Source organism: Microbacterium helvum (genome assembly GCF_014779795.1).
GTDB classification, from domain to species: domain Bacteria; phylum Actinomycetota; class Actinomycetes; order Actinomycetales; family Microbacteriaceae; genus Microbacterium; species Microbacterium helvum.
Genome location: NZ_JACXZS010000015.1, coordinates 1 through 55712, shown reverse-complemented (window position 1 = coordinate 55712; position 55712 = coordinate 1). Strand labels below are relative to the sequence as shown.

Annotated in this window: 60 protein-coding genes (1 of these 60 running past the window's edge); 20 read left to right on the top strand and 40 right to left on the bottom strand. The window is 70.8% G+C overall.

The features are described from left to right. A protein-coding gene (gene hflX, locus IF188_RS18570) for a GTPase HflX (RefSeq protein ID WP_191173297.1) crosses the window boundary here: on the bottom strand, positions 1-985 show its 5' portion. It extends 536 nt beyond the left edge of the window; the window shows 985 of its 1521 coding nt (coding positions 1-985); its start codon is at positions 983-985; its stop codon lies off the left edge, out of view. Between the two features lie 123 nt (positions 986-1108). Here hflX and IF188_RS18565 point away from each other — a divergent pair, with 123 nt between their 5' ends. Next, complete coding sequence (locus IF188_RS18565) at positions 1109-1753, top strand: class I SAM-dependent methyltransferase (RefSeq protein WP_191173296.1); 645 nt, start codon at positions 1109-1111, stop codon at positions 1751-1753. Positions 1754-1819: 66 nt separating this feature from the next. On the opposite strand, the gene dapF is transcribed toward IF188_RS18565, so the two are convergent. From dapF to IF188_RS18475, 18 genes are all read right to left on the bottom strand, one after another. Continuing rightward, on the bottom strand, positions 1820-2692 hold the full coding sequence (gene dapF / locus IF188_RS18560; protein ID WP_191173295.1) for a diaminopimelate epimerase: 873 nt from the start codon (positions 2690-2692) through the stop codon (positions 1820-1822). 48 nt (positions 2693-2740) lie between these two features. Continuing rightward, a complete protein-coding gene (locus IF188_RS18555) occupies positions 2741-3160 on the bottom strand; it encodes a GNAT family acetyltransferase (RefSeq protein ID WP_191173294.1) in 420 nt (139 codons plus the stop codon). Further along, complete coding sequence (miaA, locus tag IF188_RS18550) at positions 3157-4104, bottom strand: tRNA (adenosine(37)-N6)-dimethylallyltransferase MiaA (RefSeq protein ID WP_191173293.1); 948 nt, start codon at positions 4102-4104, stop codon at positions 3157-3159. Before miaA ends, IF188_RS18555 begins: the two co-directional genes overlap by 4 nt. Before the next feature lie 76 nt (positions 4105-4180). Beyond that, on the bottom strand, positions 4181-5731 hold the full coding sequence (gene miaB / locus IF188_RS18545; RefSeq protein ID WP_191173292.1) for a tRNA (N6-isopentenyl adenosine(37)-C2)-methylthiotransferase MiaB: 1551 nt from the start codon (positions 5729-5731) through the stop codon (positions 4181-4183). 65 nt (positions 5732-5796) lie between these two features. After that, positions 5797-6789 carry a phosphotransferase family protein gene (locus tag IF188_RS18540; protein ID WP_318152942.1) on the bottom strand — a complete coding sequence of 331 codons (993 nt, stop codon included), beginning with the start codon at positions 6787-6789 and terminating at the stop codon, positions 5797-5799. A gap of 75 nt (positions 6790-6864) precedes the next feature. Continuing rightward, positions 6865-7563: a regulatory protein RecX gene (locus IF188_RS18535; protein WP_191173291.1), complete on the bottom strand. Its 699-nt coding sequence runs from the start codon at positions 7561-7563 to the stop codon at positions 6865-6867. Next, a complete protein-coding gene (gene recA, locus IF188_RS18530) occupies positions 7563-8621 on the bottom strand; it encodes a recombinase RecA (protein WP_191173290.1) in 1059 nt (352 codons plus the stop codon). The genes IF188_RS18535 and recA overlap by 1 nt, the downstream gene beginning before the upstream one ends. A gap of 249 nt (positions 8622-8870) precedes the next feature. Further along, the gene (locus tag IF188_RS18525; protein ID WP_191173289.1) at positions 8871-9095 is read right to left on the bottom strand and encodes a DUF3046 domain-containing protein; all 225 of its coding nucleotides are present in this window, start codon (positions 9093-9095) and stop codon (positions 8871-8873) included. Between the two features lie 40 nt (positions 9096-9135). After that, positions 9136-9444, bottom strand: coding sequence for a helix-turn-helix domain-containing protein (locus IF188_RS18520; RefSeq protein WP_191173288.1), 309 nt, complete (start codon positions 9442-9444; stop codon positions 9136-9138). 166 nt (positions 9445-9610) lie between these two features. Then, a complete protein-coding gene (locus tag IF188_RS18515; RefSeq protein ID WP_191173287.1) occupies positions 9611-10078 on the bottom strand; it encodes a CinA family protein in 468 nt (155 codons plus the stop codon). Next, positions 10075-10647 (bottom strand): CDP-diacylglycerol--glycerol-3-phosphate 3-phosphatidyltransferase, encoded by a 573-nt coding sequence (gene pgsA, locus IF188_RS18510; protein ID WP_191173286.1) that lies wholly within the window; start codon positions 10645-10647, stop codon positions 10075-10077. The genes IF188_RS18515 and pgsA overlap by 4 nt, the downstream gene beginning before the upstream one ends. 26 nt (positions 10648-10673) lie before the next feature. Next, entirely contained in the window at positions 10674-13394 is a 2721-nt protein-coding gene (locus tag IF188_RS18505) for an FtsK/SpoIIIE family DNA translocase (protein ID WP_191173285.1), read from the bottom strand. Positions 13395-13450: 56 nt separating this feature from the next. Further along, the gene (locus tag IF188_RS18500) at positions 13451-13945 is read right to left on the bottom strand and encodes a GNAT family N-acetyltransferase (RefSeq protein WP_191173284.1); all 495 of its coding nucleotides are present in this window, start codon (positions 13943-13945) and stop codon (positions 13451-13453) included. A 110-nt stretch (positions 13946-14055) separates the two neighbouring features. Next, a complete protein-coding gene (locus IF188_RS18495; RefSeq protein WP_191173283.1) occupies positions 14056-15732 on the bottom strand; it encodes a ribonuclease J in 1677 nt (558 codons plus the stop codon). A gap of 72 nt (positions 15733-15804) precedes the next feature. Beyond that, positions 15805-16782 (bottom strand): 4-hydroxy-tetrahydrodipicolinate synthase, encoded by a 978-nt coding sequence (gene dapA, locus IF188_RS18490; RefSeq protein ID WP_191173282.1) that lies wholly within the window; start codon positions 16780-16782, stop codon positions 15805-15807. A 58-nt stretch (positions 16783-16840) separates the two neighbouring features. Then, the gene (locus IF188_RS18485) at positions 16841-17605 is read right to left on the bottom strand and encodes an SDR family NAD(P)-dependent oxidoreductase (RefSeq protein ID WP_191173281.1); all 765 of its coding nucleotides are present in this window, start codon (positions 17603-17605) and stop codon (positions 16841-16843) included. A gap of 10 nt (positions 17606-17615) precedes the next feature. Beyond that, entirely contained in the window at positions 17616-18134 is a 519-nt protein-coding gene (locus IF188_RS18480) for a dihydrofolate reductase (RefSeq protein ID WP_191173280.1), read from the bottom strand. Then, the gene (locus IF188_RS18475; protein WP_191173279.1) at positions 18131-18940 is read right to left on the bottom strand and encodes a thymidylate synthase; all 810 of its coding nucleotides are present in this window, start codon (positions 18938-18940) and stop codon (positions 18131-18133) included. The genes IF188_RS18480 and IF188_RS18475 overlap by 4 nt, the downstream gene beginning before the upstream one ends. 127 nt (positions 18941-19067) lie before the next feature. On the opposite strand from IF188_RS18475, the gene IF188_RS18470 reads away from it, so the two are divergent. From IF188_RS18470 to IF188_RS18455, 4 genes are all read left to right on the top strand, one after another. Beyond that, positions 19068-19511 carry a TlpA family protein disulfide reductase gene (locus IF188_RS18470; RefSeq protein ID WP_191173278.1) on the top strand — a complete coding sequence of 148 codons (444 nt, stop codon included), beginning with the start codon at positions 19068-19070 and terminating at the stop codon, positions 19509-19511. After that, on the top strand, positions 19504-20073 hold the full coding sequence (locus IF188_RS18465; protein ID WP_191173277.1) for a DUF4395 domain-containing protein: 570 nt from the start codon (positions 19504-19506) through the stop codon (positions 20071-20073). Before IF188_RS18470 ends, IF188_RS18465 begins: the two co-directional genes overlap by 8 nt. A 119-nt stretch (positions 20074-20192) precedes the next feature. Continuing rightward, a complete protein-coding gene (locus IF188_RS18460) occupies positions 20193-20618 on the top strand; it encodes an OsmC family peroxiredoxin (RefSeq protein WP_191173276.1) in 426 nt (141 codons plus the stop codon). Further along, entirely contained in the window at positions 20611-21537 is a 927-nt protein-coding gene (locus tag IF188_RS18455) for a TIGR01777 family oxidoreductase (protein ID WP_191173275.1), read from the top strand. The genes IF188_RS18460 and IF188_RS18455 overlap by 8 nt, the downstream gene beginning before the upstream one ends. A gap of 216 nt (positions 21538-21753) precedes the next feature. On the opposite strand, the gene IF188_RS18450 is transcribed toward IF188_RS18455, so the two are convergent. After that, positions 21754-22203: a tetratricopeptide repeat protein gene (locus tag IF188_RS18450; RefSeq protein WP_191173274.1), complete on the bottom strand. Its 450-nt coding sequence runs from the start codon at positions 22201-22203 to the stop codon at positions 21754-21756. After that, positions 22200-23060: a 4-hydroxy-tetrahydrodipicolinate reductase gene (gene dapB, locus IF188_RS18445; protein WP_191173273.1), complete on the bottom strand. Its 861-nt coding sequence runs from the start codon at positions 23058-23060 to the stop codon at positions 22200-22202. The genes IF188_RS18450 and dapB overlap by 4 nt, the downstream gene beginning before the upstream one ends. 69 nt (positions 23061-23129) lie before the next feature. Between dapB and IF188_RS18440 the strand changes: the two genes are divergently transcribed. Next, positions 23130-23603, top strand: a complete 474-nt coding sequence (locus IF188_RS18440) for a GNAT family N-acetyltransferase (protein WP_191173272.1) — start codon at positions 23130-23132, stop codon at positions 23601-23603. Positions 23604-23621: 18 nt separating this feature from the next. Here the strand turns inward: IF188_RS18440 and IF188_RS18435 are convergent, their stop codons facing one another. The 3 genes from IF188_RS18435 to IF188_RS18425 form a co-directional block, all read right to left on the bottom strand. Next, positions 23622-24224, bottom strand: coding sequence for a histidine phosphatase family protein (locus tag IF188_RS18435; RefSeq protein WP_191173271.1), 603 nt, complete (start codon positions 24222-24224; stop codon positions 23622-23624). 145 nt (positions 24225-24369) lie between these two features. Then, positions 24370-25428 carry an aldo/keto reductase gene (locus tag IF188_RS18430; protein WP_224752127.1) on the bottom strand — a complete coding sequence of 353 codons (1059 nt, stop codon included), beginning with the start codon at positions 25426-25428 and terminating at the stop codon, positions 24370-24372. Positions 25429-25708: 280 nt separating this feature from the next. Continuing rightward, complete coding sequence (locus tag IF188_RS18425; RefSeq protein ID WP_191173270.1) at positions 25709-27988, bottom strand: polyribonucleotide nucleotidyltransferase; 2280 nt, start codon at positions 27986-27988, stop codon at positions 25709-25711. A gap of 327 nt (positions 27989-28315) precedes the next feature. Between IF188_RS18425 and IF188_RS18420 the strand changes: the two genes are divergently transcribed. Both IF188_RS18420 and IF188_RS18415 read left to right on the top strand, forming a co-directional pair. After that, positions 28316-28498, top strand: coding sequence for a DUF5302 domain-containing protein (locus IF188_RS18420; protein WP_191173269.1), 183 nt, complete (start codon positions 28316-28318; stop codon positions 28496-28498). A gap of 16 nt (positions 28499-28514) precedes the next feature. Beyond that, complete coding sequence (locus IF188_RS18415; protein ID WP_191173268.1) at positions 28515-28700, top strand: hypothetical protein; 186 nt, start codon at positions 28515-28517, stop codon at positions 28698-28700. Between the two features lie 33 nt (positions 28701-28733). Here IF188_RS18415 and IF188_RS20635 read toward each other — a convergent pair whose 3' ends face one another. Further along, complete coding sequence (locus tag IF188_RS20635) at positions 28734-30722, bottom strand: glycosyltransferase (protein WP_191173267.1); 1989 nt, start codon at positions 30720-30722, stop codon at positions 28734-28736. Between the two features lie 139 nt (positions 30723-30861). On the opposite strand from IF188_RS20635, the gene IF188_RS18405 reads away from it, so the two are divergent. After that, complete coding sequence (locus IF188_RS18405; RefSeq protein WP_318152941.1) at positions 30862-31467, top strand: DedA family protein; 606 nt, start codon at positions 30862-30864, stop codon at positions 31465-31467. A gap of 36 nt (positions 31468-31503) precedes the next feature. Then, a complete protein-coding gene (locus tag IF188_RS18400) occupies positions 31504-32334 on the top strand; it encodes a DNA/RNA non-specific endonuclease (RefSeq protein WP_191173265.1) in 831 nt (276 codons plus the stop codon). 9 nt (positions 32335-32343) lie between these two features. Here the strand turns inward: IF188_RS18400 and IF188_RS18395 are convergent, their stop codons facing one another. From IF188_RS18395 to IF188_RS18380, 4 genes are all read right to left on the bottom strand, one after another. Further along, on the bottom strand, positions 32344-32994 hold the full coding sequence (locus IF188_RS18395; RefSeq protein WP_191173264.1) for an FMN reductase: 651 nt from the start codon (positions 32992-32994) through the stop codon (positions 32344-32346). A gap of 22 nt (positions 32995-33016) precedes the next feature. Then, positions 33017-34225, bottom strand: coding sequence for an LLM class flavin-dependent oxidoreductase (locus tag IF188_RS18390; RefSeq protein WP_191173336.1), 1209 nt, complete (start codon positions 34223-34225; stop codon positions 33017-33019). Between the two features lie 116 nt (positions 34226-34341). Further along, positions 34342-35223, bottom strand: a complete 882-nt coding sequence (locus tag IF188_RS18385; RefSeq protein ID WP_191173263.1) for an alpha/beta fold hydrolase — start codon at positions 35221-35223, stop codon at positions 34342-34344. 13 nt (positions 35224-35236) lie between these two features. Then, positions 35237-36730, bottom strand: coding sequence for a carboxylesterase/lipase family protein (locus IF188_RS18380; RefSeq protein WP_191173262.1), 1494 nt, complete (start codon positions 36728-36730; stop codon positions 35237-35239). A 116-nt stretch (positions 36731-36846) separates the two neighbouring features. Here IF188_RS18380 and IF188_RS18375 point away from each other — a divergent pair, with 116 nt between their 5' ends. After that, the gene (locus tag IF188_RS18375; protein WP_191173261.1) at positions 36847-38037 is read left to right on the top strand and encodes an acyltransferase family protein; all 1191 of its coding nucleotides are present in this window, start codon (positions 36847-36849) and stop codon (positions 38035-38037) included. Between the two features lie 76 nt (positions 38038-38113). On the opposite strand, the gene efeB is transcribed toward IF188_RS18375, so the two are convergent. The 4 genes from efeB to IF188_RS18355 all read right to left on the bottom strand — a co-directional run bounded on the left by efeB (position 38114) and on the right by IF188_RS18355 (position 42694). Beyond that, complete coding sequence (gene efeB, locus IF188_RS18370) at positions 38114-39385, bottom strand: iron uptake transporter deferrochelatase/peroxidase subunit (protein WP_191173260.1); 1272 nt, start codon at positions 39383-39385, stop codon at positions 38114-38116. Then, positions 39382-40611: an iron uptake system protein EfeO gene (gene efeO, locus IF188_RS18365; RefSeq protein WP_191173259.1), complete on the bottom strand. Its 1230-nt coding sequence runs from the start codon at positions 40609-40611 to the stop codon at positions 39382-39384. The genes efeB and efeO overlap by 4 nt, the downstream gene beginning before the upstream one ends. Beyond that, positions 40608-41609, bottom strand: a complete 1002-nt coding sequence (gene efeU, locus IF188_RS18360) for an iron uptake transporter permease EfeU (protein WP_191173258.1) — start codon at positions 41607-41609, stop codon at positions 40608-40610. Before efeU ends, efeO begins: the two co-directional genes overlap by 4 nt. A 98-nt stretch (positions 41610-41707) precedes the next feature. Continuing rightward, positions 41708-42694, bottom strand: coding sequence for a helix-turn-helix transcriptional regulator (locus tag IF188_RS18355; RefSeq protein WP_191173257.1), 987 nt, complete (start codon positions 42692-42694; stop codon positions 41708-41710). Between the two features lie 66 nt (positions 42695-42760). Here IF188_RS18355 and IF188_RS18350 point away from each other — a divergent pair, with 66 nt between their 5' ends. Further along, complete coding sequence (locus IF188_RS18350; protein WP_191173256.1) at positions 42761-43903, top strand: epoxide hydrolase family protein; 1143 nt, start codon at positions 42761-42763, stop codon at positions 43901-43903. Positions 43904-44007: 104 nt separating this feature from the next. Beyond that, positions 44008-45042, top strand: coding sequence for an isopenicillin N synthase family dioxygenase (locus tag IF188_RS18345; RefSeq protein WP_191173255.1), 1035 nt, complete (start codon positions 44008-44010; stop codon positions 45040-45042). A 12-nt stretch (positions 45043-45054) separates the two neighbouring features. Here the strand turns inward: IF188_RS18345 and IF188_RS18340 are convergent, their stop codons facing one another. Continuing rightward, on the bottom strand, positions 45055-45453 hold the full coding sequence (locus IF188_RS18340) for a VOC family protein (protein WP_191173254.1): 399 nt from the start codon (positions 45451-45453) through the stop codon (positions 45055-45057). Between the two features lie 90 nt (positions 45454-45543). Between IF188_RS18340 and IF188_RS18335 the strand changes: the two genes are divergently transcribed. Further along, positions 45544-46266, top strand: a complete 723-nt coding sequence (locus IF188_RS18335) for a PfkB family carbohydrate kinase (protein ID WP_224752126.1) — start codon at positions 45544-45546, stop codon at positions 46264-46266. Then, on the top strand, positions 46241-47005 hold the full coding sequence (gene surE / locus IF188_RS18330) for a 5'/3'-nucleotidase SurE (RefSeq protein WP_191173253.1): 765 nt from the start codon (positions 46241-46243) through the stop codon (positions 47003-47005). The genes IF188_RS18335 and surE overlap by 26 nt, the downstream gene beginning before the upstream one ends. A gap of 72 nt (positions 47006-47077) precedes the next feature. On the opposite strand, the gene rpsO is transcribed toward surE, so the two are convergent. After that, the gene (gene rpsO, locus IF188_RS18325) at positions 47078-47347 is read right to left on the bottom strand and encodes a 30S ribosomal protein S15 (RefSeq protein WP_005048780.1); all 270 of its coding nucleotides are present in this window, start codon (positions 47345-47347) and stop codon (positions 47078-47080) included. A 111-nt stretch (positions 47348-47458) separates the two neighbouring features. Here rpsO and IF188_RS18320 point away from each other — a divergent pair, with 111 nt between their 5' ends. The 3 genes from IF188_RS18320 to IF188_RS18310 all read left to right on the top strand — a co-directional run bounded on the left by IF188_RS18320 (position 47459) and on the right by IF188_RS18310 (position 50109). Then, on the top strand, positions 47459-47680 hold the full coding sequence (locus IF188_RS18320) for a DUF167 domain-containing protein (protein ID WP_191173252.1): 222 nt from the start codon (positions 47459-47461) through the stop codon (positions 47678-47680). After that, a complete protein-coding gene (locus tag IF188_RS18315) occupies positions 47677-48990 on the top strand; it encodes an MFS transporter (RefSeq protein ID WP_191173251.1) in 1314 nt (437 codons plus the stop codon). The genes IF188_RS18320 and IF188_RS18315 overlap by 4 nt, the downstream gene beginning before the upstream one ends. A 123-nt stretch (positions 48991-49113) precedes the next feature. Further along, entirely contained in the window at positions 49114-50109 is a 996-nt protein-coding gene (locus IF188_RS18310; protein WP_191173250.1) for a DMT family transporter, read from the top strand. Here the strand turns inward: IF188_RS18310 and IF188_RS18305 are convergent. After that, entirely contained in the window at positions 50072-50569 is a 498-nt protein-coding gene (locus tag IF188_RS18305) for a carboxymuconolactone decarboxylase family protein (RefSeq protein ID WP_191173249.1), read from the bottom strand. The genes IF188_RS18310 and IF188_RS18305 overlap by 38 nt on opposite strands. 82 nt (positions 50570-50651) lie before the next feature. Here IF188_RS18305 and IF188_RS18300 point away from each other — a divergent pair, with 82 nt between their 5' ends. Then, a complete protein-coding gene (locus IF188_RS18300) occupies positions 50652-51515 on the top strand; it encodes a sigma-70 family RNA polymerase sigma factor (protein WP_191173248.1) in 864 nt (287 codons plus the stop codon). A gap of 65 nt (positions 51516-51580) precedes the next feature. Here IF188_RS18300 and IF188_RS18295 read toward each other — a convergent pair whose 3' ends face one another. From IF188_RS18295 to IF188_RS18285, 3 genes are all read right to left on the bottom strand, one after another. Then, entirely contained in the window at positions 51581-52144 is a 564-nt protein-coding gene (locus IF188_RS18295; protein ID WP_191173247.1) for a YceI family protein, read from the bottom strand. Positions 52145-52421: 277 nt separating this feature from the next. Continuing rightward, a complete protein-coding gene (locus tag IF188_RS18290; RefSeq protein ID WP_191173246.1) occupies positions 52422-52790 on the bottom strand; it encodes an FKBP-type peptidyl-prolyl cis-trans isomerase in 369 nt (122 codons plus the stop codon). A 203-nt stretch (positions 52791-52993) separates the two neighbouring features. Further along, entirely contained in the window at positions 52994-54217 is a 1224-nt protein-coding gene (locus tag IF188_RS18285; protein ID WP_191173245.1) for a PrsW family intramembrane metalloprotease, read from the bottom strand. Positions 54218-54329: 112 nt separating this feature from the next. Here IF188_RS18285 and IF188_RS18280 point away from each other — a divergent pair, with 112 nt between their 5' ends. Continuing rightward, complete coding sequence (locus IF188_RS18280) at positions 54330-55193, top strand: fumarylacetoacetate hydrolase family protein (protein WP_191173244.1); 864 nt, start codon at positions 54330-54332, stop codon at positions 55191-55193. An 82-nt stretch (positions 55194-55275) separates the two neighbouring features. Here IF188_RS18280 and IF188_RS18275 read toward each other — a convergent pair. After that, on the bottom strand, positions 55276-55712 hold a 437-nt coding region (locus tag IF188_RS18275), incomplete at its 5' end, for a DUF4190 domain-containing protein (protein WP_224752125.1).

Genomic DNA, 55712 nt, shown 5'->3' with positions numbered 1-55712 from the left:
CGGAGCGCCGGACGGTGGCATCCAGCGTCGCGAACAGCGCGTTCTCGACCAGGACGCCCGCGCTCGTCAGGCGGTTCAGCAGGGACGACTTGCCGGCGTTGGTGTACCCGGCGATCGCCACCGACGGGATCGTGTTGCGCTTGCGCTCGGCGCGCTTGGCGTCGCGCGCGGGCGCGAAGTCGCGGATCTGCTTGCGCAGCTGCGCCATCTTCGTGCGGATGCGGCGGCGGTCGAGCTCGATCTTGGTCTCACCGGGGCCGCGCGAGCCCATGCCCGCCCCGCCGGCGCCGACCTGGCCACCGGCCTGACGGCTCATCGACTCGCCCCAGCCGCGCAGGCGCGGGAGCAGGTACTCGAGCTGTGCGAGCTCGACCTGCGCCTTGCCCTCGCGGCTCTTGGCGTGCTGGCTGAAGATGTCGAGGATGACCGTCGTGCGGTCGATGACCTTGACCTTGACGACGTCTTCCAGCGCGCGGCGCTGGCTCGGCGCGAGCTCGGTGTCGGCGATCACGGTGTCGGCGCCGACGGCGGCGACGATGTCGCGCAGCTCCTCCGCCTTGCCGCGGCCGATGTAGGTCGCCGGGTCGGGGTGCGGACGGCGCTGCAGCACCGCGTCGAGCACGACCGCGCCGGCCGTCTCGGCGAGCGCCGCGAGCTCGCGCAACGAGTTCTCGGCGTCCTCGGTCTGACCCTGCGGGTGGACGCCGACGAGCACGACGTTCTCGAGCCGCAGCTGGCGGTACTCGACCTCGGTGACGTCTTCGAGCTCGGTCGACAGTCCGGGCACACGCCGCAGCGCTGCGCGCTCCTCCCGATCCCACTGTTCGCCGTCGGTGTCGGCGCGACCGATCGTGGTCTCGTCCTGCAGCGCCTGCGCGGCGCCGAAGACGTGCACCCCGGACCGCGCTTCGGCGCGCGACAGCACCCGATCCACCGGGTCCACCGGGGTCTCGTCGGTGCTTCGGGGTGTGGTGGTGTCCGTCATGTGTTCCTTCGTGTGTGGGTGGATGCCCGGTTTTCGCCCCATCATCGGCCGATCACAGGCATCCGTGAATTCTAGTCGCGCCCAGTGGGCACGGGGGTGGGTCCTCCGCTAGGCTCGTCAGCCATGGGCGGCGATCACTACTTCAGTGCGACCCCCGCCAGTCCCGAGAATCTGCGACGTGTCCGCGTCCGGCTCGCCGGCCGTGACCTCGACGTCACCACGGCGGGCGGCGTCTTCAGCCCCGATCACGTCGACTCGGGAACCGGCGTGCTCCTGGCGAATACGCCGCCCCCGCCGGCCGGGGGCGACTTCCTCGATCTGGGCTGCGGCTGGGGCCCGATCGCACTGAGCCTCGCGCTCGAGGCGCCGCACGCCAGGATCTGGGCAGTCGACGTCAACGAGCGCGCCCTCGACCTCGTGCGACGCAACGCCGAGGCGCTCGGCCTCGACAACGTCAACGCGTCGCTGCCGAATGATGTTCCCGACGACGTCGTGTTCCGCACGATCCGTTCGAATCCGCCCATCCGCGTCGGCAAGAACGAGCTCCACGGGCTGCTCGAGCGCTGGATCCCGCGGCTCGACGAACGCGCCGACGCGTGGCTGGTCGTGCAGCGCAACCTCGGGTCCGACTCGCTCCAGCGCTGGCTCGCCGCGACGTTCTCTCCGGGGTACAGCGTCCACCGCTCGGCGACGGCCCGCGGGTTCCGCGTGCTGAAGGTGCGCCGGCAGGGCACGCCCCCCACCGAGGACATCCCGGTCATCGCCTGACCTCCGGCGCAGGACATCCAGCCACCGCCCGCCGCCGGACATCGTGCCGGGTCCCGCGGCGACTCGTCAAGCGAGCGTGACCTCACCCGAGTAGACGAGCGTGGCCGGGCCGGAGAGCAGCACGTGCCGCTGCCCCGCGACCACCGGCATCCGCACGCCCAGCGTTCCGCCGGGGACGTCGACGACCCAGCGGTCGGGCGCGGCGGGACCGGCCCAGTGACGCACGGCGAGCGCGGCGGCGGCGACGCCGGTACCGCAGCTCAGCGTCTCGCCCACACCCCGCTCGAACACGCGCATGCGGATCGAGCCGACGCCCTCGTGCACCAGCGGGTCGCTGGGCACCACGAACTCGATGTTGGCGCCGTGCGGCGGCTCGGGGCTGAGGATCGGCTGCACCGCGAGGTCCAGACCCTCCAGCTCGGCCTCGTCGGGCAGCGCCACGACGACGTGGGGGTTGCCGACGTCGATGCCGACGCCCGGCCGCGGAGCGCCGCCCCCACGCGTGCGCACCAGTACCTCGGACTCGTCGACGCGCCACGCGCCGAGATCCACCTCGTAGCCGCGCTCGTTGCGCGTCACCGTCTTGACCCCCGCGCGTGTGCCGATCGCGAGGGGACCGGCATCCAGGTCCACCCAGCCGGCGTCGACGAGGTAGCGCACGAAGACGCGCACGCCGTTGCCGCACATCTCGGCCTTCGAGCCGTCGGCGTTGCGGTAGTCCATGAACCACTCCGCGCCGGATGCTGCAGCATCCGCGCCCTCGTCGATCGCGGCCGCGCGGACGACCCGCAGGATGCCGTCGCCGCCGATGCCGAAGCGCCGATCGCACAGGACGGCGACCTGGTCGTCCGAGAGGTCGAGGGCGCCGTCGGGATCCGGGACGATCACGAAGTCGTTGCCGGTGCCGTGGCCCTTGGTGAACGCGATCGTCTGCGGCATCGTCCCAGTCTACGGGCGGGCCGATCGGCCCGGCTCGCGCGGGCTCGCTCAGTCGGCGATCAGTCGCTTGCCCGTCGTCCAGGTGTCGAAAGGCTCATAGCCGAGCTCGTCGTAGAAGCCGCGCGCGATGCCGTTGTCGGGACGTACCATGAGCTGCACCTTGGGGCATCCCAGCTCCAGCAGCAGCTCCTCGGCGCGTTCGACGAGCAGCCGCCCGATCCCCTCGCCCCGGCGGTGGGGTGCGCTGGCCAGGTAGTACAGCCAGCCGCGGTGACCGTCGTAGCCGGCCATCACGGTGCCCACCACGCCGCCGTCGACGGCCACGAGGAACAGCTCCGGCTGCACGCTCAGCTTGCGGTTGATGTCCTGGTACGGGTTGTTCCACGGGCGAGTGAGCCCGACCGTCTGCCACAGCGACACGACGTCCTCGGTGTCGGCGAGTTCGAACGCACGGATCTCGGGGGTCATGTCCACGAGTCTGCCAGGCCGCCGGCATCCGCTCCCGACTCCACCCACCGCGCGCCGTCGTATCTCTTGAACCACGACACCTGGCGTCGCGCGTAGCGGCGCGTGAGCGCCTGGGTCTCGGCGATCGCCTCGGCCTCGGTGAGGTTGCCGGCCAGCTGGGCGAGCGCCTGCGCATAGCCGATGGCGCGCCGGGCCGTCACCCCGTCTTCGAGGCCGTGCGTCCGCAGCTCCCGCACCTCGTCGAGGATCCCGTCGCGCCACATGCCCTCGACCCGCGCGTCGAGCCGCGCCACGAGCTCGTCACGCGGCACACCGACGGCGACGATGCGGGTATCGCGATGCCACAGGACGGGCGCTTCGGGCAGCGCGGCACCGTGCGTGCGCTCCCCCAGTTCGAGCACCTCCAGCGCGCGCACGATGCGGCGTCCGTTGCGGGGGTCGACCCGCTCGGCGGTCGCGGGGTCGAGGTCGCGCAAGCGCGCGAACAGCGCTCCGGGGCCCGACTCTTCGAGCTCCGCCTCCAGACGTGCGCGCACCGCTTCGTCGCGCGGCGGAAAGCGGAAATCGAACAGCACGCTCGACGCGTACAGTCCCGAGCCGCCCACGAGGATCGCGTCCGCTCCGCGGGAATGGATGCCGCGCACGACCGCGCGGGAGGCATCCTGATACCAGGCCACCGCCGCCTCGTCGGTCACCTCGAGCGCGTCGAAGAGGTGGTGAGGGATGCCGCGCCGCTCGCCGACCGGCAGCTTGGCCGTTCCGATGTCCATGCCGCGGTACAGCTGCATCGCGTCGGCGTTCACGATCTCGGCCGCGCGCCCCCGGTCAGCAAGCGCCTCGGCGAGGTCGAGCGACAGCGACGTCTTGCCCGTGCCGGTGGCGCCCACGACGGCCCAGAGTCGCGGTCGTCCTGGTTCTTCGCTTCGCGCTGTCGTTTGCGGCATCCGCTGCCCTAAAGTCCGGGCGCGGATGCCGATTTCGACAGCGCGGACAGGGTCGACCCGTTCGTCTGAGCGACGCTCATACGCCGATGCGCAGGGTCGGCAGGCCCAGCGAGACCGCGCGCGGAGCGCCCGTCTCGCCCGCGGGCGCAGGGATCGCGCACGACTCGGCCTGCGAACGATCCCAGGCGTCGCCGGAGCGCGTGCGACGGATGCGCAGCGGCGCCCCGTCGGGCGAGTCCGCGAGCAGGTGGAACGGTGCGGCGTGCGTCACGACGACAGAGACGACGTCACCCGGTCGCGGCTTCTCGGAGCCCGCCGGGACCTCGAAGTGCACGAGCCGGTTGTCTTCGGCACGACCGGTGAGGCGGTGCGTCTCAGCGTCCTTCTTGCCCTCGCCGGTCGACACCAGCACCTGCACGTCGCGGCCGACCTGCTTCTGGTTCTCTTCGAGCGAAATGCGCTCCTGCAGGGCGATCAGGCGCTCGTAGCGCTCCTGCACGACCTCTTTCGGCACCTGGTCCGTCATGGTCGCCGCAGGCGTGCCCTCGCGGATCGAGTACTGGAACGTGAACGCGCTCGCGAACCGCGCCTGCTCGACCACCCGCATGGTGTCTTCGAAGTCCTCGTCGGTCTCGCCGGGGAAGCCGACGATGATGTCAGTCGAGATCGCGGCGTCGGGCATCTTGGCGCGCACGCGGTCGAGGATGCCGAGGAACCTCTCGCTGCGGTACGACCGGCGCATCGCCTTGAGGATGCGGTCGCTGCCCGACTGCAGCGGCATGTGCAGCTGCGGCATGACGGCGGGGGTCTCGGCCATCGCGTCGATGACGTCGTCCGTGAACGCGGCCGGGTGGGGGCTCGTGAAGCGGATCCGCTCGAGGCCGTCGATCTCGCCCGCTGCGCGCAGCAGCTTGCCGAACGCCTGACGGTCGCCGAACTCGACGCCGTACGAGTTGACGTTCTGGCCGAGGAGGGTGACCTCCATCGCGCCATCGTCGACGAGCAGGCGGATCTCATTCAGGATGTCGCCGGGACGGCGGTCCTTCTCTTTGCCGCGCAGGCTCGGCACGATGCAGAAGGTGCAGGTGTTGTTGCACCCGACCGAGATCGACACCCAGCCGCTGTACACGCTGTCGCGCTTGGTGGGCAGCGTCGACGGAAAGATCTCGAGGGATTCCAGGATCTCGAGCTCTGCCTCGCCGTTGTGACGGGCACGCTCCAGCAGGCTGGGCAGCGACCCCATGTTGTGGGTGCCGAAGACGACGTCGACCCACGGCGCCTTCTGCTGCACGACGTCCTTGTCCATCTGCGCGAGGCAGCCCCCGACGGCGATCTGCATGCCCTCGTGCTTGTCTTTGCGGGACTTCAGATGGCCGAGCGTGCCGTAGAGCTTGCCGGCGGCGTTGTCGCGCACGGCGCACGTGTTGATGACGACGACGTCGGCTTCTTCGCCGACCTCGGCGCGCACGTAGCCGGCGCTCTCGAGCGAGCCGGAGAGCCGCTCGGAATCGTGCACATTCATCTGGCAGCCGAACGTGCGCACCTCATAGGTGCGGGCGCGACCGTCGGCGTCGATCGACGCGTCCGACGGCGCGATGAGAGTCGGTGAAGCGGAAGGGGAAGACATGATCCCGCCATTCTACGAGCCGCGGCTGGGCACGAGTCCGGACCGCGGATGCCGCCACCGGACCGTCAGCCCTGCACGGCGGCATCCTCCAGCCACGCGAGCGCGCGTTCGATGTTGTCACGGGCGGTCTGCTGGTAGCCGGCCACCCACTCCCCCTCGTAGCCCCGGATGACCGGTTCGCTGGCGAGGATCAGCGAGAAGTACAGGTGCGACAGCTGCAGGCGCGCCGGTCCGGTGGGCGACGCGAGTTCGGCCGCGAGGATGCCGCCGGCCCCGGAGTTGCCGGCCAGCAGGTCGGCATCGGGGTCGCCGTGTCCGAGCTGGTCCGCACCCGCGAGTTCGTGGAGCGGGTCGCCCCACAGCGTGCGCTCGGTGTCGATGATGCCGACGATGTCGAGCGTCGCGGGGTCGACGAAGATGTTGCCGGCCCACAGGTCCGTGTGCACGACGACGGGGCGCGTGACGGCATCCAGTGCTGCTCCGTGCGCCGCTACCGCGGCACGCACGCGGACGGCGGGAAGCGCGACGTCCCAGCGCTGGGCGTCGGCGAGCACTGCGTCGATCATGGCGCCGAACGCGGAGCGCCAGCTGTCGCCCGACAGCGCGGCATCGACCGCCGGGTAGCCGAACCTCGGCGCGGCGACGCGATGCAGATCAGCCATGACGGCGCCGAGTCCGCGGCGCACGACGGCGTTCTGTGCGTCGTCGAGCTGCACGTCGAGCCACGGGACGCCGGGCAGGTGCTCGGCGACCACCACGTCGGCGTCGACGGCGGCGCGGCTGAAATCGGTGTGCAGCACCTGCGGCACGGGCACACCGCTGTCGCTGAGCATCCGGTAGGTGAGCGCCTCGGTGCCCAGCAACCCCAGCTCGTAGCGGTAGAGACGCGACGTGTCGGCTCCCACGATCTTGGCCACCGCGCGGCGCCCGTCGTCGAACTGCACGCGGTAGGCGGTGGCGAACATTCCGCCCGACAGCACTTCGGCGGAGGTGAGCCGCCCGACCGGGGCGACGAGGGCCGTGAGCTGCTCGTCATCGAGCACGAACTTCGTGAGCACCCGCTCACCTTAGCGGTGGGACGAGCGCCCGCCGTGCCGTGTGTCGAGAGGACCGTGCGCCCGTGTTTCGGGGCATCATTCGAAACGCACGCGACCCACGGGACGATTGAGCTCGTCCAGCGCCTGACGGGCCGCGTTCATCGCCACCGGACCGCCGTACCCGCGCCGCGCGAGCTGACCCGCGAGCCGTCGGAGGGCGACATCCCGCTCGAGACCGCGCATCGACGACGCCTTCGTGCGCGCGAACTCCAGGGCGCGCTCGAGGTCGTCGTCCGGCAGCTCATCGAGGGCCGAATCCGCGATGTCGCGCGCGATCCCGCGCTTGGCGAGTGTCTGCGCGATCGCCTTTCGCCCTTGTCCCTTGCGATCCGATCCGGAGTGGACGATCTGCTCGGCGAGCTTCGCATCGTCGAGATAGCCCAGACGCTCGAAAGACGCGATCAGCTCTTCGCTCGTCTCGTCGTCGAGGTCGTGCTCACGCAGGACGGTGCGCGCCTCGCGCAGGGACAGCGATCGCGCACGGAGCTTCTTCAGCAGGCCCTTCTCGGCCCGGTCGCGAGCATCCGCGGCCGCGTCCGCGGGGTCCGGCGCGCGCAGGTGAGAAGTGTCGTTGCCGAACCGGTCATACTCGCCGTCGTCCGCAGGCTCGGGATCGTCTGCCCATGTCGCGTTCCAGGCGGGCTCAGGGGGTGGGGCGATCGCGGCCGCGCCACCGAAGATCGGGATGACGGGAGCGAGCGATTCGCGCTCGCTCCCGTCCTCGAAGCGAGGCATCACGCCGGGCGGCGGGCGGCCAGCTCGTCAGCGGTCGTGCCCTCGGCAGCCGCGCCGCGCGGCTGGCCGATCCCGAGCTTGACCTTGATCTTCGACTCGATGTCAGCCGCGACGTCCTCGTTCTTGAGGAGGAAGTTGCGGGCGTTCTCTTTGCCCTGACCGAGCTGCTCGCCGTCGTAGGTGTACCAGGCTCCCGACTTCTTGACGATGCCGTGCTCCACGCCGAAGTCGATGAGGCTGCCCTCGCGCGAGATGCCGACGCCGTACAGGATGTCGAACTCGGCCTGCTTGAACGGCGGCGCCATCTTGTTCTTGACGACCTTGACGCGGGTGCGGTTGCCGACCGCGTCGGAGCCGTCCTTCAGCGTCTCGATGCGACGGATGTCGAGACGCACCGACGCGTAGAACTTCAGCGCCTTGCCGCCCGCGGTGGTCTCGGGCGAGCCGAAGAACACGCCGATCTTCTCGCGCAGCTGGTTGATGAAGATCATCGTGGTGTTGGTCTGGTTGAGACCACCGGTGAGCTTGCGGAGCGCCTGCGACATGAGGCGCGCCTGCAGACCCACGTGGGAGTCGCCCATCTCGCCCTCGATCTCGGCCTTGGGAACGAGCGCCGCGACCGAGTCGATGACGATCAGGTCGATCGCGCCGGAACGCACCAGCATGTCGGCGATCTCGAGCGCCTGCTCACCCGTGTCGGGCTGCGACACGAGCAGCGCGTCGATGTCGACGCCGAGCTTCTGGGCATAGTCGGGATCGAGCGCGTGCTCGGCGTCGATGAACGCGGCGATGCCGCCTGCGCGCTGCGCGTTGGCGATCGCGTGCAGGGTCAGGGTCGTCTTACCCGACGACTCCGGGCCGTAGATCTCGATGATGCGGCCGCGCGGGAGCCCGCCGATGCCGAGCGCGACGTCGAGGGCGATCGAGCCGGTGGGGACGACCTCGACGGGAGCACGCTCGTCGCTGCCGAGACGCATCACCGAGCCCTTCCCGAACTGCCGGTCGATCTGGGCGAGGGCCGATTCGAGGGCCTTCTCGCGGTCTGCGGGTGAGGGCATGGCGTGCTCCTTCTGCTTGCGTTCCGTCGCCTGTAGGCTGTCGCGCTCCGCCCCGGTGGAACGGATGCTGCGACAAGGCGTGTGGTGTCGTTCGACGTGGATCACGTTAGGGGTGGGTTCCGACATCGGCCCTCGCCCGGGCCCCGTCACGTGGAAAACACGTCCTCGACACCTTCTGTGGAGGACACTACGCGGATCTCGAACAGATATTCGACGACACGCCGCGCCGCGGTGTGCGCGGAACCTGAATCAGAGCCGGCGCGGTTCGAGACGACCCACGCCGTAGCGACGCTCGACCGGAACGTCCAGCTCCGCGCACAGCGCGAGCCACACCAGGCGAGGGTCCACCCCGGCCGCGAGGGCGTCGGCGGCGGTGCGGCCGCCGATGTCCGCGAGGATCAGATCCGTCACGACGGAATCGGCGCGTGCGCCGAACTCATCGTGCACAGCCCGATGGAACTCACTGCGACGCATAGCGGTCAGGCTGCTCCTGGGCTCGGTGAGAGGACGCGGCTCAGCGCAGCGACAGTTCGGCGTCGACGGAGGCGACCAGGTCGTCGGGCACCACGTCGGGGAAGGTCTGCAGGCCCTCAAGGACCGAGATGCGGTCACCGACCTCGCGCATGATCATCGAGATCGGGACGTCGAGCGCCTCGGCGACCGAGGCGAGGATCTCGCTCGAGGCCTCCTTCTGGCCCCGCTCCACCTCGCTCAGGTAGCCGAGAGCGACGCTGGCGCGGCTCGCGACCTGGCGGAGGGTCCGCCCCTTCTGCTGGCGGAGATCACGAAGCACTTCGCCGATCTCTTGACGTACCAGGATCATCAGGGCCCCTCCTCACTTCTGATTCCACCGTCTTCCGGGTGGCCAACAGTACAGCACCGGATGATGTCAATCTAATCCCGTGAACTGGGCAATGGGTGGGAATCACCGAATGTAACCGAGACGAAACACCGTCTGTTCCCGGCCCGAGCGAAGACGAACGGATGCCTCACAGCACCTCGAGTGCGAGCCCGAGCACGCGCCGCACGGTCTCGGTGCGGATCTCGTCGCGTGTGCCCGACAGCGCCAGTTCGATCGTCCGGGCGGCATCGGGCGTCACGACCGCGACGTGGACCGTGCCGACCGGCTTGCCGTCCTGCGGGTCCGGGCCCGCCACGCCGGTCGTCGCAAGACCGACGTCGGCACCCAGCACGCGACGCACCCCCTCGGCCATCGCGACCGCGACGTCGGCGTCGACCGGCCCACGCGAAGCCAGGAGCCGCGCATCCACGCCGAGCACGCTGGCCTTCAGGTCGGTCGCGTAGGCGACGATCCCTCCGCGTACGTGGGCCGAGGCGCCGGGCACGTCCACGAGGGCCGCGGTCACGCGCCCGCCGGTGAGCGACTCGGCCGCCGCGATCGTCCAGCCGTGACCGCCGAGCGCGCGCAGCACGGCGACCGCGGCAACCCCTGTCACGGAAGCGACCGTTTCGCGCGGGCCGCGCGCACCTCGGTCACGACATAGTCGATGCCGCTCGCGATCGTGAGGATCACGGCGATCGTCATCGTGACCCCGTTGACCCAGAAGATCCAGTCGCCCACGAGGGTCCACAGCGGCAGCAGGGCGAGCGACAGCGCCACGGCCTGCGCCAGGGTCTTGAGCTTGCCCATCCAGGCGGCGGCGAGCACGTGGTCGCTCACGACCATGAAGCGGTAGACCGTGATGCCCACCTCACGGATCAGGACCACGATCGTGACCCACCAGGGCAGCTCGCCGAGGATCGACAGCCCTATGAACGCGAAGCCGGTCAGCACCTTGTCGGCGATCGGATCCAGCAGCTTGCCGAGATCCGTGACGATGTCGTGCCTGCGGGCAAGGTACCCGTCGATCCCATCGGTCGCGATCGCGACGATGAACAGCGCCGCCGCCCACCAGCGCATCGCCCCGTCGGCGCCCCCGTCCGCCAGAAGAAGCCAGAGGAAGACCGGTGCGCACAGGATGCGCACGATCGTGATCGTGTTCGGCAGCTGCCGCGGGATGGCCATGCGCCGAGCCTATCGATGCCGTCGGCTCAGTCGCGGCCGGTGAGGCCCCAGGCGTCCTCGGAGCCCTCGTCGCCGTCCACGACCGGGTAGCCGTCGAACTGCGAGGCCACGGCATCCTGACCGTACTGATCGGGTGGCGCGGCAGCAGGCGCAGGGGCCGCGGCGGGGACGTCCTCGCCGCGCAGGCGTGCGAGCACAGACGGCAGCTGATCCGGCGTCACCAGGACGTCGCGAGCCTTCGAACCCTCGGACGGACCGACGATCTCACGCGACTCGAGCAGGTCCATGAGGCGGCCGGCCTTCGCGAAGCCGACGCGCAGCTTGCGCTGCAGCATCGACGTGGAGCCGAACTGCGTCGAGATGATCTGCTCGGCGGCGGCCAGCAGCAGGTCGAGGTCATCGCCGATGTCGGCGTCGATCTCCTTCTTCTCGGCCACCGCCGCGACGTCGGCGCGGTACTCGGGCCGGGCCTGCTGCGTGACGTGCTTGACGACGGTCTCGATCTCACTCTCGCTGACCCACGCGCCCTGCACGCGCAGGGCTTTGGAGGCGCCCATCGGCAGGAACAGTCCGTCGCCCTGACCGATGAGGCGGTCGGCGCCGGGCTGATCGAGGATGACGCGCGAGTCCGTGACGCTCGTCACCGCGAATGCGAGACGCGACGGCACGTTGGCCTTGATCAGACCCGTCACGACGTCGACCGACGGTCGCTGAGTCGCGAGGACGAGGTGGATGCCCGACGCGCGGGCGAGCTGGGTGATGCGGACGATCGAGTCCTCGACATCGCGAGGGGCGACCATCATCAGGTCGGCGAGCTCGTCGACGACGACCAGCAGGTACGGGTAGGGCTTGAGCACGCGCTCGCTGCCCGGCGGCAGAGTGATCTCTCCGGCGACGACGGCCTTGTTGAAGTCGTCGATGTGGCGGAAGCCGAACGACGCCAGGTCGTCGTACCGCATGTCCATCTCTTTGACGACCCACTGCAGCGCCTCGGCCGCCTTCTTGGGGTTCGTGATGATGGGCGTGATGAGGTGCGGCACGCCGGCGTACGACGTCAGCTCCACGCGCTTCGGGTCGATCAGCACCATGCGCACGTCCGCCGGCTTGGCGCGCATCAGCAGGCTCGTGATCATCGAGTTCACGAAGCTCGACTTTCCCGAGCCGGTCGAGCCTGCCACCAGCAGGTGCGGCATCTTCGCGAGGTTGGCGATCACGTAGCCGCCGCCGACGTCCTTGCCGACGCCGATGGTCATCGGGTGCGTCTGGCTGGTCGCCGTCTGCGATCGCAGCACGTCGCCCAGCGTCACGATCTCGCGGTCGGTGTTCGGGATCTCGACGCCGATCGCGCTCTTGCCGGGGATCGGCGCGAGGATGCGCACCTCGTTGGAGGCGACCGCGTACGCGATGTTGTTCGTCAGCGCCGTGATGCGCTCGACCTTGACGCCCGGACCGAGCTCGATCTCGTACTGCGTCACCGTCGGGCCGCGCGAGAAGCCGGTGACCCGCGCGTCGACCGAGAACTGGTCGAGCACGCTCGTGATCGCGCGGACCGTGTCGTCGTTCGCCTGCGACCGCGCGACGTGCGGCGAGCCCGCCGCGAGGGAGTTGACCGACGGCAGGCGGTACGGGGCGGTCGGGGCACCGGGCGCGGGCGACGAGCCGATGCCGTCGAGCCCCGGGAGCAGCCCGTCGTCCTCGATGACCTCGGCATCGTCCCGCAACGACGTGCGAGAAGACGTGGCCGCCTTCGCCGCCGAGAGCACGGCGGGATCGATGACCTCGGTGAGCGCATCGGTCGCCGGCGCGGGCGGCGGCGGCACGGTGGGGGCGATGGCCTGATCGAATCCGCCCTGCGGCGATCCCAGCAGCTCAGTGAGATCCTGAGATCCGAGACCGCCTTCGGGATCCTTCTCACGCCCGGTCTTGTTGCGCCGCCAGAACGGCAGCGAGGAGTCGCCCTCGTCTTCCGCCTGCGCGGCGGCTGCGGCATCCACCGGCTTCTCTTCACGCGGCTCGGCGCCGAACATCCAGCGATACAGCTCGCCCAGTCGGCGGCCGATGCGGTTGGGCGGCGTCTTGGTGATGATCAGCACGCTGAGCACGGCCAGCAGCGACAGCACGATGTACGCGCCCACGTCGGTCAGCAGGAACGCGAGCGGCTCACCGAGCATCCAGCCGAAGAGACCCCCCGCCTCGCTCAGCGCGGGCAGCAGCTCGCTCGGCTGCGGACGCCCGCCCGCGACATGGCAGAAGCCGGCGATCGTCACGATGAGCAGGCCGAAGCCGATGCCGACGCGCCCGTTGTCGTGCACGGACGAAGGATGCCGGAACATCCAGCCGGCGAGCATGAGCAGCAGCACCGGCAGCACGAACGCCTCGCGCCCGACCAGAGCACCCACTGAATACGCGCTGATGGTCTTGGCGACCTCGTTGCCGATGAAGAACCACTCGTTCACGGCGCCGGCGATCGCCAGCAGCACGAGGAAGAACGGGAAGCCGTCGCGCCGCTGATCCTTCTCGAGCACCTCAGGCCCGAACGCGCGGAACAGGCCGCCGGTCGCGTGCGCGAGCGCCATCCACGCCCGCACCACGACGGGCGGCCGATCGGACTCCCCCACGTAGCGCTTGGGAGCCGGCGCAGGCTTGGCCACCGCCGGCTTGCGCGCGGTCGAAGACGACGACGAGCGCGCGCTCGACGTGTTCGAGGACGCGCGCGAGCCCTTGGTCGTGCTGGTGCTCCTGGGCATCCCCCCACGGTAGGCCGGATCCCCGACATTTCCGCGGAACCACGCCGCTGCAGGCCTCAGCGCAGCCGCTTGACCATCGTGTCGCGGCCGACGCCGCTGCGCACCACCGCGAAACCCTCGCTGCGGTACAGGGTCGCCGCGAAATTACCGCGCTCGACGCTCAGGCTCAGTCGCGCGAAGCCGTCGGAACGCGCCCGCTCGCACAGGCTCTGCAGCAGCGCGCGCCCCACCCCGTGGGCGCGCCACACCGGTCGCACGCCGATGATGAGCTCGGGCACACCGGTGCCCACGTAGCCGAAGCCGGGGTCCGTGCGCGGCAGCATGCGATACCACGCGGCGCCGACCGGGCCACCCGTGGCGTCCTCGGCGACGAACCCCGCATCTCCCGGCCGCATCCAGCCGGCGACGTAACGGCGGTGATCGTCGCCGCCGAGGATCTCGTGCCGCGGCCGCGCGCCGCCCTGCCGCCAGTTCGCGGCCTCGACGACCATGTCGCCCAGGAACGACCCGTCGGCCGCCACGGCGGGCCGGATGCGGAACGAAGACGCCACGGGGCGATCGTACGGCGCACGTGTTACGGGCGGATGACGGCGTCAGGCTTCGATTCTCCGCCCTCGGGTGATCTCGCTACGCTTCGATTCTCCGCCCTCGGGTGATCTCGCTACGCTTCGATCACGAGCGGCACGATCATCGGCCGGCGGCGCAGCGACTGGTTGACCCAGCGGCCGATCGTGCGGCGCACGACCTGCGACAGCGCGTGCTGGTCGCGCACGCCGGACTGGGCCGCCTCGGCGAGCGCCGCGGCGATCTTGGGCTTGACGTCCTCGAACACGGCGTCGTCCTCGGCGAAGCCGCGGGCGTGCACCTCGGGGCCCGAGATGACCTTGCCGGTCGATGCGTCGACGACCACGATCACCGAGATGAAGCCCTCTTCGCCAAGGATGCGGCGGTCCTTCAGATCGGCATCGGTGATCTCGCCGACCGTCGAGCCGTCGACGTACACGAAGCCGAGGTCCAGCTGCCCGACCACCTCGGCGACGCCGTCGCGCAGGTCGATCACGGTTCCGTTCTCGGCGAGCAGCGTGCGCTCCTCGGGGATGCCGGTGTCCTGCGCGAGACGGGCGTTGGCCATCAGGTGCCGGTACTCGCCGTGCACGGGCAGCACGTTGCGGGGCTTCAGGATGTTGTAGCAGTAGAGCAGCTCGCCCGCCGCGGCGTGGCCCGACACGTGCACCTTGGCGTTGCCCTTGTGCACGACGTTCGCGCCGAGCTTGGTGAGCCCGTCGATCACGCGGTACACCGCGTTCTCGTTGCCCGGGATGAGGCTCGAGGCGAGGATCACCGTGTCGCCGGGGCCGGGCTCGATCGCGTGGTCGAGGTTCGCCATGCGGCTCAGCACCGCCATCGGCTCGCCCTGCGACCCGGTCGACATGTAGACGATCTGGTCGTCGGGCAGATCCCGCGCCTTCTTGTAGTCGATGAGGACGCCGTCCGGCACCTTGAGGTAGCCGAGGTCCTCGGCGATCGTCATGTTGCGGACCATGCTGCGACCGAGGAACGCGACGCGACGGCCGTGGGCGGCCGCGGCATCCAGCACCTGCTGAACACGGTGCACGTGACTGGAGAAGCTCGCCACCACCACGCGCCGCGGCGCCTTGCCGATGACCTGGTCGAGCACGGGACCGATGGAGCGCTCGGTGGGCGTGAAGCCGGGCACGTCCGCATTCGTCGAGTCCACGAGGAACAGGTCGACGCCCTCTTCGCCGAGCCGCGCGAACGCACGCAGGTCGGTGATGCGGTCATCCAACGGCAGCTGGTCCATCTTGAAGTCGCCCGTGGCGAGCACCAGGCCCGCGGGCGTGCGGATCGCGACCGCGAGCGCGTCGGGGATCGAGTGGTTGACCGCGACGAACTCGAGCTCGAACGGGCCGAGGTTCTCGCGCTGCCCCTCGGCGACCGTCAGCGTGAACGGCCGGATGCGGTGCTCCTTGAGCTTCGCCTCGACCAGGGCGAGCGTCAGCCCCGACCCGATGAGCGGGATGTCGCTCTTGAGCTTCAGCAGGTACGGCACCGCGCCGATGTGGTCCTCGTGGCCGTGCGTCAGCACGACGCCCACGATGTCGTCGAGCCGGTGCTTGATCGGCTCGAAGTCGGGGAGGATCAGGTCGACGCCGGGCTGATGCTCCTCGGGGAACAGCACTCCGCAGTCGACGATCAGCAGCTTGCCGCCGTACTCGAACACGGTCATGTTGCGACCGACCTCGCCGAGGCCGCCGAGCGGGACGATCCGGAGGGTTCCCGCTTCCAGCTCAGGCGGGTCGTACAGTGTGGTGGGCATCGTGAGGCCTCCTCCGGATGCCGCGGCATCCGTTCATCTGTCCCGCCGCCGCGTGCGCGGCGGCGGGATCCGTCATCTCGTGGTGCCCGAGACCTTCGGCAGCGCGCCGCCGGCGGCGGCGTTGCGGTCGGGGCGGAAGTTCGAGAAGTCCGCGCCGGGCACGTCGGCGACCAGCGCCAGCTCGTCTTCGATCATCGCGGCCTCCCACTCCTCCGGGCCGACCAGGGGCAGCCGGACGCGGGGGCTGGAGATCCGGCCCAGTCCGTGCAGCACGTACTTCGTCGACACCGTGCCGGGCACGTGGGTCATGAGCGCCCGGACGAGCGGCTCGAGCCGCTTGTGCTCTGCGGTCGCGGCGGCGAGGTCACCGCGGTTGACGGCATCCACGATCACACGATACGGCTGGGCCGCGACGTTCGCGGTCACGCCGATCAGACCGGTCGCGCCGATCGCGAGATGCGGCAGCACGTTCGAGTCGTCGCCCGAGAAGTACATCAGGTCGGTCTGGTTGAGCACACGGCTCACCTCGCTGAAGTCGCCCTTGGCGTCCTTGATCGCGAGGATGTTGGGGTGCTTGGCCAGGCGCAGGATCGTCTCGTACTTGATCGGCACGCCGGTGCGGCCGGGGATGTCGTAGAGGATCACCGGCAGATCGGTCGCGTCGGCGACGAGGCGGAAGTGCGTCAGGATGCCGGCCTGCGTGGGCTTGTTGTAGTAGGGCGTGACGATCATGATGCCGTCGGCGCCGGCCTTCTCGCTGGCCTTGTAGAGCTCGATCGCGTGCGCGGTCTCGTTGGAGCCGCCGCCCGTGATGATCTTCGCCCGTCCGGCCGAGACATCCTTGCCCACCTCGACGAGGCGGAGCTTCTCCGCGTCGGTGAGGGTCGACGTCTCACCCGTGGTGCCGGTGACGACGATGCCGTCGGCCCCCGCGGTGATGACGTCGTCGATGTGCTTCTCGACACCGGGCCAGTCGACTTCGCCGTCGGCCGTCATGGGGGTGACGAGCGCGACGAGAACCTGTCCGAAGGGGTTGCCCGTATGCGTCATGACTTCAGGTTATCGGGATGCCGCACCCCGCGCGTACGGCCGGACCGCCGCCGCGGCGCTAGCGGCCGCGCTCGCCGATGCGCGCCGCGAGCGACGGCGGCGCGAAGCGCGCCAGGGTGACGAGCACCTTGTAACGCCAGGACGGGATCGACACCGCCGCTCCGCGCGCCGCGTCCCGCAGCGATTCGGCGACGACATCGCGCGCCTGCAGCCACATCAGGTCGGGCACGCCCTCTTCGCCGGGACCGAGCCCCATGCGCTCGTGGAAGCTCGTGTGCGTGTAGCCGGGGCACACGGCCGTCACGGTCACGCCGCGCGGGCGGTACCGGCCGTTGGCCCAGCGGCTGAAGCTCACCAGCCACCCCTTGCAGGCGCCGTACGTCGACCGCGGGATGAAGGCGGCCACCGAGGCGACGTTGACGATCCGGCCGTGACCGCGCTGCAGCATCGCCCCGAGCGCGGCGTGGGTCAGGCGCATCGGCACCTCGACATGAAGCTGGAGGTGGCGGACCTCGTCTTCTATGTCGTTGCTCTCGAAGGCCAGCGGAAGCCCGAACCCGGCGTTGTTGACGAGGATCTCGATCGGCCGCTGCGCGTCCGCGACGCGCGCCACGACCTTGTCGCGCTGGCGCGGCTTGACGAGATCGGCGGTCAGCACCTCGACCTGGACTCCGTACGTGGAGCGCAGCCGGCTCGCCAGCTGTTCGAGGGCGCCGCGATCGCGCGCGACGAGCACGAGGTCGGCCCCGAACGCGGCCAGCTGCCGCGCGTACTCCGCGCCGAGTCCCGAACTCGCCCCGGTGATGAGTGCCGTCTTGCCCATGCGCGTCAGCCTATTGCGACGCCGTGGGCCGCCGCACGAGGGAGAGGAACCGGTAGCGGATGCCGGCGGCCGAGGTCTGCCACTCCCCCATGCCGCCGTCGACCGGGGTCCAGTCAGATCGGTCGGGCGCACGGGTGTCGCCGGCGACGTCGAGGTCGAGCTCGGTGACCTCGAGGCGGTCGGCGTACGGAATCGCCTCGCGGTACAGCTGCCCGCCCCCGATGACCCAGATCCACGGCGGGTCGTCCGATGCGGCCAGGGTCAGCGCGGCATCCAGCGACGCGACGCGCTCGGCGCCGGTGACCTGCCAATTCTCCTGGCGTGTCACGACGATGTTGCGGCGCCCGGGCAGTGGGCGGAACCTCGCCGGGAACGACTCCCACGTACGGCGCCCCATCACGACCGGGGCGCCGAGCGTGATCGCCTTGAAGTGGGCGAGATCCTCGGGGACGTGCCACGGCATGCCGCCCCCGGCGCCGATGACGCCGTCGTGCGCCTCGGCCCACACCAGACCGATGCGCGAGCTCATACCGCGACCGCGGCGCGGATCGCGGGGTGGTGCTGGTAGTCCTCGACGATGAAGTCCTCGTAGCGGTAGTCGAAGATCGACTCCGGCGTCCGAGCGAATCGCAGCGTCGGATACGGGTAGGGGTCGCGGCCCAGCTGCTCGCGCACCTGCTCGACGTGGTTGTCGTAGATGTGGCAGTCGCCGCCGGTCCAGACGAAGTCGCCCGGCTCGAGCCCCGCCTGCTGCGCGACCATCAACGTCAGCAGCGCGTACGAGGCGATGTTGAAGGGCACGCCGAGGAAGAGATCGGCGCTGCGCTGATAGAGCTGGCACGAGAGCTTTCCGTCGGCGACGTAGAACTGGAACAGCGCGTGGCACGGCGCCAGCGCCATGTCGGGGATGTCGGCGGGGTTCCACGCCGAGACGATGAGCCGGCGCGAGTCGGGGTTCGATCGGATCTGCTCGATGACCTGCGAGACCTGGTCGATGCTCTCGCCCGACGGCGTCGGCCACGACCGCCACTGCACGCCGTAGACCGGGCCGAGCTCGCCCGCGGCATCCGCCCACTCGTCCCAGATCGTCACGCCGTTCTCTTGCAGCCACCCGACGTTCGACTCGCCGCGCAGGAACCACAGCAGCTCGTACGCGACGGACTTGAAGTGCACGCGCTTGGTGGTGATGAGCGGGAAGCCCTGCGAAAGGTCGAACCGGATCTGACGGCCGAACGCACTGGTGGTGCCCGTGCCGGTGCGGTCGTCCTTGTGCGTGCCGTTCTCGAGCACGTCGCGCAGCAGGTCCTCATAAGGGGTCGGGATCGGCGTCGTCACGGCTGCCACGATACCCGCGGCCGCAGACACCGGGGCGGTCCCGCGCCGCAGCCGGAGTGTTACGCGCGGCGCGTCACATTCGGCGATCCGGTCCGCTCCCAGCCGAAAGGGTTTAGCCTGATCTGCTGTGACCCTTGCCGGTGCCGTCATCGCGCTCGTCCTGCTTCTGGCAGCCAGCGCGGCCCTCGGCGTCTTCGTGAACTGGCGAGCCACCCGCGCCCGGCCGCGCCACGACGTCCAGCACGAGGTGATCCAGCCGCACCGGCTCGGTGCCGACGGACTCGGCGAGGTCGCCACGCTGCTGCAGTTCAGCACCGAGATGTGCACCCGCTGCCCCGGTGTGCACCGCGTGCTCTCGTCCGTCGCCGACGATCACGAGGGCGTGCGCCACCTCGACGTCGACCTCACCCATCGGCCCGACATCGCCCGGCACTTCCACGTGCTGCAGACGCCGACCACCCTCGTGCTGGACCGTCACGGCGTCGTCCAGACCCGCTTCGGGGGCACGCCCGGCCGCGACGTCCTCGAGCTCGAGCTCAATCGTCTGATCGCGGAGGATGCGAATGTCTGATCGGGATGCCGGCGGCCCCGCTGCGCGACCGCCCCGCGGCATGGTCGACCCCCGAGCGCCGCGCTTCGGCGCCGCGATCACCTCGGTGCTGCTGCTCGTCACCGTGTTCTTCGGGCTCACCGGCCTGTCGACGGCGCAGGCCGCTTCGGCCGACGGCAGCACGTGGCTCATCACCGCGGCCTCTGTCGCCCAGCGCATCCTCGACCCCGCCTTCCTGCTGCTGCTCCTGGCCGCGATCCTGTTCCTGTGGGGCGTGGCCTGGCCGCGCACCGCGCCCTGGGGCGTCCTGTACCGCAAGGCGGTCGCGCCGCGGCTGGCTCCCCCGACCGAGTGGGAGGACGCCCGCCCGCCGCGCTTCGCACAGGGCGTGGGCCTCTTCGTGTCGGTGATCGGTCTCGTGCTGCAGCTGTTCGGCGTGCCGTGGGCGCTGCCGATCGCCGCTGCGATGGCATTCGTCGCCGCGTTCCTCAACGCGGTGTTCGGCCTCTGCCTCGGCTGCCAGCTCTACCTGCTGCTGCAGCGCGCAGGCATCGTCGGCCGGGCTCGTCCGGCCGCCGCCTGACCGAGAGCGCGGACTCCGGCTCGCCCGGGCGCACCCGACCGTCGCGCCGCGGCATCCCTCGCGATTAGGCTGACGCGAGACGCCCCGATCGCGGGCGCGCCACGAGCGAGGAGGCCTTCATGACCGTCACCAGCGAAGCCAAGAGCACCTGGAAGGGCAGCCTGTTCGAAGGCGCCGGAGAGGTCAGCCTCGCATCATCGGGCGCGGGGACGTTCGCCGTGAACTGGAAGGCGCGCAGCGAGGGCTCGACCACCGTCACGACGCCGGAAGAGCTCATCGCGGCCGCACACGCCTCGTGCTTCAACATGGCGCTGTCCAACGCGCTGGCCGAGAACGGGACGCCGCCCGAGCAGGTCGACACGACCGCATCCGTGACGTTCAAGCCGGGCACCGGCATCACCGGCAGCCACCTCAACGTCAACGCCGTCGTGCCGGGCCTGTCGGCCGAGGACTTCGAGCGCATCGCGCAGGGCGCGAAGGCCGGCTGCCCGGTGTCGCAGGCGCTCGCGGGCGTCGAGATCACCCTCGAGGCGACGCTTGCCTGACCCCTCTGGTCGCGCCGGCGGCGACCGTGTGGTCGTCGCCGGCGCATCGGGGCTCATCGGCCGCGCTCTCGTCGAGAGCCTGCGCGCCGACGGCGTCGAGGTGACGACGCTCGTGCGGCGACCGCCTGAGGCGCCGCACGAAGTGGAGTGGCTCACCTCAGATGCGCCGCTCGACCCGGCGGTGCTCGACGGCGCGCGTGCCGTCGTCGGGCTGAACGGCGCGAGCATCGGCCGCTTCCCCTGGACGCCCGCCTACAAGAGCACGCTGCTGTGGTCGCGCATCACCCCCACACGCGCCCTCGCGCGCGCCGTCCGAGACCTCGGCCCCGGCGCGCCGCACCTCGTCTCGGCATCCGCCGTCGGGTACTACGGGTCCGTGCCCGGCGCCAGGCTGGACGAGCACGCGCCGCGCGGGGAGACGTTCCTCGCCGACCTGTGCGGCGAGTGGGAGGGCGCCGCGCGGGGCGCCGGATCGGATGCCGCCGTCGCCCTGCTGCGGACCGCGCCGGTCGTTCACGCCGAGGGCGTGCTGAAGCCGCTCCTGCTGCTGACGCGGTTCGGCCTCTCGGGTCCGATCGGCCGCGGCACACAGGTCTGGCCGTGGATCTCGCTCGACGACGAGGTGGCAGCGATCCGCCACGTGATCGACCGTCGGCTCACCGGCCCCGTGAACCTCAGCGGACCGACCCGCGCGACCGCGAACGATCTCGGCTTCGCGCTCGCCGTGCGCATGAACCGGCCGTACCTGCTGCGCGCCCCGGTCTGGGGCATGAACCTCGTGCTCGGCCGCGACGCCACCGAGGCTCTGCTCACGACCGACGCGTTCGTCGCGCCCGACGCCCTGACCGCGACGGGCTTCTCGTTCACCCATCGCACCGTCGAGGATGCCGTCGCCGCAGCTGTGCCGCCGGCATCCTGAACCCCTCCCGACGCACGCGCGCATGCGACCTGCCATGTGACCGGTGCACAGAATCGGATCCGCGCCTGCGGACCGACCGCCGACACGCCGGTGGGATTCGCGCCGCACGCGGCGTGTCGCGCCGGACGTCCGCACGTGCGGATCCGATTCTGTGCGGATCCGATTCTGTGCGGAGCAGGACCCGGGGCTTCTGTGCGGAGCAGAACCGAGGCGGGTTCAGCGCGGGCGGTCGGACTTCTCCATCCGGATCGCGGTGCGCACCGCCTCGCGCGCACGGCGGCGGTCCCCCGCAGCGTCGTACGCGATGCCCAGGCGGTACCACGCACGCCAGTCCTCGGGGTGCGCCTCGGCGTCGGCCCGGTACGCCGGGAAGACGGCATCCGCCTCCTCGCGAAGCACGCGCCCGCTGGGACGCACCGAGACCTCTTCGGCCGGCAGGCCGCCCTCGGCCTGAAGCCGCCGCCCGAGCTGCTCCGCCCGCACGCCGAACCACAGTTCGCGGCCGAGCGCCCACGTCGCGATGAGCGGCAGCACGACCAGCGCGGCCCCCATGGCGAGGCCGATCGGGTCGCCGCTGATGAGCAGCAGCCACGCGCGCTGCCCCACCAGAACGATGTACAGCGCCAGCAGCACCGCCATGACGGCGACGCCGATGCGTGCGCTCATCGGTCGTTCGAGAAGGGGTCGTTCGAGGAGGGGTCGTTCGAGAAGGGGCCGCCGGCGCGAGCCACCTGCCCGGGGACGCCGCCCTCGTCGACGGGGGCCTCGTCGGCGGACGCCGCGGGGCGTCCGATGCCGATGTCGATCAGGCTGTCGAGGCCGACCGTGACGCCCTTCGCATCGCGTGCGGCCGCGAGGGCGAGACGGATGCCGGCGGCATATGCCTGCGCGGGCTCCACGGTGTCGTGCACGATCATCAGGGACTCGCCCGCGCCCGAGAGGATGGTCTCCTGCCGCGCCACCACGCCGGGACGGCGCAGCGAGTGGATCGGGACGCTCGCGACCTGCTGGCCGCGCGCACGCTGGTCGACGTGCGGCGACTCCACGGGACCGACCGCGTCGCGGGCGGCGGCGATGAGCTCGGCCGTGCGCACCGCCGTGCCGCTGGGCGAGTCGATCTTGGTCTCGCGGTGCGCCTCGACGATCTCGATGGACGGGAAGAACGGCGCGGCGGCCGCGGCCAGCGCCGAGCCCAGCACCGAGCCGAGCGAGAAGTTGGGGATGAAGACCGCGCCGGTGCCGGCCGCCTCGACGAGGGGGCGCACCAGCGCGATCCGCTCGGCGGACCAGCCTGACGTGCCGATCAGCACATTGACGCCGCGCTCGATCGCGGCGCGGACGACGTCGATCGACACGGCGGGCGTCGACGCGTCGACCACCAGGTCCGCGCCGTCGAGGTCCGACAGCTCGGAGCGCGAGGTCAGCACGGCCGAGATCTCGAAGCCCGGCTCGGCCTCGACGACATCGCGGATGATGCCGCCGAGCTTTCCGGTTCCGCCGACGATGGCCACGCGTGTCGTCATGCCTCCATCCTAGGCGGGGCCTGACGAGGCCAGGTCTGGGCGGTCACCGGCAGCGCCTACGCTGGAGCCGTGGTGACACTGCGACCCTCCCCGGCCGATGCGCCCGACGCGCATGAGCTCCTCGACGAGTACTTCCGCTCCCGCACCGTCGGCTTCGCCGCGCAGGGCGTCTCGTACCGCACGGCCTTCCCCGACCCGGCCGCGTTCGTGCCGCCCGCGGGAGTCTTCGTCGTGCTGGACGACGACAGCGGCGCCCCGATGGGCTGCGGCGGCATCCGCCTCATCGCTCCCGGACCGACCGGCACCCGCTACGAGCTCAAGCACCTGTACCTGCGCCCCGAGACCCGCGGACGCGGCTGGGGACGCCTGCTCGTCGAAGATCTCATCGAGCGCGCCCGAGACTTCGGTGCGGCAGAGCTCGTCCTCGACACCCACCACTCGCTCGAGGCCGCCGGCGCACTGTACGCGCGCACCGGCTTCGTCGCCATCGAGCCCTACAACGACAACCCCAACGCGTCGCGCTGGTACGGCAAGACGCTCTGAGCGCCCTCAGCGCGGCGGTCAGACGGGGTAGAGCTCGGGCAGCCCGGTGCGCAGCTCGACCGGCAGGTGCGACATGTCGTTGTGCGACAGCAGCGTCCACGGACGGCCCTGCTTCTGCGCGATGACGGTCAGGCCGCAATGCGCCTGGTTGAGGGTCATCCAGCGCCAGTCGGGCGCCTGCAGCACTTCGCGCACGAACCACGAGATCACGAAGTTGTGGGTGATGAGCAGCTCGTGCACCTCGCCGCGCTTGCGCACCAGGAACTCGCTGACGGCATCGGACATCTGCGCGCGTCCCGCTTCGACCTCGGCCTCGGTGACCGACCCGAAGAACGGCTCGAACGCCGCCGGCGTCTCGTCGGTCATGCCCGTCGGCACACAGTCGAACAGCAGCGAGGACGGTTCGGGCGAGAGCGACGGCATCCGCTCCGCCACGGCGCGCGCGGTCTGACTCGCCCGTTCGAGCGGCGAGTGCCACACGGCGTCGAACGGCACGCCCGACAGCCGGTCGGCGAGCAGCGCCGCCTGACGCCGCCCACGGGGCGACAGGGGCCCGTCTGCCAGTCCGTGCTCGGCATCCTGGTGCTCGCCATGCCGCACGAGGTAGATGTAGTGCGTCACGCCGCTCACTTCGCCATCGAGGTCCGGGGGATGATGCGCCCGTCAGGCGGGCACCATTCCACACTACGTCACGCTTCGGCGGGGAAGGATGCCGCCACTCGGCGGCTGTGGAGAACCGGCGCCGCGCGGCCCCGGACCGCTCCGACTACTCCGCCGCGCGGGCGATGTCGGCCAGCTGGCTGCGGCTCAGCCGCACGCCGACGCCCTGCACGAGCTCTTCGACATGCGCGGGTGCGTAGGCGTTGACGATCGGCGCCGTCACGAGCTTCTGCGCGAGCAGCCACGCGACGGCGACGGCGGCATCCGGCACGCCGAGCTCGGCTCCGACCGCGTCGAGCGCGCGCAGCGTGCGCCCGCCGCGACGGTTGAGGTTGGCCGCGAGCTGGGCTCCGCGCACCGACAGCGCGCCGCGCAGCTTGGAGCGCTGACGGCCCGCGAGGAACCCGTGCTCGAGTGCGTGCGACGGCGTCACCGCCATGCCCTGCGCGCCCGCGACGAGACGCAGGTCGGCGTCGAACTCGTGGCGGCGCAGCACGTTGAATGGCACGTCGAGCACGGTGATGCGCGGGTACCCGGCCGATGCGAAGATGCGCGCCTCGACCAGCTGCGCCGCGGTGTAGCCGATCGCGCCGAGGGTGCGCGCCTTGCCCGACTCGACGAGCCACTCCGCCGTGGCCAGCGTGTCTTCGAGGGACGCCCCGTCGTCGTTCGTCGCGTCGAGGTACAGCACGTCGATGCGGTCGGTGCGCAGCCGCGTGAGCGAGGACTCCACCGCGCGCACCAGGTTGACCGGGCCGAGACCGGGGTTGTCGGCGTGTCCGCCGACGCGCACGCCGAGCAGGATGTCGTCGCGCAGCCCGCGGGAGTGGAGCCACTGCCCGATGATGTGCTCGCTGCGGCCGCTCGCGAAGCTGTCGGAGGTGTGGACGGCGTTGCCGCCGAGTTCAACGTAGGCGTCGAGGATCGCGTGGCTCGACTCGAGGTCGACGTTCCAGCCGAACTCGGCACCGCCCAGGATCAGCGGGAACACGGAGGGTCCGCCGTCGCCGAGCGCGACGCGGATGCTGCTTCCGACCGAAGGCCCCTGCACGGGGATCGGGGCGGAGGGGTGGGGGCCGCGGACCACGGTGCCATCGGCGCGCGCAGGGGCAGCGGCCTCTTGACCGGTCGCGCCGAGCGCCGAATCAACGCCGAAATAAGCCATGTGCCACCCCCTCACGAGGATCCGGGCTGAGGCCCGTTGCCTTCGTGATCACTGTCTACGCACCCCCCGGCGCGTACTAAGAGGGTAGGCCAGTCCGGACAGCGCTCCGTGCACTGAGGCGAACTGTCGATAAACATTACATAACGCTTTGGTCACAAGAGCCCGATTTCCGGGCATTTGTCCCCCATTCGGAGGACAGCCCGCCCGAGAACCCGACCGGACGACGGATGCCCGCCCCCACCGTGAAGGAGGGGACGGGCATCCGCGTGATACGAGAGGATCAGCCCTCGGCGGGAGCCTCCGGGCCCTCGCTGGCTGCGGCGCGGCCTTCCTGGTCGGCCGCCTCCTCGAGCACGGGCTCCAGCGACAGCTTGCCGCGGTCGTCGATCTTGGTGATCTTGACGAGCAGCTTCTGCCCCACCGAGAGGACGTCCTCGACGTTCTCGACGCGCTTGCCGCCGGCGAGCTTGCGCACCTCGCTGACGTGCAGCAGACCGTCCTTGCCGGGCAGGAGCGAGATGAACGCGCCGAACGTCGCGATCTTCACGACGGTGCCCAGGAACTGCTCGCCGACCTCCGGGTTGGTGGGGTTGGCGATCGCGTTGACCTGCGCACGGGCCGCTTCGGCCGAGGGGCCGTCGGTCGCGCCGATGTAGACGGTGCCGTCCTCTTCGATGGAGATCTGCGCGCCGGTCTCGTCCTGGATCGCGTTGATCGTCTTGCCCTTCGGGCCGATCAGCTCGCCGATCTTGTCGACCGGGATCTGCACGCTGATGACGCGGGGCGCCGTCGGAGCCATCTCGTCCGGACCGTCGATCGCGGCGTTGAGGACGTTCAGGATCGTCAGGCGCGCGTCCTTGGCCTGCGTGAGCGCCGCCGACAGGACGGACGACGGGATGCCGTCGAGCTTGGTGTCGAGCTGGATCGCGGTGACGAACTCGCTGGTGCCGGCGACCTTGAAGTCCATGTCGCCGAGGGCGTCCTCGGCACCGAGGATGTCGGTCAGCGCGGCGTAGCGCGTCTGCCCGTCGACCTCGTCCGACACGAGACCCATCGCGATGCCCGCGACAGGAGCGCGCAGCGGCACGCCGGCGTTCAGCAGCGACAGCGTCGAGGCGCACACCGAGCCCATCGACGTGGAGCCGTTGGAGCCGAGGGCCTCGGACACCTGACGGATCGCGTACGGGAACTCCTCGCGGCTGGGCAGCACCGGCACGAGGGCGCGCTCGGCCAGGAAGCCGTGCCCGATCTCGCGACGCTTGGGGCTGCCGACACGGCCGGTCTCACCGGTCGAGTAGGGCGGGAAGTTGTAGTGGTGCATGTAGCGCTTGCTCGTGACCGGCGACAGCGAGTCGATCTGCTGCTCCATCTTGAGCATGTTGAGCGTCGTGACACCCAGGATCTGGGTCTCGCCGCGCTGGAAGATCGCCGAGCCGTGGACGCGCGGGATGACCTGCACCTCGGCGTCGAGCGGACGGATGTCGGCCAGGCCGCGGCCGTCGATGCGGACGCCCTCGGAGAGGATGCGGCCGCGCACGATCTTCTTCGTGACCGACTTGTAGGCGGCCGAGAACTCCAGCGTCGCCACGGCGGGCAGCTCGTTCGCCTCGACGGCGGCGATCAGCTCGGCCTTGACGCGGTCCTTGACGGCGTCATCGGCGTTCTGGCGCTCGATCTTGTCGGCGATCTGGTAGACGCCCACGAGGTCGTCGTACGAGCGGCCGGCGACGAAGTCGTAGACCTCCTGGCTGTACGCCGGGAACACCGGGTACGGCTGGATCTCCTTCGCGGCGGTGTTCGCCACGACGTTCTGCGCCGCGACGAGCTCCTTGATGAAGGGCTTCGAGGCCTCGAGGCCCTGCGCGACGACCTCTTCGCTCGGCTTGGTTGCGCCGCCCTTGATGAGGTTCCACGAGTGCTCGGTCGCCTCGGCCTCGACCATCATGATCGCGACGTCGCCGTCGGGCAGCACGCGGCCCGCGACGATGAGGTCGAACACGGCGTCCTCGAGCTGCGTCACGGTCGGGAACGCGACCCACTGGTCGGCGTGCTCGCCGTGGCCCGGGATGAGCGCGAGGCGCACACCGGCGATCGGGCCGGAGAACGGCAGGCCCGAGATCTGGGTCGACAGCGAGGCGGCGTTGATCGCCAGCGCGTCGTAGAACTCGCCCGGCGCGATCGAGAGCACGGTGACGACGATCTGGACCTCGTTGCGCAGGCCGTCGACGAACGACGGGCGCAGCGGGCGGTCGATCAGACGGCAGACCAGGATCGCCTCGGTCGAGGGACGGCCTTCACGACGGAAGAACGAGCCGGGGATCTTTCCGGCGGCGTACGAACGCTCTTCGACGTCGACGGTCAGCGGGAAGAAGTCGAAGCCTTCACGCGGGTGCTTTCCGGCACTGGTGGCCGAGAGGAGCATCGTCTCCTCGTCGAGGTACGCGGCCACGGCACCCTGTGCCTGCTGCGCGAGTCGCCCGGTCTCGAACCGGACGGTGCGGGTGCCGAAGCGGCCGTTGTCGAGGACGGCTTCGGCGAAAGTGATTTCCGGACCTTCCAAGAGGTCCCTCCTTCTTTGTTTAGCCTCGTCCGGCCGTGTGCCGGGCGAGGGTCAATCGAAGGAGCAGGAACAGGCAGATCTCGGCGCGCGGGATCGCCGCGGGACTCGCCAGCACTGGTCACCAGTAGAAGACCACCCGGCGCTCTCGCGTCGGGGAACCCACCAATGGGGACCAGCTTCCTGCCGGCCTGCTCCACAGTGCCCAATTTCTGTTGGGCTCATATGTAGTTGAGCGGATGCCACAGGGCAACCCGCACAAGCCTATCAGCGAGCACCGCAATCCCCGTCACCCTGGCGAGCGTCGGAGGCCGCGCCTAGGGTGGGGGCATGAGCACCGACGAGAAGCCGGCGTCTTCGGCATCCGATGAGATGAAGCGCAAGTTCAAAGAAGCGCTCGACAAGAAGAACGCTCAGCACCGCGAGGGCGAGTCGCACCTGGACGCCGATTCGGCGATCCACGGCACGCACGGCGCGATGACCAAGCGCGAGTTCCGTCGCAAGAGCGGGTAGGACCCTCAGGTGTGACATGAGCGATTTCCGTGAGCTGATCCCCGACGACGACCGGGACGTACCGCTCGACGACGACACCGAGCTCGAGCTGCCGCCCGCGACGCTCGATCCCCTCGAGGCGATCGAGGACGAGGTCGACGAGCAGGAGCTCGAAGAGCACGAGTCCGCGATCGAAGCGGGAGAGATCGAGCCCGGCGAGTGACGCCGGCGGAGCGAACGTGAGCGGGTGGATGCTTCACCCTGCGTTGGCGCCGGTGCGCACGTCGCCGCGCCCGCCGACGAGCACGTAGCCGTCGTGCTTGGCGCCGCGCCCGTCGCCCGCCGTCCGTCCGCGCAGACGTCGCCACACCCACGGCAGCGCGTCCCGCCGCAGCCACGAGCGGTCGGCGACGGGATCGTCGTCGGCGTGCAGGGCCGCATCGAGGTCACCGAGCGCTTCGGCGTCGGGAACGCCCAGCACCTCGGCGGCGCAGTAGGCGAGGTAGCGGTGCCCCCGCGAGCGCAGGTGCACCTTGTCGTCCGCCCACAGGCTCAGATCGGCGATGGCCGGCACCCCCTCCGCGTCGAGGAACACCGCGGTGTCGAGCAGCGTCGCACCGGTCTCGTGCGCGATGCGGCGCAGCTCTGACGCGAACGTCGCGAACCGGCGCGTGAAGATCGCCGCGGCCCGTCGGCCCGGGAGGAACGGCGTCACGAGCAGCACCGCGATGCCGGCTTCGCGCAGCCGTCGCACGCCCCTCTCCAGCTCGACAGCGACCGCGACGGGGTCGACGCGACGGGCGACGAGGTCGTTCGCCCCGATGAGCACCGACACCAGGTCGGGTCGCATCGACAGCGCCTGCGGCAGCTGCTCGTGCATCACGTGGTGCACCTTGCGACTGCGGACGGCGAGGTTGGCGAACCGGAGCGGCTCGCCGCCGTTGCCGGTGGGGGCGAGCAGCTGCGCGAGGCGGTCGGCCCATCCGCGGTACTCCCCCGCCGGCATGCGCGAGGTGTCGCACAGCCCCTCGGTGATCGAGTCCCCGAGGGCGATGAACCGCGACCAGGTGCGCCGCTCGACGGGCGGCGCGGGAACCGACGGCCGGGTGGTCACGCCGCGCGGCAGCGCGTCGTCGATCGGACGCAGTGCCCGCGCCTCGTCGTAGTGGCCGACCAGGCGCCGGCAGACGGCGTCCCACGAGCGATCGCGCACGGACTCCCCCGCCGCGGCAGCGAAGGCGCGCCGCTTGCCCTCGTCGCCCACGAGGTCGGCGACCCTCGCGCGCAGCTCGGCGAGGTCCCCCGGTCGGTAGAGCCAGCCGTCGACGCTCGAGCGCACCAGGTCGACGGGTCCACCGCTGCCGGTCGCGACCACCGGGACGCCGCTCGCGAGCGCCTCTTGGATGGTCTGACCGAACGTCTCGCTCTCGCCCGGGTGGACGAACACGTCGAAGCTCGCCAGCGCCTCGGCGAGCGCGAGTCCGGTGAGGTGCCCGGTGAATACGGCGCTCGGCAGCATCCGCTCCAAGGAAGGGCGCGCCGGTCCGTCGCCGACGATCACGAGCTGCACCCCGCCGAGCCCGGCGAGTGCCGCGAGGTCCTCGACCTGCTTCTCGGGCGCCAGCCGGCCCACGTAGCCGACGATCAGCTCGCCGGGCGCGGTGCACGCGCGCCACGCCTCGCTGCGACGCTGCGGGGTGAATCGCGCGGTGTCGACGCCCCGGCCCCAGCGGCGCAGCCGATCCACGCCGAGCTCCTCGAGCTGTCGCTGCGACGCGCTCGAGGGCGCCAGGGTGAGCGTGGCGCGGCGGTGCAGCCGGGTGAGGTGGCGGCCGACGAGAGCAGATGCCTGCGGCATCCCGTACTTCTCGGCGTAGGCGACGACGTCGGTCTGGTAGACGGCCACGGTCGGCACGCGCAGCACGTCGGCGGCGGCGACGCCCTGCCAGCCGAGCACGAACGGCGAGGCGAGGTGCACGACGTCGGGCCGGAACTCCCGCAGAATGGCGGTCAGGCGGGCGGCGCGCGCGAACACCACGCGCACCTCGGGGTACGACGGCAGCGGCACCGAACGCAGCAGCTCGGTCCGTGCGCCGTGCAGGTCGGTGGTGATCTCGCCGGCGCGCGGCGCGATGACGAGGGTCTCGTGGCCTTCGGCGGCGAGGTGACGCAGGACGTGGAGCACCGACCCTGTCACCCCGTTCATGTGGGGCAGGAACGATTCGGCGAGAAGTGCGACTCTCACGTTCCCAGCGTGACGGGCTCCGGACGGCCGGATGCCGCGAACCGACCCGCGCGCGGAAGTGTTCACCCGATGCACCGCGGCAGGTCACCGGACGTGCCCCGTTCGGTCGCCGTTCACCCCGCCCGCGTACGAAGGAGGGGTGGTCGAGGATCTGCTGATCGAGGTCGCGCGCAGCGCGTGGGCGCTGCCGCTGCTCTTCGCGCTCGTGCTGGGCGACGCCTTTCTCGTCGTCATCCCCGGCGAGGCGGCCGTGACAGCGCTCGGCGCGCTCGCGGTGTCGCAGGGCGAGCCGCCGCTGGCGGCGATCGTGCTGGTGGCGGCGGCCGCCGCCCTGACCGGCGACGCCGTCTGCTACCTGGTGGGCCGAACCATCGGCCTGCAGCGATGGCGGTGGATGCGGGCGCCACGCGCGCAGGCCGCCTTCTCATGGGCGCGCGTGCGACTGGAGCAGCGTGCGGCGCTCGTCCTGTTCACGGCCAGGTTCATCCCGTTCGCGCGCATCGCCGTCAACCTGACCGCGGGCGGGACGCGGCTGCCGGCGCCGCGGTACCTCGCGGTGGCGGGGCTCGCGGCGCTCGCGTGGGCGCTGTATCAGGCGCTCGTCGGCGCCGCCGTCGCGGCGCTCGTACCGGGCGGTCCGGTCGTCGCGGTCGTCGTCTCCGTCGTCTTCGCGGTGGGTCTGGGCCTCGCCATCGACGCCGTGCTCGCACGGCGGCTCGGTGCGGCGCGTCCGCCGCGCGGCTGACGGGCCGATGTCGTCGGCGCACGAAAGGATGAGGCCATGGCAGAGTCGATCACCGCAGGCTACGACGACGCGTTCCTCGGCATCGGGCTGCCGCTGCCGAGCCCTGCCGACGGACGTGCGACCCACGAGCTGACCTACCCGCGCTTCACGGTGCTGCTCGACCCCGCCCGGCGTCTCGCGGCGGTGACGGGAGTGAACATCGACGGAGCGACGCTGCTCGACCTGCCGCGCACCGGCCAGTGGCGGCTCGACCCGCGCGTCACCGATGACGAGCAGGCGGGACCGGCCGTCTACGCGGACAACGATCTCGACCGGGGCCACCTGGTGCGCCGGCGCGACCCCGGCTGGGGTACGCCGGCGCAGGCGCGCACGGCTACGGCGGCGACCTTCGTGTACCCGAACGCGGCACCGCAGGCGAGCGGCTTCAACCAGTCCAAAGAGCTGTGGCTCGGTCTCGAGGACCACGTCCTGGAGTTCGCGGACACCACCGACGAGCGCGTCGCCGTGTTCACCGCGCCGGTGCTGGCCGACGAGGACCCCGCGTACCGCGGCATCCGGATCCCCCGGCGGTTCTTCAAGGTCGCCGCGTGGGCCGCGCCGGCCGACGCGGCGCCGCGGCTCTCTGCCGCGGGCTTCGTGCTCGACCAGTCCGATCTGATCGACGTCGTGCAGGGCGCGCTGGCGGTGCCGCCGCTCGGCGCGTTCCGGACGTTCCAGGTGCCGATCGCCGACATCGCCTCACTGTCGGGCATCGATCTCGGCCCGCTGGCGGCGGCTGATGTGCTGCAGCCCGCGCCGGACGCAGAAGTGCGCGGAGAAGACGGCTGGCGTCTTCTCCGCGCACCGGAGGATGTGTTCCTGGGCTGACGCCCAGCCTTACTCGCCCGACAGACCGCCCAGCAGGTGCCCGAACGAGCGACCCTCGCCGAGGTAGCTCGCGGGGTCGAACGGATCGCTGTTCTTCGCGGGCTCGCGTCGGGCGATCGCGTCGGCCAGCTCGCGCGCACCGCGGTCGACGCGCTCGGCGAGCGGCGCCACGTTATCGGCGCTCGCTCCCCAGTCGCTCGAGGCCGCGAACACGCCGGTCGACACCGGCTCCGCGTGCAGGTAGGTGAACAGCGGCCGGATCGCGTAGTCGATCGCGAGCGAGTGGCGCGCCGTGCCGGCGTTGGCGCCGATGAGCACCGGCTTGCCGGTGAGCGCGTCAGGGTCGAGCACGTCGATGAACGACTTGAACAGTCCCGAGTAGCTGGTGGAGAAGATCGGCGTCACGACGATGAGCGCGTCGGCCGAGACGACCGCGTTGATCACCGATTCGAGTGCCGGCGGCGCGAAGCCGGTCAGCAGGTTGTTCGTGATGTCGTGCGCGTAGTCGCGCAGTTCGAACACGTCGACCTCGATCTCGATGTCACGCTCCGACAGCTGCTTGGCGGTCGCCGCGGCGAGCCGGTCGGCGAGCATGCGGGTCGACGACGGGTTCGACAGCCCGGCCGAGACGACGGCGATGCGGCGAGCGGTGTTGTTCATCGTTTCGTCTCGCTTCGCTCGCTCAACGACCGGCGGGGGTGCCGAGGCCGAACGCGGCGCCCGCGGGGGCGACCGCACCGGCGTCCTGGTAGGGCGAGCCGGCGGTGAGGTTGTCGCCGCGGTTGGCGCCCGGGATCGCCTCACGGGCGGGGCGGTCGCCGTACTTCGCCTTCACGAGGCCGGCGTGCGTGGGCGCGTCTGGCACGTCCGCGGGGCGGTTCTTCTGCAGCTCCCTGCGCAGCACGGGGACGACCTCTCCGCCCAGGATGTCGAGCTGCTCCAGCACGGTCTTCAGCGGCAGCCCGGCGTGGTCGACGAGGAACAGCTGGCGCTGGTAGTCGCCGAACGTCTCGCGCATCGCGGCGTAGCGGTCGATCACCTGCTGGGGCGAGCCGACGGTGAGCGGCGTCATCTCGCTGAAGTCCTCGAGCGACGGGCCGTGGCCGTAGACCGGCGCGTTGTCGAAGTACGGGCGGAACTGATTCACCGCGTCCTGCGACTTCGCCGCCATGAACACCTGACCGCCGAGGCCGACGATCGCCTGCTCGGGCGTGCCGTGGCCGTAGTGCGCGTAGCGCTGGCGGTAGAGCTGGATGAGGCGCTGGTAGTGCTCCTTGGGCCAGAAGATGTTGTTCGCGAAGAAGCCGTCGCCGTAGTAGGCGGCCTGCTCGGCGATCTCAGGTGTGCGGATCGAGCCGTGCCACACGAACGGCGCGACGCCGTCGAGCGGACGCGGGGTCGCCGTGAAGCCCTGCAGGGGCGTGCGGAACTGGCCTTCCCAGTCGACGACGTCCTCGCGCCACAGGCGGTGCAGCAGGTTGTAGCTCTCGATCGACAGGGGAAGACCCTGTCGGATGTCCTTGCCGAACCACGGGTACACCGGGCCGGTGTTGCCGCGGCCCAGCATGAGGTCCATGCGACCGTCGGCGACGTGCTGGAGCATCGCGTAGTCCTCGGCGATCTTCACCGGGTCGTTCGTGGTGATCAGCGTCGTCGCGGTCGACAGGATGAGACGCTCGGTCTGCCCCGCGATGTACGCCAGTGTCGTCGTGGGCGACGACGACCAGAACGGCGGGTTGTGGTGCTCGCCGATGGCGAACACGTCCAGCCCCACCTCTTCGGCGTGCTTGGCCAGGGTCACGGCGCCCCGGATCTTCTCGGCCTCACTCGGGGTCTTGCCCGTCGTGGGGTCCTCGGTGATGTCGCTCACCGAGAAGATGCCGAACTGCATGCCCTGCCAGGTGGTGCTCTCGCTCACGATCGCTTCTCCGCTTCCCCTTTGTGAAGGTCTATGCAAATGAATGTATCTCGTGCAACGCGTGCGATCCAAACTTATTCCCCGGCGCCTCACTCCGCGTCGGCGAAGAGGCGCAGCATGTCGCGGGCGAGCTGATGGGGCGTCGTCTCGCAGGGCGCGTGCCCGGTCGGGTACGTCGCGACGCGTGCCCCGATCCGGGCGGCGTAGGAGTCGTGCTGCGCCTGCGGCCACAGGTCCTGCTCGCCGACGGCGATGAGCTTCGGGATGCCGGCGGCCGCGACCTCGTCCGTCATGTCGGGCGTCGCCATCATGAGTCCGACGACGTCGTCGATGCAGTCGCGTCCCGTGACGCCGAGACGCTCGCGCACGAAGGCGATCCGCCCGGGCGGCGTGCGGTTCAGGTTGTAGCGGATGCCCCACAGGATGAGTCCGGCCGCCCGGTGCGGCGACATGTCGGAGATCGGCCCGATGTGCTTGACGCCGCGGAACACCTGGCCGGTCGCCGGCGGCGCCGACATGAGCGTGAGGCTGCGGAACAGGTCGGGACGGGCGACCAGGGCGAGCTCAGTGATGACGCCGGCGAAGCTGTAGCCGAGCACGTGGGCGGGACCGCCGTCCTCGAGGATCGCGATCAGATCGTCGACGAACAGGTCGTAGTCGTAGTGCTCGCGCGGCGGCCGCAGGTTGTGGGGTCCGGCATCCACCGATCCGTAATGACCCGCAAGATCGTACGCCTCCACGCGGTACCCGGCCGCTGCGAACAGCGGGAACATGAGGACGAAGTCCTCCTTGGAGCCCGCCACGCCGGGGACCAGGACCACGCGCGGCGCGCCGGGGTCGCCGAGCCGCACACGTGCGAGGCCACCGCTCGGGGCGGGGAACACGTCCCGCTCGGTGCCGTCGGGGAAGACGTGCCAGTCGAAGTCGGGGAGGGCCTGGTCGCGCTGGAGCGCGTCGTCGATCGTCGTCATCGCGACTGCGACCTTACCGCTGCGGAAGACCGTCGAGCTCGTCCTGACGCGGCGCGTAGTCGATGTGCCCGCCCGCGGCGTCGAAGGCCTGCACGGGGTGCCGCGGCGTCCATGCCTCCCACCCCGGATCGCCGTCGACGACGAACGACACCCACGCGCCGTGCATCGCGTCGGCGAGCGCCTGCGGGCCGCCAGGACCGCCGATCGCGATCGCGTCGGGCTCAGAAAGCCGGTCGAAGACGAAGCCGAGCTCCATGACGTGCGCAGCGCCCAGCCGGTCGACCGGGCTCTTCCAGCGGAACTCGTACACCCATGTGGGCGCCGCGCCCGCCGACGCGCGACTGTCGGCGAAGCGCGCGATCGGCGCGCGCAGCAGCATGTCGGTCATGACCTCACCGAGCACCTCACCGGGCGACGCCTCGGGGCGGCGCGTGCGGTGTGCGCGCACCACGCGCGCGGGGACCCGGGCGACCAGGCGCGCGAGCGCGACGGTGAACCAGCTCGCCTTGTCGACCGCGCCCGAGGGGACGACCCAGAGGCGGTACTCCTCGCTCGTCGAGCCGATGAGGACGGGGATGCCCCGCCCCTGGCCCTCCAGCAGAGCGTCGAGCGGGTTGCGGGGCACCGCCTCGCCGCCGATCGTCAGCGCCACCGTCGGCCCGCCCCCGACCGGCGATCCGCCGGCGGCCACCTCGGTCTGCTGGGCGACCAGATCGTCGGCAGGCACTGCGGCGAAGGCGTCGCGCGTCGCCGGGATGCGCAGCCGCTTCGCGATCTCACGCGTCATGCGGCCGGACTTCTTCGGCGGCTGCGCGACGAGCGGTCCGGACTGCAGGATCGCCCTGTCGAACAGCTCCTTCGCGTGCGGCAGAGCCAGCAGGGCGGTCAGGGTGTTGGCGCCCGCCGAGTGGCCCACCACCGTCACGCGCGCGGGGTCGCCGCCGAAGGCGGCGATCTCGCGTCGCACCCAGCGCAGCGCCTCCTGCTGGTCAAGCACTCCGAGGTTCTGCGGCACCCCGTCGAGCACCGCGAACCCCTCCTGCCCCAGCCGGTACTGAATCGACACGAACACGATCCCGTGGCGCGCGAACCGCTCCCCGTCATAGGTCGGCAGGGCGGCCGCACCGCGGGTGAGCGCACCGCCGTGCACGAAGACGAGGACCGGCAGCGCCGCATCGGGCGCGCGGTCCGCGGGGCTCCAGACGTTCACCGTGAGGATGTCGTCACCGGGCACCGCGACCGACGCGAGGTATCGCGCGATCGCCGGGGTGTACGGCCGCTGCGGGGCGGTCGGCCCGAAGGCCGAGGCATCCCGCTCCCCCTCCCACGGCGCGACCGGCGCGGGGGCCCGGAAGCGCCGCTCGCCGACCGGCGGGGCCGCATACGGGATGCCGAGGAACCTGTCGAGCGCTCCCTCACGCGTGCCGCGCACGACGCCGGACGATACGGTCACGACGGGGCGCGGGACAGCACTCGTCGATCCGGCTCCGGGGGCGGCATCCGTCATGGCGATCCCTTCGGGCGGCACCCTCGGCACGCTCGTACTCAGACTCAGCCAGCGCCGGACCCGGTGTCAAGCGGACACGGCCGCCGGGCTAGTCTGGTCTGCGCCCGGAGGTGATGATGACCGGCAGCAGCGACCGGACCCCGGCGGCCGCCCCCACAGGGCCGATCGCCCGCTCGAAGCGACGCACGCCCTTCTGGGACAACGCCCGCTTCGCGTGCATCGTGCTCGTGGTGCTCGGGCACGCCGTGCAGCGGCTGACCTACGACTCCGACATCGCCCTGAGCCTGTACCTCGTCGTGTACGCGTTCCACATGCCGGCGTTCGCCATCATCTCGGGGTACTTCTCCAAGTCGGACGCCCCGACGAGGACGCAGATGGCACGTGTCATCACCGACATCCTGGTGCCGTACGTCGTGTTCGAGGGGCTGTGGACCCTGACGAAATGGCTCGTCGAGGGCCAGGCGAACCCGAACATCACCGAGCCGTCGTGGACGCTGTGGTTCCTGCTGGCGCTCGGCATCTTCCGCGTCGTGCTGCCGTACCTCGCCCTGCTGCGCTGGCCGCTGCTGTGGACCGTCGTCATCTCGATCGGCGCCGGCTACCTGCCGAACATCGACTCCACCTTCTCACTGTCGCGCACGCTCGGCCTGCTCCCGTTCTTCACCCTCGGCTGGTGGCTGCATGAGCACGACGTCGTCGCACGGATGCGCCTGCTCGCGCGCCGGCCGTGGTGGGTGTTCGCCGGCGGCCTGGGAGTGTTCGCTCTGGCCGCGTGGGCGGCCTGGTTCTTCGTCGACCGATGGCGAGACATGAACCTGCGGGAGTGGCTGTTCTACGACGAGAACTACGCCTCGATCGGCGGCACGCAGTGGTGGGCGGGCGGCGTGCGCCTGGCGCTGATGCTCGTGGCAGTGGTGCTGGCCACGGCGTTCTTCGCGCTGGTGCCGCGCGCGACGCACTGGTGGACACACTTCGGCCAGTACACGATGTACGTCTACCTGCTGCACTCGTTCGTGCTGTACCCGTTCCGCGAGAACGGCCTGCTGCGCAACGCCGAGCCGACATGGCTGTGGCTGCCGCTGGTGATCGCCGGGTCAGTGCTCATCGCCCTCGCCCTGGCGACGAAGCCGGTCCGGCGCGTCTTCCGGCCGCTCGTCGAGCCGCGCCCCGCCTGGCTCTTCGCCGACCGCACGCTCGCGCGCCGCGAGGGTCGTCGCAGCGATCCGACAGGTTCGCGGCGTCCGCGCGAGGAGCCGCGCGCCGTGCGCGGCAGCGGGCCGCGCCCCGATCCGCGGCAGAACGGCTGAGGCCGCGCTGAGGCATGCGGTGCCGGGCGGCCCTGCGCAGACCTGGACCGCCCGGCACCGCGGCTTGCGGCATCCGTCAGGAGAACAGCTGCGCCCCCACGTACGAGCCCGCCGCGGCACCGGCGGGGATCGCCCAGATGCCCGAGCCGACGTGGCGGATGTACTCGTTCATCGCGTCGGTCGACAGCGAGCGCTGCAGCGTCACGAACTGCTCGGGAGAGCGCTGGTACGACAGGAAGAACAGCCCCGCGTCGAGCCGTCCCAGCTCGTTGTTGCCGTCGACGAAGTTGTAGCCGCGCCGCAGGATCTGGATGCCCTTGTTGAACTCCGGGTGCGCCAGGCGCACGTGGCTCGTGACCGGGATCGCCGGCGTGCCATCCTTCGTCGTCGCGTCGAAGTCGGGGTCGGTGAACTCGTCGCCGCCGGACAGCGGGGCGCCGGGCCCCTTGTCGCGACCGATGATCGCCTCCTGCTCGGTGAGCCGGACGCGATCCCACGTCTCGATGAGCATCGCGATCTTGCGCGCGACCAGGTACGAGCCGCCCGCCATCCAGGCGGGATCGTCGGATGCCGCCACCCACACGCTCTCGTCGAGCGCGGCGTCGTCCGTGGCCAGGATGTTGACCGTGCCGTCCTTGAAGCCGAAGAGGTTGCGCGGCGTCGACTGCGCCGCCGTCGTGCGCGACGTGCGGCCGAAGCCCAGCTGCGACCAGCGCAGTCTCGCCCGGCCGAAGGCGATGCGGCTGAGGTTGCGGACGGCGTGGACGGCGACCTGCGGGTCGTCGGCGCACGCCTGGATGCACAGGTCGCCTCCGGAGTGCTCCGGGTCGAGGTCGTCGCCGAGGAACACCGGGAGCTTCTCCAGCTGCGCCGGGCGCCGCGCGGCGATGCCGTAGCGGTCGCCCTCGTCGTTCTCGAAGAGGCTGGGGCCGAAGCCGAACGTGATCGTGAGCCCGCTCGCGGCGAGCCCCTGCGCCTCGCCGGTGTCGTCCGGCGGCGCCTCGGGCGATCCGCCGACGGCCCCGGTGGCGCTCACGTCGAGCCCCTGCGTCATGCGCGAAGCCGCGTACGACCAGTCCTGCAGCAGGGCGATGAGGTCATCGCGGTCGGTGCGGGCCATCATGTCGAACGAGGCGAAATGCAGGTGGTCCTGCACGGGCGTCGTGATGCCCGCCTGGTGCGCGCCGAAGAAGTCGTAGGCGGATGCCGCGGCCTCCGCCTGCTGCGCGCGCCCGATCGCCGCGGCGGTGGCCGCCCCCGCACCGGCGCCGATCGCGAGGCCCGCGGCGCCGGCTCCGAGCGCCAGTCCGAGCAGCCCGCGGCGCGAGACGCCTTCTTCGCCGGTCACGCCAGGACGGTGTTCGTGAGCTGCGCGAGCGGCTCGGCGAGCGCGTTGATGAGGTCGGTCAGCGCGCGCTTGTCTTCGTCGGTCAGCTCCGTGTAGGCCACGAAGCCGGCGTCCAGCGAGCCGTACTGCGCGAGCGCCGCCTCCAGGTCGGCGTAGCCGCCGTCGATCTCATCGGCGAGCGCGGCGCCGTCGTCGCCCTGCGCCTCGGCGAAGTCGCGCACCAGCGAGAACGCCATCTTCGAGCCCTCGACGTTGGCGGCGAAGTCCGACAGATCGGTGTGCGACCACCAGTCCTCCTCGCCCTGGATCTTGCCGGTGGCGACCTCGTCCAGCAGCGCGATGGCGCCGTTCGAGATGCCGCCGATGCCCTGGTCGGCGAGCACGGCCGAGAAGTCCTCGCCGTGGACGTAGTCGTACAGCTCCTGCACGTCCGCGATCAGCTGGTCGCCGTAGGCGGCACGCTCCTCGGTCGTCGACGGCGCCCAGTCCTGCCAGGCCGGCGTCTCGCCGTCTGCGTTGAGAGCGCCTTCGGCCGGCACCCACAGGTCCTTCTCGATGCGGTGGAAGCCGGTCCAGTCGAGACCCTCGGCGACGGCATCCACTTCTCGGTAGTCGATGCGGGGATCCAGGTCGCCCAGCGCCTCGGCCACCGGCTCGATGCGCTCGTAGTACGCGCGCACCTGCGGGAACTGCGTGCGCGCGGCCTCGTCGTCGCCCGACTCGTACGCGGCCACGAAGTCCGAGACGGCGGGCACGAGCTGCCCGACCTGGTCCTTCACGAACGCGGCGTACAGGTCGACGGCCTGCTGCTTCTGCTCGGCATCCTCGCCGGTCAGCGCGACGGCGTCCCCCGAGACGGTGAACGCGGCGCGACCCACGCCGTCGCCGGTCATGCCGGGCTTGCAGACGGTGAAGTAGTCGCCGGGCTGAGCGACCAGCGTCAGCGTGCGCGACGTGCCCGGTGCGATGTTCTCGACTTCGCCGACGATGCGCAGGCCGTCCTCGGCCAGCAGGTAGAACTCGGTCACGTCGTCGCCGTCGTTGCTCACGTCGAAGGTGAGCGTGCCGCTCGTGGCCGCGTCACCCGACACGTCGCACGCCGAGGCGGTGGACGACACGGTCAGGGCGTCGGTGGCAGCGGCGTCGCTCTTGGCGACACAGCCCGACAGGGCGAGGGCACCGAGCGCGGTGACGGCGAGGGCCGGGATCAGGCGGCGGACGGTCATGCTTCTCCTTGCGAGGACAGGACAGGGTTCGATGACGAGACGGCGACGGTCTCGGTGCCCGCCGGCTCGACGGAGGGGACCGGGGATGCCGGCGCGGACGCGGATGCCGTCGTCGCGGCCTTGCGCGGCGCGAAGAACTGACGGCGCGCCCAGACGGCGCCGACGACCGCGACGTACAGGACCCACGCGACGACCTGGACCCACGACATGCGCGGCATGAACCCGACCGTCGCCTGCAGCACGGTCGCGAGGACCGACCCGGGCGGGATCGCGCCGGTCACGTCGAAGGCCCAGCCGAACGGGAAGGCCGCCCAGCCGACGAGGACGGCGCCGGTCGAGGGATCCACGGGAGCCGCCTCCGTGAACGGGCCCGGGAGGACCCCCGCCTCCTGCAGGTCGTGGATCGCGTAGGCGAGCACACCGGCGGCGACGATGATCAGGAATCCGCCGGTCCAGGCGAAGAAGCGGCGCAGGTCGAGCTTGAGCATGCCGCGCGCGAGCAGCCAGCCGAGCACCACGGCGACGGCCAGGCCCAGCAGGGCGCCGGCGAGCGCGACAGGCGCATCGCCGAACGACTGCACCATCGACCACAGCAGCAGCGTCGTCTCGACGCCCTCGCGGGCGACCGACACGAAGCCGATCGCGACGAGCGCCCACAGGCTGCCGACCGCCAGCGCCCGGTCGAGCCCGCCCTCGAGCGACCGCTTCATCGTGCGGGCGGTCTTCTGCATCCAGAAGATCATCCAGGTGACCATCGCGACCGTGAGGAGCGACAGCGTACCGCCCAGGATCTCCTGGCCTTGGAAGGTCAGCGTGTACGACCCGAAGGTCAGCGTCGCGCCGATCGCGACGGCGAGGGCGACGGCGAGGCCGATGCCGACCCACAGCCGGGGCAGCACATCGCGGCGGCCGAGGCGGGTGACGTAGGCGACGAGGATGCCGACGACGAGCGCGGCTTCGAGGCCTTCACGCAGGCCGATGAGGAAGGTGGCGAGCAAGGGGATTCCTGAGGTTCGTGCAGCTGAGCGGCGCTCCGTCGCACCCGAGCGCACCCGGGACGTCGATGAGACGACGTCCATCGTAAGGTGAGCCTTACCTATGACGCTACTCGACCAGCTGTCCGGTTGTCCATTCCGTCGACCGCGCGGCTGTAACGCTCGGCCAGCACTCGCAGATGAGGCACCAATTCCGCCGGAGAATCCACCGTGAAGTCCATGCCGAGCATCCCGATGTAGGCCGCGATCGTCTCGAGGCTGTCCGCCCCCGTGACCAGCACCGAGGTGTCCGGATCGATCGCTTCGACGACGCCGACAGTGGGGTTGATCCGCGCGATCACGCGCTCCGCGGGCGCGGCGATCCGCAGCCGGGCGTGGACGTTCCAGCCGGCGGCGGCGATCGAGCGCAGCGCGAAGGCCGTGAAGTCGCCGCCCGGGACAGGGAGGGGGTCGAAACGTCGACGTGTCGGCATCCGCGGTTCGATCCAGTCGAGGCGGAACGTCTCCCACTCCCCGCTGTCAGGGTCGCGCGCGACGAGGTACCACCGTCGCTGCCAGCTCAGCAGCCGGTACGGCTCGACGCGGCGCGGTGCGCCGCGGTCGTCGAACCGGAGCCACTCCCCCGCATGCACGGCCTGCGCGACGGCGCTCAGCACCGCGGGATCGACCTCGGGATCGGGCGCATCGGTGCCGATGTTCTCGGGCCCGCTGTCGACCGTCGCCGCGACCGCGTCGACGGTCGGGCGCAGGCGCTCGGGCAGCACCTGGAGCAGCTTCGTGAGCGCCCGGGCGCCGGCTTCGTCGACCCCTGCGACGCCGCGCGCCACCCGCAGGCCGATCGCGACGGCGACGGCCTCTTCGTCGTCGAGCAGCAGCGGCGGCAGCTTGGCCCCGGCGGCCAGCCGATACGACCCCGCGCGCCCGCGCTCCGCCTCGACCGGGTAGCCCAGGCCACGCAGGCGTTCGATGTCGGTGCGGATCGTGCGCACCGATACGTCCAGGCGATCTGCCAGCTCGGGTCCTGACCATCGCGGCCGGCTCTGCAGCATCGCCAGCAGCGCCAGCCGACGCTCCGAGGTGCCGATCATGCCAGCCTCCGAGAAGTCGATAAAACAGGAAGAAACTCTACCTGATTCGACCGTAACGTCGAAGACATGAACACCGCAACGACCCCCAGCGCCGGCATCCGCTCCTTCCGCATCGACGTGCCGCAGGCCGATCTCGACGACCTCGCCGAGCGGCTTTCGCGCACACGCCTGCCGCAGCCCGCGCCGTCAGACGACTGGCAGTCGGGGACGCCGAACAGCTACCTCGCCGAGGCCGTCGAGCGGTGGCGGGGCGGTTTCGACTGGCGCGCTGCCGAGGCCCGCATGAACGAGTTCCCCCACTTCACCACCGAGATCGACGGGCAGAACATCCACTTCATCCACGTGCGCTCGCCGCATGAGAACGCGACGCCGCTGATCCTCGCGCACACCTACCCCGGCTCGTTCGTCGACTACCTCGACGTGATCGGTCCGCTCGTGGACCCCGTCGCATTCGGCGGACGCGCCGAGGACGCCTTCGATGTCGTGGTGCCCGACGCCCCGGGGTTCGGGTTCAGCCAGCCCGTCACCGAGCCCGGCTGGACGATCCCGCGCGTCGCCGCCGCGTACGACGTGCTGATGCGCCGCCTCGGGTACACCTCGTACGGCATCCACGGCAGCGACAACGGCGCGATGGTCTCGCGCGAGCTCGGACTGCTGAACCCCGACGGGTTCCTGGGCCTGCACGTCCTGCAGCTGTTCTCGTTCCCGTCCGGCGACCCTGCCGAGTTCGAGAACCTCGCCCCGCAGGACTACGCCGGCCTCGAGCACATGCAGTGGTTCCAGTCGGTGGGCGCCTACAACACGATGAACGCGGCGCGCCCGCAGACGATCGCCGCGGCGATCTCGGACTCGCCCGTCGGACTGCTCGCCTACTCGGAGCTGTTCAACTCGTTCGGCAACGGCACCGCGCTCGTCCCGCTCGACGCGATCCTGACCGAGGTGAGCGTCACGTGGTTCGCGAACGCGTCCGCCGGGATGAGCCGCGCGTACCGCGAGAACGCGGTCGCAGACATCGAGCCGCGAGTGAGCGACGCGCGCACGGGCGTCGCCGTGTTCAAGGACGACTTCCAGACCATCAAGGTCTTCGCCGAGCGCGACAACACGAACGTCGTCCACTGGAGCCGGTTCGAAGAGGGCGGCCATTACGCCGCGCTCGAAGTCCCCGAGCTCGTCGTCGGCGACATCCGCGCGTTCTTCGCCGGCGCGTGATCGGCTGACCGCGGGATGCCGGGGCTACGGCCGCGAGGCCGGGCCCCGGCTTAACCCGGAGCAACAATCGAGCGGATGCCGCGGCATCCGCCTACCCTCGCCTCATGACCGACCTCACCCTGCCGATCCTCGACCTCTCCCGGCTCGACGCGGGGCCCGAGGCCGCCGCGCAGTTCCGCGACGACCTGCGGGCCGCGACGCACGACGTCGGCTTCTTCTACCTCACCGGTACCGGCGTCACGCCCGAGCTCGAAGCGCGCCTTCACCGCGCGGCCCGCGACTTCTTCGCACTGCCCGAGGCCGAAAAGCTCGCGATCGAGAACGTCAACAGCCCGCACTTCCGCGGCTACACCCGCATCGGCGGCGAGCGCACGCAGGGCAAGGTCGACTGGCGCGAGCAGATCGACATCGGGCCCGAGCGCGAGGCGGTCACCGATCCGGAGGCTCCCGACTTCTCACGTCTGATCGGGCCGAACCTGTGGCCCGACGCGCAGCCCGAGCTGCGTGAGGTCGTCTCGGAGTGGCACGACCACCTGTCCGGCGTCGCGCGCAAGCTGCTGCGCGCCTGGGCGCTGTCGCTCGGTGCGCCCGAGAACTACTTCGACGAGCACTTCGGCGAACCGTCGACGCTCATCAAGATCGTGCGCTACCCCGGCAAGGAGGACCCCACGCCCCAGCAGGGGGTCGGTGCGCACAAGGACTCCGGCGTGCTGACGCTGCTGTGGGTCGAGCCGGGCAAGGGCGGACTCCAGGTCGAACGTGAGGAGGGTGCCACGGGGGAACGACACTGGGTCGATGCTCCCCCGGTGCCCGGCGCCTTCGTCGTCAACATCGGCGAGCTGCTCGAGTACGCCACGCAGGGCTACCTCATCGCGACGAAGCACCGCGTGATCTCGCCGGCGTTCCCCGACGACCGCATCTCGGTGCCGTTCTTCTTCAACCCCGCGCTCGACAAGCGCCTGCCGCTCATCGAGCTGCCCGCCGAGCTCGCGGCGCAGGCGCGCGGGGTCACGCAGGATCCGGCGAACCCGATCCACGCTCTCTACGGCGAGAACGCGCTGAAGTCCCGGCTGCGCGCCCACCCGGACGTCGCGGCCATCCACCACGCGGACCTCGTGGCGGCACGGGCGGCCGGCTGACGCGGCATCCGTTCAGCCGACGACGGCGCCCCACTCCCGGGGGTCGACATCGGCGACCGACTCGGTGAACACCCAGGTGCGTCCGCTGAAGTCCACGCAGGTGAACTGGCGCTCGCCGTAAGGGAACTCCTCGATTCCGGATGCCTCGAACCCGGCAGCGTGCGCGCGCTCACGGAGTGCGCCTACGTCGCCCACGCGCAGCATGACGTGATCGGAGCCTGTGGCGGGCGTTCCCCGCACGATCGCGATCGCCGAGTCGTCGCCGACGGCGAGCTGGGCGCGATGCGTGCCGGCGCGCCAGCGCAGCGTGAACCCGAAGGCGGCGCCGAGCCGCTCGACCGCCTCTTCGACGTCGGGGTAGGCCAGCACGGGGACGATCACGCCGCGCGGCATCGAACGGTTCGCCAGCATGGCCGTCATGGTAGTCCGGCATGAAGTGCGGCGACAGCGCCCTCGTCAAGGGGGTCGTGGCCGTCGTCGCGCGGGCATAGCTTCGCCGGCATGAGCGACGTCACGATCTTCGCGCCGTCCCCGACGCTCACCGTCACGGTGGAGGAGCACGACGGCGACCCGGACATCCACCTGCACGCCGGCGGCCAGGGCGTCTGGCAGGCGCGCATGCTGCTGCGGCTGGGAGCGTCGGTCACGATGTGCTGCACGCTGACCGGAGAGATCGGCGGGGTTCTGCGCCACCTGCTCGAGGACGAGGGGTTGACGGTCGCAGGTGTCGAGCGTCCCGGGAAGGGGTCCGCCTACCTGCACGATCGCCGCGGCGGTGACCGCGACATCATCGCCGAGACCGAGGGCGAGCCGCTGGCACGGCATGACCTCGACGAGCTGTACAGCGTCACGTTGCGCGAAGGCCTGGCATCCGGCCTGGTGATCCTCAGCGGCCCTTCAGGCGATCAGGCGCTTCCTGCCGACACCTATCGGCGCCTGGCATCCGATCTGCACGAGGGCGGGGCCGCTGTCGTCGTGGATCTCGCCGGCGACCGACTCGAGGCGGCCGTCGCGGGCGGCGTGGACGTGCTGAAGGTCAGCGACGAAGAGCTCCGCGCCGACGGGCTCGTCTCCGACGACTCGCAAGCCGCCCTGCTGTCGGCGGGGGCGGCGCTCAGCCGGTCACCGGGCACGTCAGCCCGGACGGGCTCGCCGCCCTGGCAGAGCCCGAGCCCGAGGCCGATGCGGAGGCGCCGCGATGACCCGGACGCTCATCACGAATGACGACGGCATCGACGCGCCGGGCCTGCACGCCCTCGCACGCGCAGCGCAGGACGCTGGGCTGGATGTGACCGTCGCCGCTCCGATGCGGCAGTCCAGCGGCACGAGCGCCTCGATCGTGGCCGCCGAAGAGGACGGCCGCATCGCGATCGAGCGACGCGAACTGCCCGGTCTGGACGGGGTCGCCGCCTTCGCCGTGCGCGGCGGACCCGGCCTGGTGGCGCTGATCGCGGCGCACGGCGCCTTCGGCGACCCCGCCGAGCTCGTGCTGTCGGGCGTGAACCACGGTGCGAACGTCGGGCGTGCGATCCTGCACTCCGGAACCGTCGGCGCCGCGCTCACGGGCGGCCTCAACGGAGCATGGGGCGTCGCGGTCTCGCTCGACGTCGGCATGAATCCGGTGGAGTTCCACTGGGATGCCGCGGCCTCCGCCGCGGTGGGCCTGCTGCCGTTCGTGCTCGAGCAGGCCCGCGGTTCGGTCATCAACGTGAACGTTCCGAATGCGGCCGACAACCGCGGTGCGGTCGAGGCCGCTCTGGCACCGTTCGGCATCGTGCAGACGACGCTGTCGGAGCGCGACGTCGGGCATATCAGGCTCGCGGTCGAGGACCTGCCCAACCACCCCGAGCCCGGCACCGACGCCGCACTGCTGGCCGAGGGATGGGTCACCGTCACCGGCCTCGACGCGGTGTCGGCCCGACCGCTCGGGTTCGCGCGGGTGGCGGCATCCCGTCCCGGATAGGCAGAAGGCCTCCCCACACCGTGGGGAGGCCTTCTCAAGAATGTTTTGCGCGATTGAACGCTGGTCGATGCCTTATCGACGGAGACCGAGGCGCTCGATGAGCGAGCGGTAACGGTTGATGTCGATGTCCTGCAGGTAGCCCAGCAGGCGACGGCGCTGACCGACGAGCAGGAACAGACCACGACGCGAGTGGTGGTCGTGCTTGTGCTCCTTGAGGTGCTCGGTGAGGTCCTTGATGCGCTGCGTCAGCATCGCGACCTGCACCTCGGGGGATCCGGTGTCACCGGGGTGCGTCGCGTACTCTTCGATGATCGCCTTCTTGACGTCTGCTTCCAGTGCCATAGGTGATCCCCTCTCTGCTTGTTGCGCGGTGCCCGTCACCCGATGTGCGAGCTCTCTTTCTCCGCGGCCGATCCAACGGCAACCTGAAGAGTCTACCAGTAGGCTCGTCCAGTGCAGTACACCGTCCGCGTCAAGCCCGGGAGCCGGCGCGGACCGCTGGTCGAGACCACCGACGACGGCCTCGTCGTCCACGTGAAGGAGCGTGCCGTCGACGGCGCCGCCAACGAGGGCGTCGTCAGAGCGCTCGCCGAGCACTTCGGCGTGCCGCCCCGCGACGTCACGATCCTGCGCGGCCACACCGCCCGCATCAAGCGCGTCGAGGTCGACGAGTGACCGCGGCCGGCGAGCATCGCAGTCACTTCATCGACCTGCGACCGTTTCGCACCAGCCCGGCGTTCACGCGCATGTGGATCGGATCCACCCTGGCGGGGCTCGGCGGCCAGCTCACGATCGTCGCGATCATGCTGCAGATGTACGACCTGACCGGGTCGACCTTCGCCGTGTCGATGATCGCGGTCGCCGGGCTGCTGCCGATGATCGTCGCCGGCATCTACGGCGGAATGCTCGCCGATGCGTTCGACCGGCGCGCAGTCGCCCTGATCGCGGCGACGGTCACCTTCGGATCCACGGCGCTGCTCGCCGTCCTCACGTGGACGCAGCTCGAGTCGGTGTGGTGGCTGTACGCGCTCAGCATCGTCAACTCCGCCGCGAATTCGATCGTGCTCGCGACCCGTCAGGCGATCGTGCCTCGCCTGCTTCCCCGCGAGCTGCTCGCCGCGGCATCCGCCCTCGGCGGCATCACCGTGGGGATCATGGTGATGGCCGGGCCCGCGCTGGCAGGCGTGCTCGTCGCGCTCACGGGCTACGCCTGGACCTACACGCTCGACGTGATCCTCATGACCTCGCTGTTCCTGGGCCTGTGGACACTCCCCCGCCTGCGACCCGAGGGCGTCATCGTGCGCCCCGGGCTGGAGTCCCTGCGCGACGGCTGGCAGTTCCTGAAGCGGGCCTCGAACATCCGCCTGCAGTTCATCCTCGACATCACCGCGATGACGTTCGGGCAGCCGCTGTCGCTCTTCCCCGCGATCGGCGCCGTGCTGCTCGGCGGCGGCCCCATCACGACGGGTGTGCTCACCGCGTCGGTCGCCGCCGGCGCCTTCGTCTCGAGCCTGTTCTCCGGCCGCGTCGGCGCGGTGCGGCGGCAGGGCGTCGGCATCGAACGGGCCATCATCGTCTACGGCGGTGCGATCGCGGCGCTCGGCCTCGTGCTCGGAGCCGCGGCCCTCGGCTGGTTCGCGCCACCGGGCGTCGACGCGAACACCCCCAACCTGGTGCTGATCGGCGCTGCATGCCTGGCGCTGGCGGTCTCGGGCGCGGCCGACAACGTCAGCTCGATCTACCGCAACACGATGGTGCAGGCCGCGGTGCCCGACAGCATCCGGGGCCGCCTGCAGGGCATCTTCATCGTGGTGGTCGCCGGCGGTCCGCGCCTGGGCGCCCTCTACGCCGGAACCCTCGCGACCCTCACCGCGCTGTGGTTCCCGCCGCTCCTCGGCGGCTTCCTGATCATCGGGATCGTCGCGACGCTGGTGCGCCTGAGCCCCCGCTTCCGCGCGTACGACGCCGAGAACCCCGTGCCCTGATCCGCGGACTCCGCGACCGGGCGACGCCGCGACCCCGTAGCGAGGCGGTCGCGCGTCGGCGGATTTCGGACGTCGCATCCCGGTGACGGCGCGCGGCACGGAGGGCGCGCGTAGCGTGGCCCCGTGACCTCGACCTCTCCCACCGCAGCCGTCGGCGCGACACGTGCACCTTCGCCGACCTGGATCACCGTCCAGTTCGTCCTGGCCGGGATCGTGTGGGGCTCGAGCTTCCTCTTCATGAAGGTCGCGCTCACCGGGATCTCGCCGGCGCAGGTGGCCTGGACCCGCATCCTGCTGGGCACCGTGACACTCGGGATCCTCGTGCTCGCGCGCCGCGAGCACCTCTCGCGCAGCGTGCGCGTGTGGGGTCACCTGCTGGTGCTGGGGATCACGTTCTGCGTCGTCCCGTTCCTGCTGTTCTCGTGGGCGCAGCAGCACGTCAGCTCAGGCGTCGCGAGCATCTTCAACGCGACGACGCCGATCATGACGGCGATCATGGCCTGGCTCGTGTTCCGTGTCGAACGTCTCAAGGCGATGCAGGTCGTCGGCATCGGCGTCGGCATCCTGGGCGTGATCGTGATCATCGCGCCGTGGCAGGGGCTGTCATGGGACGGCAGTCTCATCGCCGAGCTCGCGATCCTCGGTGCGACCGCCAGCTACGGCTTCAGCTTCGCGTACATGCGTCGATTCGCGTCGAACACCGGGATGTCCGCCCTCGCGTTCACGTTCGGCTACATCGCGATGGCCGGGCTCGTGATGGCGCTGCTCACGCCGTTCCTCGTGCTCACCCCGGTGCAGCTCGACGTTCCGATCGTCGTGAGCCTCGTGCTGCTCGGGTGCCTGGGCACCGGCATCGCCTACGTCTGGAACCAGAACACGGTGAGAGCGTGGGGACCCACCCGCGCCTCGACGGTGACCTACATCACCCCGGTCGTCGGAGTGGTGCTGGGCGTGCTGATCCTCGGCGAGACCGTGAGCTGGAACGAGCCCGTCGGCGCACTCGTCGTGTTCCTCGGCATCCTGCTGGCCCAGGACCGCCTGCGCCGACGGCCGCGGACCGCTCCCGCAGGCGGTGGCGCCGTCACCGCTTCCCGGCGGGCTGGCGGATCGCGACGTTGATGCGGTTCCACACGTTGATGGTGCCGATCTCCAGCAGCAGCGCCGACAGCTGGCGCTTGTCGAAGTGCGCCGACACCTCGGCCCACAGCTCATCCGGCACGGCGTCTGCGGTGTCGGCGGCGCGAGTCAGCGCCTCGGTCAGCGCCAGCGCGGCACGCTCGCGCGCGGTGTAGTGCGGCGCGTCGCGCCAGGCCGCGACCCCGAACACACGCTCCTCGCTCGCACCGTCGGCCCGCAGCTCCTTCGCGTGCTCGATGGTGCACCAGCTGCAGCCGTTGATCTGGCTCGCGCGCAGATCCAGCAGGTGCATCAGCTCCTCCGGCAGATCCGTCGAGCGGGCCACCTTGCTGAGACCGGTGAGGGCGTCGAATCCGCCGTCGAGCAGGAAGGCCGGGTGCGGCATCCGCGCGCTCGCCGACACGGGCTGGGCGAGTTCGGGGGCTTCAGTCGTGATGGTCATGTCAGACTCTTTCGTCGTCGGTGTCACACCGCCGCGGTTCGGACGGTCATACAGATGACCCGTGACACGAGAGGAATGTGACATGACCGATCAAGAATCTCTGGCGATGCGCTTCGAGGAGCACCGGCCGAGACTGGTGCGGCTCGCCCAGCGCATGCTCGGCTCGACCGCCGAGGCCGAAGACGTCGTGCAGGACGTGTGGCTGCGGATCTCATCGGCTGGCGCGGACGGCATCGACAACTTCGGCGGCTGGCTGACCACGATCGCGTCGCGCGCGTGCCTCAACGTGTTGCGCTCGCGCGCGACCCGCGGCGAAACGCCGCTCGACGACGGCATCGCCGAGCCGGTCGTCGAAGCAGACCGGCGCGGTGCCGACCCACTCGACGATGCGCAGCTGGCCGATGCCGTGGGCGCCGCCCTCATGCTCGTGCTCGACCGGCTGTCGCCCGCCGAACGAGTGGCGTTCGTCCTGCACGACTCCTTCGACGTGCCGTTCGACCAGATCGCCGAACTGCTCGACCGCTCCCCCGGCGCCGTGCGTCAGCTCGCCAGCCGCGCCCGACGGCGCGTGCGGTCGGCCGACACGTCAGGAGGCGCGGCCTCCGATCGCCGCCCCGTCGTCGATGCGTTCTTCGCTGCCGCCCGCGCCGGCGACTTCGACCGGCTGGTCGCGCTGCTGTCACCCGATGTCGAACTGCGCATCGACGGCGGGCTGTCGGCGACATCGATCGTGCGGGGCGCGGCCGCGGTGGCGAGCCAGGCGCTCCTGTTCGCGGCGCCCGCCGCACTGCTCACCCCGGTGCTGGTCGACGGGCTGCCCGGGGTCGTCGTCATGATCGACGGCCGCGCCGTCTCGGTCATGGCGTTCGATGTCGAGGGCGACCGCATCGCGGTGATCGACGCGTTCGCCGGACCTGAGCGAGTGGCCGAGCTGTCGCTGCCCTGACCCGCGCACAATGAGAAGAGTGGATGCCTCGGGCCGAGGCATCCACTCTTCGAAAGGCTCTGCGATCAGGCGGGCTGGTGGGCGCCCTGCAGGTCGAGCGTGATGGTGATGTCCTTGCCGACCAGGACGCCGCCGGTCTCGAGCGCAGCGTTCCAGGTGAGACCGAAGTCCTCGCGGTTCACGACGGTCTTGGCGGTCGCGCCGGCCTTGTAGTTGCCCCACGGGTCGACACCGAAGCCGCCGAACTCGAGCTCGAACGTGACGGGCTTGGTGATGCCGCGGATCGTGAGGTCGCCGTCGACGAGGAAGTCGCCGTCCTCGACGCGGGCGCCGGTCGAGCGGAACTCCATGGTCGGGTGGTTCTCGACGTCGAAGAAGTCGGCCGAACGCAGGTGGTTGTCGCGCGCCTCGTCCTTGGTGTCGACCGACGTGACGTCGACGCTCGCCTCGACCTTGGCGTCCAGCGGGTTCTCGGGGGCGGTCAGGGTCGCGCTCTTGACGCCGAAGGTGCCGCGCACCTTCGAGATCATCATGTGGCGGACGCTGAACGTCACCTCGCTGTGGGCGGGGTCCAGCACCCAGGTGCCGGTGCGGTAGCCGGGGATGTCGATCGTCGTGGCATCGGTCATTGGTTCTTCCTTCGTGTCAGTGGGGGTCGCTTGCGGCGACGGGCACAAGGGCTGTAACGGCCTGCATCAAATTCTATTCCCATGCATGAACTCGCCTCGCGCCGGCGTTCTGCGCCGGACGTCACGGGTCGCGGCGCCACATTCCTGTTGCGGCGCATCAGATCGGGTGCGCCGCAACAGAGAACTGCAGCCCGTCGGTACGGCGGGGCGCGCCTGCACGACGAGAGGGGCGGATGCCGCGGCATCCGCCCCTCCGGGACGATCGGGGTCGACCCGCTCAGCCGACCTTGATGAGGTCGATGACGAAGATCAGCGTCTTGCCGCCGAGGAAGTGGCCGCCGGCCGGACCGTAGGCGAGAGCAGGCGGGATCACGAGTTCGCGACGGCCGCCCTCCTTCATGCCGGGGATGCCGTCCTGCCAGCCCTGGATGAGGCCGCGCAGCGGGAACTGGATGCTCTCGCCGCGGTTCCACGACGAGTCGAACTCTTCGCCGGTCTCGTACTCCACGCCCACGTAGTGGACGGTCACGGTGTCGCCGGGCTTGGCCTCGGCGCCCTCACCCACGACGATGTCGCGGATGACGAGTTCGGCGGGCGCGGGGCCCGCGGGTGCGTCGATCTCGGGCTTGGTGCGGTCGTCAGTCATGCCACCATCCAACCATCCCCGGCACGCGCACGCAGTGCAGGTTCGCCGTCAGGGGAACCGGACAGTCGCTCTTGACACCCGCGCCGGGAACCCGGCATCCTGGTGGCAGATCAGCTCAGCGCTCGGGAGTCACGCAGGCATCGCCGCGGCACCGAGCGCTGAGTTCGTCTGCAGGCGCCTCGTCCCGTCGAGCGGCGGGCGGTCTACGGCGCGAACATGGCGGCGCGCGTCGCCACGATCCGCTCCAGCAGCTCGTGCTCCTGAGCCGCCGCGAGCGGATCGCGACCGGTCAGCGCGCGCTGGCGGGTCGCGGCGAGCGCGGTCGCGTCCGCGATGAAGCCTCTCATCAGCGGGCGGCGGTCGCCGCGCAGCGTCTGCGCCCACGCCATCGCCGCCTTGCGGCCCGCCGGCGTGGCGAGCATGTCGACCTCTTGCGTTGTGAACCAGCCTGCCGCGGCGTAGTCGCCGAGGCGGCGGCGAGTCAGTCGCGCCTCTTCGCGCCGCAGACCGATGATGCCGAGGATGAACCCGATGAACAGGGGTACCTGGAGCGTCACGTACAGCACGAAGAAGTCGCCGAACATCGCCGAGCCGTTCCAGAACGCGTGCAGCGCGATGGCACCGGCGAGCCCCATCAGCCAGGGACCGACGGCCTGCCCCGTCGCGAGGCCGCGGCGCGCCGCCAGACCGAGCGCGAACCCGGTGACGCTCGTGAACATGACGTGTGCGAACGGCGACAGGATGCCGCGCAGGAAGAAGGTCTCGGTCGTCTCGATCGCGCCGCCCTCGATGAGGCTGACGGCGAAGTACTGGATGTTCTCGGTGAACGCGAAGCCCGCGCCGACCAGCGCGCCGTACACGACGCCGTCGACAGGTCCGTCGAACGAGCGGCGGGCGATCGCGAAGATGAGGAAGACCCCGAGTCCCTTCGCGAACTCCTCGACGACCGGTGCCTGCACCACCGTCTGCAGCACCTCGCCGGCCCCGGTGCGCACGCCGAGGACGGCGGTGAGCACGACGTCCACGCCGAGCGCGATCCCGACCGCGGCGATCGCCCCCCATGCGACGGCGAGCAGCAGCAGACCCCGGGGCTCCGGCTCCCAGCGGTCGACGAGGCGCACGGCGAACCAGACCCCGACGAGGGGGACGAAGGCGAGCACCATGCCGATGAGGGATGCCGCGGGGCCCAGGGCGTTGAGGAAGTAGCCGACGAGCGCCACGAGCACCAGCACCAGCACGCCGACGATCCAGATCGCGGCCGTGCTGCGGCGCCGCGGTGCGCTCGCCGCGGCAGGGACGGGTGCGTACGAGGTCGCCGACGGCGTGATCGTCGCGGGGGCGGCGTAGTGCGGCTGAGCGAACGGCGAGGCGAACTCGGGCGGCGTGAGCGAGGGCCGCGAGGACGCGGCGCCGGGATCAGGCGTCATGCGCTCAGCCTACGGGGACCACCGCGCCGCGACGCGCACGGCCCCGGCGACTGTGGACGGCGCGGCGCATGCGGACGACACCGGCGCGGGGCGGTCCGAGTAGGTTGGGGGCATGCGCTTCGCCCACGTCGTCCCGCCCGGAAGCGCCGAGCCGAGACTCGTCCTGGTGACGGGCGACGACGGCGTGTTCGTCGACGAGCTGTTCGATGGCGCTCCGGCGACCCTGGAGCAGCTGATCGCCGGCGGCGACGGCCTGCTCGCGCAGGTTCGGGATGCCGCCGGCCGGGGCGTGCGGCATCCACTCGACGATGCCCGGTTCGCCTCGGCCGTGCTGGCCCCGCCCGTCATCCTGGCGATCGGCCTGAACTACGCCGCGCACTCCAGCGAACTGGGGCTCAAGACCGACTCGACGCCCACCGTCTTCGTCCTCTGGCCGAACTCGCTGGCCGGCCACGACGGCACCACCGCGTGGCCGCGTTCGCTCAGCGAGTCGGTCGACTACGAGGCCGAGCTCGGCGTCATCATCGGCACGCCCGCCAAGGACGTCGACCCCGAGCACGCGCTCGACCACGTGTGGGGCTACACGGTCGTCAACGACATCACCGCGCGTGACATCCAGTACTCCGAGGCGCAGTGGTCGCGCTGCAAGTCCTTCGACGGCTTCACGCCGACCGGCCCGTTCGTCGTCACGCGCGACGAGATCCCCGACCCGCAGGCGCTGCACATCTGGACCGTGCTCGACGGCACCACGCTGCAGGACGCCACCACGGCGCAGATGGTGCGACCGGTCGCGACCCTGGTCTCGCACCTGTCGCGGTCGGCGACGCTGCTGCCGGGCACCCTGATCTCGACGGGGAGCCCCGGCGGCGCCGGCTACTCGCGCGACCCGCAGGTGTTCCTGCGCGACCGCTCCACCGTCACCGTGGGGATCGACGGCATCGGCGCGCTGACCACGCACTGCCGCATCCTGGATTGACGAGGGATGCCGCCGGCCACGGCCGCACGCAGACGACGAAGCCCCTCTCCTGACGGAGAGGGGCTTCGTGCACGTCAGCGCATCACTCGCAGGTGATGTACGTGCCGTCAGTGAGGGGGTAGGTGCCCGGGTCGAGGCCCTCGCACAGCGCGTTGTGCGCGTTCATCACCATGATCGGGATCGTGATCGCCAGGATGATGCCCGCGATGATCGTGAGGCCGATGAAGACCCACCCCAGGATGATCGCGACCTTCGCGGGGGTGTTGGGAACGCCGGCCGCCTTGCTCTGCGAGCGCGCGACGTAGCCCAGGATCAGGCCGATCAGCGACGCGAAGAAGACGACGACGAGCGCCACGATGCCGAGCGTCTTGCCGGGCACCGGGGCGCCGGGCGCTGCGGCGCCGTAGGGCGCGGGCGGGGCCGCCGCGTAACCGGGCGCCGCGGGGGCGCCGTAGGCGGGAGCGGCCGGGGCGTCATACGCCGGCGGGGCCGGCGGGACCGCGCCGTAGGCGGGGGCGG

Coding starts and splice junctions, on each gene's coding strand:
- IF188_RS18565 (WP_191173296.1), top strand. CDS start 1,109: ATGGGCGGCGATCACTACTTCAGTGCGACCCCCGCCAGTCCCGAGAAT.
- dapF (WP_191173295.1), bottom strand. CDS start 2,692: ATGCCGCAGACGATCGCGTTCACCAAGGGCCACGGCACCGGCAACGAC.
- IF188_RS18555 (WP_191173294.1), bottom strand. CDS start 3,160: ATGACCCCCGAGATCCGTGCGTTCGAACTCGCCGACACCGAGGACGTC.
- miaA (WP_191173293.1), bottom strand. CDS start 4,104: ATGCCGCAAACGACAGCGCGAAGCGAAGAACCAGGACGACCGCGACTC.
- miaB (WP_191173292.1), bottom strand. CDS start 5,731: ATGTCTTCCCCTTCCGCTTCACCGACTCTCATCGCGCCGTCGGACGCG.
- IF188_RS18535 (WP_191173291.1), bottom strand. CDS start 7,563: ATGCCTCGCTTCGAGGACGGGAGCGAGCGCGAATCGCTCGCTCCCGTC.
- recA (WP_191173290.1), bottom strand. CDS start 8,621: ATGCCCTCACCCGCAGACCGCGAGAAGGCCCTCGAATCGGCCCTCGCC.
- IF188_RS18525 (WP_191173289.1), bottom strand. CDS start 9,095: ATGCGTCGCAGTGAGTTCCATCGGGCTGTGCACGATGAGTTCGGCGCA.
- IF188_RS18520 (WP_191173288.1), bottom strand. CDS start 9,444: ATGATCCTGGTACGTCAAGAGATCGGCGAAGTGCTTCGTGATCTCCGC.
- pgsA (WP_191173286.1), bottom strand. CDS start 10,647: ATGGCCATCCCGCGGCAGCTGCCGAACACGATCACGATCGTGCGCATC.
- IF188_RS18505 (WP_191173285.1), bottom strand. CDS start 13,394: ATGCCCAGGAGCACCAGCACGACCAAGGGCTCGCGCGCGTCCTCGAAC.
- IF188_RS18495 (WP_191173283.1), bottom strand. CDS start 15,732: ATGCCCACCACACTGTACGACCCGCCTGAGCTGGAAGCGGGAACCCTC.
- dapA (WP_191173282.1), bottom strand. CDS start 16,782: ATGACGCATACGGGCAACCCCTTCGGACAGGTTCTCGTCGCGCTCGTC.
- IF188_RS18485 (WP_191173281.1), bottom strand. CDS start 17,605: ATGGGCAAGACGGCACTCATCACCGGGGCGAGTTCGGGACTCGGCGCG.
- IF188_RS18480 (WP_191173280.1), bottom strand. CDS start 18,134: ATGAGCTCGCGCATCGGTCTGGTGTGGGCCGAGGCGCACGACGGCGTC.
- IF188_RS18465 (WP_191173277.1), top strand. CDS start 19,504: ATGTCTGATCGGGATGCCGGCGGCCCCGCTGCGCGACCGCCCCGCGGC.
- IF188_RS18460 (WP_191173276.1), top strand. CDS start 20,193: ATGACCGTCACCAGCGAAGCCAAGAGCACCTGGAAGGGCAGCCTGTTC.
- IF188_RS18450 (WP_191173274.1), bottom strand. CDS start 22,203: ATGAGCGCACGCATCGGCGTCGCCGTCATGGCGGTGCTGCTGGCGCTG.
- dapB (WP_191173273.1), bottom strand. CDS start 23,060: ATGACGACACGCGTGGCCATCGTCGGCGGAACCGGAAAGCTCGGCGGC.
- IF188_RS18430 (WP_224752127.1), bottom strand. CDS start 25,428: ATGGCTTATTTCGGCGTTGATTCGGCGCTCGGCGCGACCGGTCAAGAG.
- IF188_RS18420 (WP_191173269.1), top strand. CDS start 28,316: ATGAGCACCGACGAGAAGCCGGCGTCTTCGGCATCCGATGAGATGAAG.
- IF188_RS18415 (WP_191173268.1), top strand. CDS start 28,515: ATGAGCGATTTCCGTGAGCTGATCCCCGACGACGACCGGGACGTACCG.
- IF188_RS18400 (WP_191173265.1), top strand. CDS start 31,504: ATGGCAGAGTCGATCACCGCAGGCTACGACGACGCGTTCCTCGGCATC.
- IF188_RS18395 (WP_191173264.1), bottom strand. CDS start 32,994: ATGAACAACACCGCTCGCCGCATCGCCGTCGTCTCGGCCGGGCTGTCG.
- IF188_RS18390 (WP_191173336.1), bottom strand. CDS start 34,225: ATGCAGTTCGGCATCTTCTCGGTGAGCGACATCACCGAGGACCCCACG.
- IF188_RS18385 (WP_191173263.1), bottom strand. CDS start 35,223: ATGACGACGATCGACGACGCGCTCCAGCGCGACCAGGCCCTCCCCGAC.
- IF188_RS18380 (WP_191173262.1), bottom strand. CDS start 36,730: ATGACGGATGCCGCCCCCGGAGCCGGATCGACGAGTGCTGTCCCGCGC.
- IF188_RS18375 (WP_191173261.1), top strand. CDS start 36,847: ATGACCGGCAGCAGCGACCGGACCCCGGCGGCCGCCCCCACAGGGCCG.
- efeO (WP_191173259.1), bottom strand. CDS start 40,611: ATGACCGTCCGCCGCCTGATCCCGGCCCTCGCCGTCACCGCGCTCGGT.
- IF188_RS18355 (WP_191173257.1), bottom strand. CDS start 42,694: ATGATCGGCACCTCGGAGCGTCGGCTGGCGCTGCTGGCGATGCTGCAG.
- IF188_RS18350 (WP_191173256.1), top strand. CDS start 42,761: ATGAACACCGCAACGACCCCCAGCGCCGGCATCCGCTCCTTCCGCATC.
- IF188_RS18345 (WP_191173255.1), top strand. CDS start 44,008: ATGACCGACCTCACCCTGCCGATCCTCGACCTCTCCCGGCTCGACGCG.
- IF188_RS18340 (WP_191173254.1), bottom strand. CDS start 45,453: ATGCTGGCGAACCGTTCGATGCCGCGCGGCGTGATCGTCCCCGTGCTG.
- IF188_RS18335 (WP_224752126.1), top strand. CDS start 45,544: ATGAGCGACGTCACGATCTTCGCGCCGTCCCCGACGCTCACCGTCACG.
- surE (WP_191173253.1), top strand. CDS start 46,241: ATGACCCGGACGCTCATCACGAATGACGACGGCATCGACGCGCCGGGC.
- rpsO (WP_005048780.1), bottom strand. CDS start 47,347: ATGGCACTGGAAGCAGACGTCAAGAAGGCGATCATCGAAGAGTACGCG.
- IF188_RS18305 (WP_191173249.1), bottom strand. CDS start 50,569: ATGACCATCACGACTGAAGCCCCCGAACTCGCCCAGCCCGTGTCGGCG.
- IF188_RS18300 (WP_191173248.1), top strand. CDS start 50,652: ATGACCGATCAAGAATCTCTGGCGATGCGCTTCGAGGAGCACCGGCCG.
- IF188_RS18295 (WP_191173247.1), bottom strand. CDS start 52,144: ATGACCGATGCCACGACGATCGACATCCCCGGCTACCGCACCGGCACC.
- IF188_RS18290 (WP_191173246.1), bottom strand. CDS start 52,790: ATGACTGACGACCGCACCAAGCCCGAGATCGACGCACCCGCGGGCCCC.
- IF188_RS18285 (WP_191173245.1), bottom strand. CDS start 54,217: ATGACGCCTGATCCCGGCGCCGCGTCCTCGCGGCCCTCGCTCACGCCG.
- IF188_RS18280 (WP_191173244.1), top strand. CDS start 54,330: ATGCGCTTCGCCCACGTCGTCCCGCCCGGAAGCGCCGAGCCGAGACTC.